62 protein-coding genes (2 of these 62 only partly in view) are annotated in these 57,671 nt (G+C 37.2%); 36 read left to right on the top strand and 26 right to left on the bottom strand.

Annotated features, from left to right (window positions below):
* The 9 genes from AC106K_RS12305 to AC106K_RS12265 all read left to right on the top strand — a co-directional run.
* On the top strand, positions 1-743 hold the end of the coding sequence (locus AC106K_RS12305) for an ABC-F family ATP-binding cassette domain-containing protein (RefSeq protein WP_482445639.1). The gene continues 1,186 nt to the left of window position 1, outside the view; 743 of the gene's 1,929 nt are visible here — the last part of the coding sequence; the start codon falls outside the window, past its left edge; its stop codon occupies positions 741-743.
* A 160-nt stretch (positions 744-903) separates the two neighbouring features.
* Positions 904-1,260: a hypothetical protein gene (locus AC106K_RS12300; protein WP_185287622.1), complete on the top strand. Its 357-nt coding sequence runs from the start codon at positions 904-906 to the stop codon at positions 1,258-1,260.
* Between the two features lie 291 nt (positions 1,261-1,551).
* Positions 1,552-3,936 carry a TonB-dependent receptor gene (locus AC106K_RS12295; RefSeq protein WP_482445636.1) on the top strand — a complete coding sequence of 795 codons (2,385 nt, stop codon included), beginning with the start codon at positions 1,552-1,554 and terminating at the stop codon, positions 3,934-3,936.
* 50 nt (positions 3,937-3,986) lie between these two features.
* Positions 3,987-4,556, top strand: coding sequence for a hypothetical protein (locus AC106K_RS12290; protein ID WP_047097365.1), 570 nt, complete (start codon positions 3,987-3,989; stop codon positions 4,554-4,556).
* Between the two features lie 137 nt (positions 4,557-4,693).
* Positions 4,694-6,028 carry a trigger factor gene (locus tag AC106K_RS12285; RefSeq protein WP_482445634.1) on the top strand — a complete coding sequence of 445 codons (1,335 nt, stop codon included), beginning with the start codon at positions 4,694-4,696 and terminating at the stop codon, positions 6,026-6,028.
* A 212-nt stretch (positions 6,029-6,240) separates the two neighbouring features.
* Complete coding sequence (locus AC106K_RS12280; RefSeq protein ID WP_482445632.1) at positions 6,241-6,927, top strand: hypothetical protein; 687 nt, start codon at positions 6,241-6,243, stop codon at positions 6,925-6,927.
* Between the two features lie 153 nt (positions 6,928-7,080).
* The gene (locus AC106K_RS12275; protein ID WP_482445630.1) at positions 7,081-9,939 is read left to right on the top strand and encodes a M16 family metallopeptidase; all 2,859 of its coding nucleotides are present in this window, start codon (positions 7,081-7,083) and stop codon (positions 9,937-9,939) included.
* A 148-nt stretch (positions 9,940-10,087) separates the two neighbouring features.
* Positions 10,088-10,519, top strand: coding sequence for a type VI secretion system amidase effector protein Tae4 (locus tag AC106K_RS12270; protein ID WP_482445628.1), 432 nt, complete (start codon positions 10,088-10,090; stop codon positions 10,517-10,519).
* 11 nt (positions 10,520-10,530) lie between these two features.
* Entirely contained in the window at positions 10,531-11,013 is a 483-nt protein-coding gene (locus AC106K_RS12265) for a hypothetical protein (protein WP_482445626.1), read from the top strand.
* 57 nt (positions 11,014-11,070) lie between these two features.
* Here AC106K_RS12265 and AC106K_RS12260 read toward each other — a convergent pair whose 3' ends face one another.
* Positions 11,071-11,655 (bottom strand): DUF3109 family protein, encoded by a 585-nt coding sequence (locus AC106K_RS12260; RefSeq protein ID WP_047097369.1) that lies wholly within the window; start codon positions 11,653-11,655, stop codon positions 11,071-11,073.
* A 6-nt stretch (positions 11,656-11,661) separates the two neighbouring features.
* Positions 11,662-12,567, bottom strand: coding sequence for a DUF6427 family protein (locus tag AC106K_RS12255; protein ID WP_047097370.1), 906 nt, complete (start codon positions 12,565-12,567; stop codon positions 11,662-11,664).
* A 42-nt stretch (positions 12,568-12,609) separates the two neighbouring features.
* Between AC106K_RS12255 and AC106K_RS12250 the strand changes: the two genes are divergently transcribed.
* Positions 12,610-12,843 (top strand): DUF6341 family protein, encoded by a 234-nt coding sequence (locus AC106K_RS12250; RefSeq protein ID WP_185287616.1) that lies wholly within the window; start codon positions 12,610-12,612, stop codon positions 12,841-12,843.
* Between the two features lie 82 nt (positions 12,844-12,925).
* Here the strand turns inward: AC106K_RS12250 and AC106K_RS12245 are convergent, their stop codons facing one another.
* The 6 genes from AC106K_RS12245 to AC106K_RS12220 all read right to left on the bottom strand — a co-directional run bounded on the left by AC106K_RS12245 (position 12,926) and on the right by AC106K_RS12220 (position 16,584).
* Positions 12,926-13,363, bottom strand: coding sequence for a universal stress protein (locus AC106K_RS12245; RefSeq protein ID WP_047097371.1), 438 nt, complete (start codon positions 13,361-13,363; stop codon positions 12,926-12,928).
* Positions 13,364-13,422: 59 nt separating this feature from the next.
* Positions 13,423-14,028: a fumarylacetoacetate hydrolase family protein gene (locus AC106K_RS12240; protein WP_482445625.1), complete on the bottom strand. Its 606-nt coding sequence runs from the start codon at positions 14,026-14,028 to the stop codon at positions 13,423-13,425.
* An 11-nt stretch (positions 14,029-14,039) separates the two neighbouring features.
* Positions 14,040-14,609, bottom strand: a complete 570-nt coding sequence (locus tag AC106K_RS12235) for a hypothetical protein (RefSeq protein WP_482445623.1) — start codon at positions 14,607-14,609, stop codon at positions 14,040-14,042.
* Between the two features lie 8 nt (positions 14,610-14,617).
* The gene (locus AC106K_RS12230; protein WP_482445621.1) at positions 14,618-15,016 is read right to left on the bottom strand and encodes a putative signal transducing protein; all 399 of its coding nucleotides are present in this window, start codon (positions 15,014-15,016) and stop codon (positions 14,618-14,620) included.
* A 4-nt stretch (positions 15,017-15,020) separates the two neighbouring features.
* A complete protein-coding gene (locus AC106K_RS12225) occupies positions 15,021-15,785 on the bottom strand; it encodes an exonuclease domain-containing protein (RefSeq protein ID WP_482445619.1) in 765 nt (254 codons plus the stop codon).
* 85 nt (positions 15,786-15,870) lie between these two features.
* Positions 15,871-16,584 (bottom strand): CDP-alcohol phosphatidyltransferase family protein, encoded by a 714-nt coding sequence (locus AC106K_RS12220; protein ID WP_482445617.1) that lies wholly within the window; start codon positions 16,582-16,584, stop codon positions 15,871-15,873.
* An 89-nt stretch (positions 16,585-16,673) separates the two neighbouring features.
* Here AC106K_RS12220 and AC106K_RS12215 point away from each other — a divergent pair, with 89 nt between their 5' ends.
* The 11 genes from AC106K_RS12215 to AC106K_RS12165 all read left to right on the top strand — a co-directional run bounded on the left by AC106K_RS12215 (position 16,674) and on the right by AC106K_RS12165 (position 28,871).
* Positions 16,674-18,602: an LTA synthase family protein gene (locus AC106K_RS12215; protein ID WP_482445615.1), complete on the top strand. Its 1,929-nt coding sequence runs from the start codon at positions 16,674-16,676 to the stop codon at positions 18,600-18,602.
* Positions 18,603-18,853: 251 nt separating this feature from the next.
* On the top strand, positions 18,854-19,273 hold the full coding sequence (locus tag AC106K_RS12210) for a DUF2147 domain-containing protein (RefSeq protein ID WP_482445614.1): 420 nt from the start codon (positions 18,854-18,856) through the stop codon (positions 19,271-19,273).
* Between the two features lie 101 nt (positions 19,274-19,374).
* Complete coding sequence (locus tag AC106K_RS12205) at positions 19,375-19,872, top strand: sigma-70 family RNA polymerase sigma factor (protein WP_047097378.1); 498 nt, start codon at positions 19,375-19,377, stop codon at positions 19,870-19,872.
* Position 19,873: 1 nt separating this feature from the next.
* A complete protein-coding gene (locus tag AC106K_RS12200; RefSeq protein ID WP_482445612.1) occupies positions 19,874-20,491 on the top strand; it encodes a hypothetical protein in 618 nt (205 codons plus the stop codon).
* 263 nt (positions 20,492-20,754) lie between these two features.
* Entirely contained in the window at positions 20,755-21,735 is a 981-nt protein-coding gene (locus tag AC106K_RS12195; protein ID WP_047097380.1) for a pyruvate dehydrogenase complex E1 component subunit beta, read from the top strand.
* Positions 21,736-21,849: 114 nt separating this feature from the next.
* A complete protein-coding gene (locus AC106K_RS12190) occupies positions 21,850-23,844 on the top strand; it encodes a KUP/HAK/KT family potassium transporter (RefSeq protein WP_482445611.1) in 1,995 nt (664 codons plus the stop codon).
* A 67-nt stretch (positions 23,845-23,911) separates the two neighbouring features.
* Positions 23,912-24,385, top strand: a complete 474-nt coding sequence (locus AC106K_RS12185; protein WP_027374694.1) for a Fur family transcriptional regulator — start codon at positions 23,912-23,914, stop codon at positions 24,383-24,385.
* Positions 24,386-24,388: 3 nt separating this feature from the next.
* Positions 24,389-26,131 carry an OstA-like protein gene (locus AC106K_RS12180; protein WP_482445609.1) on the top strand — a complete coding sequence of 581 codons (1,743 nt, stop codon included), beginning with the start codon at positions 24,389-24,391 and terminating at the stop codon, positions 26,129-26,131.
* Positions 26,132-26,226: 95 nt separating this feature from the next.
* Positions 26,227-27,402 carry an aspartate aminotransferase family protein gene (locus tag AC106K_RS12175; protein WP_482445730.1) on the top strand — a complete coding sequence of 392 codons (1,176 nt, stop codon included), beginning with the start codon at positions 26,227-26,229 and terminating at the stop codon, positions 27,400-27,402.
* 188 nt (positions 27,403-27,590) lie between these two features.
* Entirely contained in the window at positions 27,591-27,977 is a 387-nt protein-coding gene (locus tag AC106K_RS12170; protein ID WP_047097383.1) for an START-like domain-containing protein, read from the top strand.
* 78 nt (positions 27,978-28,055) lie between these two features.
* A complete protein-coding gene (locus tag AC106K_RS12165) occupies positions 28,056-28,871 on the top strand; it encodes an aminotransferase class IV (protein ID WP_482445607.1) in 816 nt (271 codons plus the stop codon).
* Positions 28,872-28,954: 83 nt separating this feature from the next.
* Here the strand turns inward: AC106K_RS12165 and AC106K_RS12160 are convergent, their stop codons facing one another.
* Entirely contained in the window at positions 28,955-29,539 is a 585-nt protein-coding gene (locus AC106K_RS12160; RefSeq protein ID WP_047097385.1) for an N-acetylmuramoyl-L-alanine amidase, read from the bottom strand.
* 106 nt (positions 29,540-29,645) lie between these two features.
* Entirely contained in the window at positions 29,646-30,194 is a 549-nt protein-coding gene (locus AC106K_RS12155; protein WP_047097386.1) for a YqgE/AlgH family protein, read from the bottom strand.
* 24 nt (positions 30,195-30,218) lie between these two features.
* Here AC106K_RS12155 and pdxH point away from each other — a divergent pair, with 24 nt between their 5' ends.
* The gene (gene pdxH, locus AC106K_RS12150; protein WP_482445605.1) at positions 30,219-30,860 is read left to right on the top strand and encodes a pyridoxamine 5'-phosphate oxidase; all 642 of its coding nucleotides are present in this window, start codon (positions 30,219-30,221) and stop codon (positions 30,858-30,860) included.
* A 439-nt stretch (positions 30,861-31,299) separates the two neighbouring features.
* Here pdxH and AC106K_RS12145 read toward each other — a convergent pair whose 3' ends face one another.
* Positions 31,300-31,590 carry an HU family DNA-binding protein gene (locus AC106K_RS12145; RefSeq protein WP_047097388.1) on the bottom strand — a complete coding sequence of 97 codons (291 nt, stop codon included), beginning with the start codon at positions 31,588-31,590 and terminating at the stop codon, positions 31,300-31,302.
* A 399-nt stretch (positions 31,591-31,989) separates the two neighbouring features.
* On the opposite strand from AC106K_RS12145, the gene panD reads away from it, so the two are divergent.
* The 8 genes from panD (at position 31,990) to AC106K_RS12105 (ending at position 39,480) form a co-directional block, all read left to right on the top strand.
* Positions 31,990-32,340: an aspartate 1-decarboxylase gene (gene panD / locus AC106K_RS12140; protein WP_002976902.1), complete on the top strand. Its 351-nt coding sequence runs from the start codon at positions 31,990-31,992 to the stop codon at positions 32,338-32,340.
* A gap of 3 nt (positions 32,341-32,343) precedes the next feature.
* The gene (locus tag AC106K_RS12135) at positions 32,344-33,372 is read left to right on the top strand and encodes a lysylphosphatidylglycerol synthase transmembrane domain-containing protein (protein WP_482445603.1); all 1,029 of its coding nucleotides are present in this window, start codon (positions 32,344-32,346) and stop codon (positions 33,370-33,372) included.
* A gap of 249 nt (positions 33,373-33,621) precedes the next feature.
* A complete protein-coding gene (locus tag AC106K_RS12130) occupies positions 33,622-34,197 on the top strand; it encodes a TerD family protein (RefSeq protein ID WP_047097390.1) in 576 nt (191 codons plus the stop codon).
* A gap of 25 nt (positions 34,198-34,222) precedes the next feature.
* Positions 34,223-34,897, top strand: a complete 675-nt coding sequence (locus AC106K_RS12125; RefSeq protein WP_482445601.1) for a TerD family protein — start codon at positions 34,223-34,225, stop codon at positions 34,895-34,897.
* Between the two features lie 88 nt (positions 34,898-34,985).
* Positions 34,986-35,624 (top strand): vWA domain-containing protein, encoded by a 639-nt coding sequence (locus AC106K_RS12120; RefSeq protein WP_482445599.1) that lies wholly within the window; start codon positions 34,986-34,988, stop codon positions 35,622-35,624.
* A 15-nt stretch (positions 35,625-35,639) separates the two neighbouring features.
* Positions 35,640-36,683 (top strand): TerY-C metal binding domain-containing protein, encoded by a 1,044-nt coding sequence (locus tag AC106K_RS12115; protein ID WP_482445597.1) that lies wholly within the window; start codon positions 35,640-35,642, stop codon positions 36,681-36,683.
* 11 nt (positions 36,684-36,694) lie between these two features.
* Positions 36,695-37,963: a PP2C family serine/threonine-protein phosphatase gene (locus AC106K_RS12110; protein WP_482445596.1), complete on the top strand. Its 1,269-nt coding sequence runs from the start codon at positions 36,695-36,697 to the stop codon at positions 37,961-37,963.
* A gap of 5 nt (positions 37,964-37,968) precedes the next feature.
* A complete protein-coding gene (locus tag AC106K_RS12105; RefSeq protein ID WP_482445594.1) occupies positions 37,969-39,480 on the top strand; it encodes a protein kinase domain-containing protein in 1,512 nt (503 codons plus the stop codon).
* Positions 39,481-39,677: 197 nt separating this feature from the next.
* Here AC106K_RS12105 and AC106K_RS12100 read toward each other — a convergent pair whose 3' ends face one another.
* From AC106K_RS12100 to AC106K_RS12065, 8 genes are all read right to left on the bottom strand, one after another.
* Entirely contained in the window at positions 39,678-40,151 is a 474-nt protein-coding gene (locus AC106K_RS12100) for a GNAT family N-acetyltransferase (protein WP_482445593.1), read from the bottom strand.
* A gap of 38 nt (positions 40,152-40,189) precedes the next feature.
* Positions 40,190-40,936, bottom strand: coding sequence for a hypothetical protein (locus AC106K_RS12095; protein ID WP_482445592.1), 747 nt, complete (start codon positions 40,934-40,936; stop codon positions 40,190-40,192).
* A 75-nt stretch (positions 40,937-41,011) separates the two neighbouring features.
* Positions 41,012-41,560, bottom strand: coding sequence for a hypothetical protein (locus tag AC106K_RS12090; RefSeq protein ID WP_482445590.1), 549 nt, complete (start codon positions 41,558-41,560; stop codon positions 41,012-41,014).
* Positions 41,561-41,673: 113 nt separating this feature from the next.
* A complete protein-coding gene (gene tyrS, locus AC106K_RS12085; protein WP_482445588.1) occupies positions 41,674-42,873 on the bottom strand; it encodes a tyrosine--tRNA ligase in 1,200 nt (399 codons plus the stop codon).
* Positions 42,874-43,355: 482 nt separating this feature from the next.
* Positions 43,356-43,946, bottom strand: a complete 591-nt coding sequence (locus tag AC106K_RS12080) for an NAD(P)H-dependent oxidoreductase (protein WP_482445586.1) — start codon at positions 43,944-43,946, stop codon at positions 43,356-43,358.
* A gap of 75 nt (positions 43,947-44,021) precedes the next feature.
* Positions 44,022-44,840 (bottom strand): helix-turn-helix domain-containing protein, encoded by an 819-nt coding sequence (locus AC106K_RS12075; RefSeq protein ID WP_482445584.1) that lies wholly within the window; start codon positions 44,838-44,840, stop codon positions 44,022-44,024.
* A gap of 10 nt (positions 44,841-44,850) precedes the next feature.
* A complete protein-coding gene (locus AC106K_RS12070; RefSeq protein ID WP_482445582.1) occupies positions 44,851-45,348 on the bottom strand; it encodes a GNAT family N-acetyltransferase in 498 nt (165 codons plus the stop codon).
* Positions 45,326-45,949 carry a TetR/AcrR family transcriptional regulator gene (locus AC106K_RS12065; RefSeq protein ID WP_482445580.1) on the bottom strand — a complete coding sequence of 208 codons (624 nt, stop codon included), beginning with the start codon at positions 45,947-45,949 and terminating at the stop codon, positions 45,326-45,328. The genes AC106K_RS12070 and AC106K_RS12065 overlap by 23 nt, the downstream gene beginning before the upstream one ends.
* 99 nt (positions 45,950-46,048) lie before the next feature.
* Here AC106K_RS12065 and AC106K_RS12060 point away from each other — a divergent pair, with 99 nt between their 5' ends.
* Both AC106K_RS12060 and AC106K_RS12055 read left to right on the top strand, forming a co-directional pair.
* Positions 46,049-46,183, top strand: coding sequence for a hypothetical protein (locus AC106K_RS12060; RefSeq protein ID WP_482445578.1), 135 nt, complete (start codon positions 46,049-46,051; stop codon positions 46,181-46,183).
* Positions 46,183-46,575, top strand: coding sequence for a hypothetical protein (locus AC106K_RS12055; RefSeq protein ID WP_482445576.1), 393 nt, complete (start codon positions 46,183-46,185; stop codon positions 46,573-46,575). Before AC106K_RS12060 ends, AC106K_RS12055 begins: the two co-directional genes overlap by 1 nt.
* 67 nt (positions 46,576-46,642) lie before the next feature.
* Here AC106K_RS12055 and AC106K_RS12050 read toward each other — a convergent pair whose 3' ends face one another.
* Positions 46,643-49,015 (bottom strand): TonB-dependent receptor domain-containing protein, encoded by a 2,373-nt coding sequence (locus tag AC106K_RS12050; RefSeq protein ID WP_482445574.1) that lies wholly within the window; start codon positions 49,013-49,015, stop codon positions 46,643-46,645.
* Positions 49,016-49,147: 132 nt separating this feature from the next.
* On the opposite strand from AC106K_RS12050, the gene AC106K_RS12045 reads away from it, so the two are divergent.
* Positions 49,148-49,723 (top strand): Crp/Fnr family transcriptional regulator, encoded by a 576-nt coding sequence (locus AC106K_RS12045; protein ID WP_482445572.1) that lies wholly within the window; start codon positions 49,148-49,150, stop codon positions 49,721-49,723.
* A 59-nt stretch (positions 49,724-49,782) separates the two neighbouring features.
* The gene (locus tag AC106K_RS12040; RefSeq protein WP_482445570.1) at positions 49,783-50,793 is read left to right on the top strand and encodes an NAD-dependent epimerase/dehydratase family protein; all 1,011 of its coding nucleotides are present in this window, start codon (positions 49,783-49,785) and stop codon (positions 50,791-50,793) included.
* A gap of 478 nt (positions 50,794-51,271) precedes the next feature.
* On the opposite strand, the gene AC106K_RS12035 is transcribed toward AC106K_RS12040, so the two are convergent.
* The 3 genes from AC106K_RS12035 to AC106K_RS12025 form a co-directional block, all read right to left on the bottom strand.
* Entirely contained in the window at positions 51,272-51,895 is a 624-nt protein-coding gene (locus AC106K_RS12035) for a hypothetical protein (RefSeq protein ID WP_482445568.1), read from the bottom strand.
* Positions 51,896-52,101: 206 nt separating this feature from the next.
* Positions 52,102-52,569 (bottom strand): VOC family protein, encoded by a 468-nt coding sequence (locus AC106K_RS12030; protein ID WP_482445566.1) that lies wholly within the window; start codon positions 52,567-52,569, stop codon positions 52,102-52,104.
* Positions 52,570-52,574: 5 nt separating this feature from the next.
* Positions 52,575-53,243, bottom strand: coding sequence for a hypothetical protein (locus AC106K_RS12025; RefSeq protein WP_482445564.1), 669 nt, complete (start codon positions 53,241-53,243; stop codon positions 52,575-52,577).
* 148 nt (positions 53,244-53,391) lie between these two features.
* Here AC106K_RS12025 and AC106K_RS12020 point away from each other — a divergent pair, with 148 nt between their 5' ends.
* A complete protein-coding gene (locus tag AC106K_RS12020; protein WP_482445562.1) occupies positions 53,392-53,955 on the top strand; it encodes a TetR/AcrR family transcriptional regulator in 564 nt (187 codons plus the stop codon).
* Positions 53,956-54,015: 60 nt separating this feature from the next.
* Entirely contained in the window at positions 54,016-55,401 is a 1,386-nt protein-coding gene (locus AC106K_RS12015) for an MFS transporter (protein ID WP_482445561.1), read from the top strand.
* 6 nt (positions 55,402-55,407) lie between these two features.
* Here AC106K_RS12015 and AC106K_RS12010 read toward each other — a convergent pair whose 3' ends face one another.
* The 3 genes in view from AC106K_RS12010 to AC106K_RS12000 are tightly spaced (at most 41 nt apart) and all read right to left on the bottom strand, a layout consistent with a single transcriptional unit that may run on beyond the window.
* Entirely contained in the window at positions 55,408-56,427 is a 1,020-nt protein-coding gene (locus AC106K_RS12010) for an alpha/beta hydrolase (RefSeq protein ID WP_482445559.1), read from the bottom strand.
* Positions 56,428-56,468: 41 nt separating this feature from the next.
* On the bottom strand, positions 56,469-57,317 hold the full coding sequence (locus AC106K_RS12005) for a class I SAM-dependent methyltransferase (RefSeq protein WP_482445557.1): 849 nt from the start codon (positions 57,315-57,317) through the stop codon (positions 56,469-56,471).
* 5 nt (positions 57,318-57,322) lie between these two features.
* Positions 57,323-57,671, bottom strand: partial view of a class I SAM-dependent methyltransferase gene (locus AC106K_RS12000; RefSeq protein ID WP_482445556.1) — the 3' portion only. 383 nt of this gene lie beyond the right edge of the window; the window shows 349 of its 732 coding nt (coding positions 384-732); its start codon lies beyond the right edge, outside the window — the gene reads right to left on this strand; it ends in the stop codon at positions 57,323-57,325.

Below are 57,671 nucleotides of genomic sequence, written 5' to 3'. Positions count from 1 at the left end.
CACAGAATCAGGAAGAGGTTTTAACCCCTAATAAAACGGTTCTGGAAGAAGCTGAAGATGCGGCAACTGAAGAAACCAGACCAAGAGTAAGAGATTTATTAGGATCTTTCCTATTCCAGGGAGATGCCGTTTCCAAAAAAACAAAAGTACTTTCCGGAGGGGAGAGAAACCGTCTGGCTCTTTGTAAACTATTGCTTCGTCCTTTCAACACATTGATCATGGACGAACCTACCAACCACTTGGATATTCAGTCTAAGGAGATCATCAAACTGGCATTGCAGAATTTCGAGGGAACACTGATCGTCATTTCGCACGACAGAGAATTCCTTCAGGGACTTTGTGATAAGATCTATGAATTCCGTGACGGGAAAATGAAAGAATTCCTTGGGGACATCAATGAATATCTTGAGTACAGACAAAAAGAAACGATCAGAGAGATTTCTGCAGAAAAAGCCAAACTTCACAATGAAGAGGTAAAAGTAGAGCCTAAGAAAGAAGAAAAACCTGTTGTCAGCAACAGCCAGGCTTCTAATATCGTAAGCAAAGAGCAGAAAAATATTCAGAATAAAATCAAGAAGGTTGAAGAGAAAATTTCAGAACTTGAAACCAAGATAGAAGAAATGGAAGCCTCTTTTGCCAAAGAAAACCCTTCTGACGATACGTTGGAAAAATATAACAAAGCTAAAGAAGAGCTCGACAACGCTTTACAGGAGTGGGAGTATCTGGGTACTCAACTGGATTAATTTTCAGGACCTAACGCTTAGAATTTAAAGTTTAAGGTTGGTATTTTTATAAACAGACATTCGTTTATAAGAATACCAACCTTTTTATTTTTCCGTCTTTTCATTCATATTATACTAAAAATTAACATCCAGTATTAAAATATTTTCATAATTTTGGAGCATGATTTTTAAAGAAAGCAGAAACCTGAAGAGTTTTATCTCCAAGCTATTGTTTGGGGTATACTTCCTCGCCCTGCTTTCTCAGAGCTTTCACCATCACGATTCTGTAGACAGCTTCAAGGGGTTCAACCTTAAGAAAACAGAGAACACCGTGACGAAGGCCGCTGCTAAAGAGAAAGCCGGCGACTGTCTGGCATGCCACTTTTTGGCTACCGGACATACACTAGCTCCTGAAGAATTCAGTTTTACTTTTGAGCACTATACTCAGGAAGTAAAACAGATCATCGCCATCCAGGAGAAAATCTGGTCTCAGACCAAATTTACATTTCAGCTTCGGGGACCACCCGCACTTTCTTAATTCATAGACTCTCTAGGGTTTAAAGTTCTGTACTTTAAAGTTCAATGTTTAATGCTTATAATTTAAACTAAGGCTTAAGGTTGTCGTAAATTGATATTTCAAAAATATCCAATTACCAATATCTAATCTCCAGCCTATATCTTCTTACCATTAATACATTTTACTTTTTACATTGTAAATAATACATTGTACATGTTACATGATACATTCTACAATTGAAACCAACCCTATCCATAAATTTTAACGAAAAATGTACCCCTATCAACAGGGTACGCAATCAATCTATTTACAATGAAATTGATATATTGCCTGCTGCTGATCTTTTGTGGATCAGTATTGACGAGTGCACAGAAAACTTACACCGTACAAGGAACCGTTCAGGATTTTCACGATAAAACCATGCTGGAAAATGCTGTGGTGAAAATCGGAGGGTTTACAGCAAAAACAAATAAAAAAGGAATATTTTCTTTTGATAAGATCCCTGCAGGGAAGTATACACTCATTGCCAAACATCCTGATTGCAATGATTATACTGAAAATATAGGAGTTGATCAGGATTTGTATATAACGATAACCCTTGAACATCACGTAAAGGACATCGAAACGGTGACTATTCACGGAAATCACAAGAATAACGGATCACTTATTGTGAAAACACTGGGGAAATCTGAAATAGAGAAAAACTCTACAGACAACCTGGGAAATCTGCTATCAAAGATTTCGGGTGTGACCGCTCTGAAAACCGGGAACAATATTTCAAAACCGGTTATTCATGGGTTGTATGGAAGCCGTATCAACATTCTGAATAATGGAGTACGACTTGCTGAGCAGGAATGGGGAGTAGAACATGCTCCGAATGTTGATATTAACAATTTTCAGCATATTGATGTGATCAAAGGGGCATCCGCTCTGAAATATGGGAGCGATGCAATTGGTGGTGTCGTGGTAATGGAACCTGAAATTTTCCCTAAAAAAGATACGGTAAAAGGTTCTGTAAACCTTTCGGGAATTTCCAACGGAAGAGGATTGGGACTGGATGTAGATGTGGCCAAGACCTGGAAAAACGGATGGGCAGTGAAATCCGGAGGAAGCATTAAAAAATTAGGAGATCAGCACACACCTGATTACAACCTGATGAACACCGGAATGGATTTTTCTTCCTTCAATTTTACAGTACAGAATAACAGCTATGAGAAAGGAATTTCTTTTGATTATTATCTGACACGCCAGAATATTGGCATTTACAGAGGCTCACACGTAGGAAATAATGAAGATTTCTACAATGCAATGACGAGAAAAATTCCTGCCTATACCGGAGATTTTAGCTATAATATCGATAATCCGAGACAGGTTATTGATCATCATATCGCTAAAATTTCAGCATTCAAAAGATTTGAAAATATTGGGAAAATTTCAGCGACATACAGTTATCAGTACAATCACAGACAGGAATATGACATAAGAAGAGGTGATCTGAATGATATTCCGTCTTTAGATCTGGCATTGATGACCCATCAGTTTAATATTAATGATTTGCTTGAAAGAGGAAAATGGTCCCTGGAAACAGGTATAGATGCAGGTTTCCAGAACAATTATTCTGATCCTGCAACCAAAGCCAGACGTTTGATTCCTAATTATGATAAATATTCAGCGGGGGTATATTCTATTTTCAAATACAAAATTTCACATGATTTTAATGTAGAAGCCGGAGCCAGATACGATTTCAATCGCTACGATGTTACCAAATGGTATGATAGCAATGACTGGGAGAACCGCTACGCAGATTCCTACCCTGAATTTTATGTGAAAACCAATCAGAACAGAGTACTGACCCGTCCTAAGCTGAACTATCAGAATATTTCGTTCAATGCAGGACTGGAATACCGTCCGGATGCTAATTTTGACCTGAAGTTTAATTACGCAAAAGTAGGGCGAACGCCTAATATTGCAGAATTGTTTTCAGATGGGCTGCATCATTCTGCAGCAGTAATTGAAATTGGAGATATGAGCCTGAAAAATGAAGAGGGGCACCAGTTTAATTTAACAGCTGATGCTAAATTCAATGTTTTGAAAGGCCTTAATGTTTCCGTAAATCCGTATTTCTTTATTACCAAAAATTTCATCAACGAGATTCCGACTGGTATACAGAATACGATCAGAGGAGTATTTCCAGTGTGGGAATATCAGCAGATTGATGCCAAAATGTATGGGGTAGACCTGGATGTCAATTGGAAACTGACGGATAATCTGACCTATGTAGGAAAAGGAAGCTACGTTTATGGACAGGACGATACCCATAACGAACCATTGATATTAATGATGCCTCCTAATTTCTCCAATGCATTGCAGTTTAATAAAGAGAACTGGAGTAATTTTTATTTCACTCTTGAAAACCAGACTTTTTTAAAGCAGAACAGATTCCCGATTCATAATGCTACTATTTCTATTTATGAAAATGGGGATGAAGTGACAAAAACCGTTGACTTCAGTACGCCACCGGGTGGGTACTCGCTGTGGAATATCCGTACAGGAATCAACATCAGCAAAAACCTTTCTGCCGGTCTTATTGTAAATAACATCTTTAATGTTTCATACAGAGATTATCTCAACCGTATGAGGTTCTTTGCAGATGAGGCAGGAAGAAACTTTATTTTAAACTTTAGATACCGTTTCTAAAGTTGATACAAACAATTCAAACAAAATTTTACAATCTTAAATTTTTTAAAATGAAAAAACTATTCAATACTCAAAATATTATCAAATTATTAGCTGTTTTATTTCTTTCCATTACAGCCATTTCCTGTCAGAGAGATGGTTCTGCGCAGGAAGATGATATTCCGCAGGAAGAGCTTACGAACATTGTCTTATTGGTAACAGAAGACGGTACTACCAATACAATTCCTTATAATTATAGTATCGGTGCAGGCGGACAGCCTACAATCCCTTTAAAGGACGGTAAATCTTATACTGTGGTTGCCACTTTTAAAAATGGAAACGAAGACGCTACCGATGAAATTCTTAAGGCTAAAAATGAACACTTTTTAATATTTGACTTCCCACAATCGAATATTACATTAGAAAGATTAGATGGCGGTGATCTTAGAAATGATGGAAAAAGAGTAGGATTGAGAACAAAATGGACTGTTGTAAAAGCAGTCAACGGTACCGCTCCTATATTGAAACTGGATCTTATCCACGCTCCACAGAGTGTAAATGATGCAAAATCAGGTACTGCCTGGGGAAGTGTAGTAGGGGGCGAGACCGACGCAGAAGCTAAATTTAACCTAAGTAATTAGGAATAATTAATCTTGTTTGGGACCACCGGATTTTCCGGTGGTTTTTTATTTAACAATATTTGGCTGTATTAGTTGATTTTAAATGAGTGATTTTCATAAAAAATTCATATTTTTGCAACCTAAAATTTTAATCAATAATGAAGGTTACCGCACAAAACCATGATGATGTAAGTGCATTGCTTACAGTAACATTGGAAAAATCTGACTACAAAGAAAAAGTAGAGAAGCAGTTGATTAATTATGCTAAAAATGCGCAAGTTCCTGGATTCAGAAAAGGGAAAGTGCCTTTGAGTATGGTTAAAAAACAATATGAAGCAGGTATTGCATTTGAAGAAATCAACAGACAGGTTTCTGATGCTTTGAACAACTATGTGAACGAAAACAAATTAAGATTAGTTGGTCAGCCTATTCCTCAGCCAGTAAACGAGTTCGATTACAATGCTGATCAGTTGGAAGTTGCTTTCGAAGTAGGATACGAGCCTGCATTCACTATAGATTTAGCTAAATATGAAGCGCCTCACTATAAAGTAGAAGCTTCTGACAAAGAAATCGGAAAGAGCATTGAGAACATGCAGAAGCGTTTTGCTGAGCAGGTTCCTCAGGATAAAATCACTAAAGATTCTTACATTGCTTTAGAGGTTTCTCAGGTTGTAGAAGAAGATGCTGAAGGAGAGCACCACCACCATCCAAAGAACATTACCATTACAGCTGAAAACAAAGAAGCTTTCAAATTGGTAAAAGGTCTTAAAATGGACGGATCTGTAAAAGTAACGAAAGAAACTCTTGCAGGTGATGAAGAATTAGCTAAAGAATTAGGATTCGGGAAAGAAGAAGTAGAGCACCTACACCACAATGAAATTGAAGTAAAAGTAAAAGACTTCTATTCATTGAACCTTGCTGAGCTAAACCAGGACTTATTCGACAAAGTTTACGGAGAAGGAAACATTACCTCTGAGGATGAGTTGAAAGACAAAGTAAAAACTGAATTAGACGAGTATTTCCAGCAGAATGCTGACGTTCACTTCGTGAATAAAGTATTGGAGCAGGTTACTGAAAAAGAAGAAGTAGCACTTCCTGAAACTTTCTTGGTAAAATGGTTAATGTTCTCTAACCAGAACATCCAGTCTGAAGAGCAGGCTAAAGAAATCCTTGAAGCTGAGAAAAACCAGTTGAGATACCAGATCATCGAAGGTAAATTGATGACTGATAACGAAATCAACCTTGACTATGCTGATGTATTGGCACAAGCTGAGCAATTAGTGAAAAACCAATTGGCTATCTACGGAATCCACCACTTAGGTGATGAAGAAATCCAGAAATATGCTGTTGAAATGTTGAAAGACCAAGAACAGGTAAGACAAATTTCTTCTGAAGTTGCTATGGCTAAATTGAAAGATGTAATTCTTGAAAAAGCAAGCAAAAAAGAAACTAAAATTTCTCACGACGAATTTTTAGAAGAGCTTAAAAAATAATTATACAACGATATAAATATTTGAAAACCGTCAATTTTTTGACGGTTTTTTTTATTTCCTTATCCTGAAATGAACAGGGTTTCTAAAAAAGAGTTAATAAATAAAATATCCTTCTTCCGTAAACAAGGGAATATCACGCATCCCTCATTATTTATCATTCATCATATATAATTATATTCCTATATTTACCCCTTAAACTTTATATAATAAATATGAAAAAAATAATCATTCCTTTTTTCTGTGCAGTGCTGTTTTCAGTACCGGCAGTGGCTCAGAAAAAGGCAGCTGCTTCTGCTACAACGACAGCTGTGGCTACAAAACTTACTCCTAAAGATGTTATTGATAATTACTTCAAAGCATCGGGTGGAAAAGAGAAATTGGAAGCAATAAAATCCATTATCATAGAAAATACTGTAAGTGTACAGGGAATGGAAATTAAATCAGTCACAAAGAAATTAGGAAATAAATTCAAATCTGTACAATCGGTGATGGGGAAAGAAATGATCCAGTTCTTTGATGGGGAGAAAGGATATTTCGATCAGATGGGAACCAAAATGGATATTCCTGCAGATAAGATCAGTGAGATGAAGAAAGGAAAGCCAGTAGATGCTTTAGCTTTTGATGCGGCTAACTTTAAGGAAGTATCCGTAGAAAAACTGGATGGGAAAGATTATAATGTACTTACCTCAGATAAAGGGAAGTTCTATTTTGATCCTTCAACCGGTCTTTTGTATAAAACTGCGGCAAAAGAAGGTAACGCTACTATAAAAAGCTATATGACAGTAGATGGAGTACAGCTTCCTGCTGATATGGAAGTTGAGGCAGGCCCTCAGAAACTGGAGATCAAAACCACAAAAGTTGTGATCAACTCAGGGGTTACTGATGCAGATTTCAAGTAAGAAATACTTTTTTAATGATATTAAAACCGGGTTTTGCCCGGTTTTTTTAGTATATAGATAATTTTAACTCAAATTTAACTATAATATGTATTTTATGATTTCTTCAGTTTGTGAATAATTGATACTTTTAGCGGGTAAATAAAATCAAATAACATGAAAAAAGTATTGTCTTCATTTGCGGTCATCTTCCTGATGTCTTCAAATGCCTTTGGGCAGAATATTCCAGTGGATGCTTCTGTAAGAATCGGTACTTTGTCCAATGGGATGAAGTACTACATCAAAAAAAACACATTACCTGAGAAGAAAGTAGATTTCCGTCTGGCCATCAATGCCGGATCTATTCTTGAAGATGAAAATCAGAGAGGATTGGCTCACTTTATGGAGCACATGAATTTCAACGGAACCAAAAATTTTCCAGATAATAAATTAGTAGACTTTTTACAGTCTATCGGGGTGAAGTTTGGTCAGCACCTTAACGCTTACACTAGCTTTGACGAAACAGTTTATATGCTTCCTGTACCATTAGACAAGCCAGGCAACCTGGATGCGGGACTGAAAGTAATGGAAGACTGGGCTTTCAATGCTACACTTTCTGACGAACAGATCAATAAAGAAAGAGGAGTCGTATTGGAAGAATTAAGACTGGGATTGGGAGCTGATAAAAGAATGATGGATAAATACCTTCCGAAACTATTATACAAATCTCAATATGCAGAAAGACTTCCGATTGGTAAAAAAGAAGTTCTTGAAAACTTTAAACCGGATGTCATCAGAAAATTCCATCAGGATTGGTACAGACCGGATCTTATGGCAATTGTGGTAGTAGGAGATATTAATGTAGATGAAGTTGAAAAGAAAATTAAAGACAACTTCAGCAAATATAAAAACCCGGCAAAACCGAGAGAAAGAAAGACTTTTGACCTTCCGAACCATAAAGAAACACTGGTAGCCATCGAAACAGATCCTGATGCTACGAGTTCCAGAGTACAGTTCATCATGAAAGATGCTGAAGCTTACACTCCGGATGTGACGGTTGAGCAGTATAACCAAAGTATGGTAGAAAATCTTTCAACGACCATGTTGAATAACAGGTTGAGAGAACTGATCAACTCTACGAATCCTCCTTTTACTTTCGGATCTGTATATCATGGTGGGACCTATGCAAGAAGCAAAGAAGCTTTCCAGGGATTTGCTATGGTGAAAGAAGGAAATCAGCTGAATGCACTGAAGGTGTTATTGGAAGAAGTAGAAAGAGCAAAAAGATTTGGATTTACCCAGTCAGAATTAGACAGAGCAAAAGCACAGGTACTTTCCAATGTTGAAATGTCTTACAACAACAGAGATAAAACGGAAAGTGACATGCTGGTGGACGAATACGTAAGAAACTTCCTGGAGAAAGAACCGATTCCGGGAATTACCTGGGAATATGAAGATGCCAAATCTTTCTTACCAACCGTTACCCTTGCACAGACCAATGAGATCATCAAGAAAATGGTGAAAGATGACAGCAGAGTAATCGTTATCACAGGGCCTAAAAAAGATAATGTAACCATGCCTACAGAAGCTATGGTACTGAATACATTTGATGCTGTGAAAATGGCTGACCTTAAGCCTTACGAAGAAAAAGCGACCATCAAAAACTTAGTAAAACCTTTCAAATCTGAAGGGAAGATTGCTAAAACAGAAACAGATGCCAAATTAGGGACAACAACCTGGACTTTAAGCAATGGTGCGAAAGTTACCTTTAAGAAAACAGATTTCAAAGACGATGAAATCGTATTTACGGCGAGAAGTTTAGGTGGAAACTCTATTATTCCTGATGCTGATTTTAATAAAACGCAGTTTGCTTTCGGAGCATTAACGGAAGCTGGAGTAGGTGGGTTCTCCAAATCAGATCTTACAAACTATCTTGCAGGCAAGCAGGTGAATGTAAATCCATTGGTAAGCGCATATTTTGAAGGTGTTTCAGGAAGAACCACTCAAAAAGATCTGGGAACAGCTATGGAACTTATGTATGCCTACTTTACAAGTCTGAACTATAATCCTGCCTCTTTCAATGCCTTTAAAGAAAAGCAGTCTGCCATGCTGAATAATCTGTTGTCTAATCCACAGACTTATTTCTCTAATGAGCATGCAAAATTCATGAACCAGAAGAATCCTAGATTCATTGGTCTGTTCCCTATGGAGAAAGATTGGGCGAATACGGATTATAAAAAAGCATATGACATCTACAAAGAGAAATTTGCCAACGCAGGAAACTTCCACTTCTATTTTGTAGGAAATATTGACGAGGCTAAATTGAAAGACCAGGTGCTGCAGTATATTGCAAGTCTTCCTTCAACAGGAAAAACATCTACGTTCAAAGATACAGGTTACAGACAGATGACCGGAGATTATACCAAAGTCTATAAAAAAGGAAAAGATCCTAAGAGTATGGTAACCATTTCCTATGCCGGAGAAACTCCTTATAACGAAAAAGAAGCATTGGCTTTAGCTGCTCTTGGAGAAGTGGCAACCATCAAGGTGATCGAAAAACTGAGAGAAGATGAAAGCGGAATCTACGGTGGTGGAGCAAGAGGAGGAATGAATAGAATCCCTTACAGTGCCTACAACTTCAGCATCAGCTTCCCTTGTGGTCCTGAGAATGCTGACAAACTTACAAAAAGTGCCATTGCTGAGCTTCAGAAACTGATCGATAAAGGACCTGAGCAGAAAGATCTTGATAAGTACAAAGAAGCAGAATACAACGACAACAAAACTGAGCTTAAAGATAATATGTTCTGGATGAGCGGTATTGCTAGAAATCAGTTGGATGGAAGTGATAAATATGATATTCTGAACTATCAGGATAAAGTAAAAGCACTTACTGTGAAAGATCTTCAGGATGTTGCTAAAAAATACCTTACCAAAGGAAGAATTGTAGCAACACTGATGCCGGAAGATGGTTGGGAAAATGCTAAAAAAGGAGATGCTAAAGCAGAAGTAACAGGGGCTACTGTTGTAAGACAATAACAATAATCGCTTTACAATTAATAATAAAAAAACCGCAGACCAGTCTGCGGTTTTTTGTTTTCTTTAAAGTCGGAAGTTTTAATAAAAATAAACTTCCCGTAATGGTGATTAAAAAATATTTATTAATTTAAAGAAAAATTATTTCGATATGGTTAGATTTGATATTTTATGGAAGAATCATCCTGGTACTTTTCAGCCATGTAATGTTTCGTTATTTCCAAATCAATGTGCGATAAGAATGAGTGAAGCATTGAGTAAATCAGGAGTAGACTTAATGTCTTTTGCAGGAGCAAGATGTTGGGAAAAACATGTGGATAAATTTCGGCATATTCTAAGAGCTCAGGAGTTGGCAGATTGGATCGATAGACATCCTGAAATTTTTGGTAATACATTAAAACTCTCAAGAAAAAAATATCCTGATATAAACAGTAAAAGCTTTAAGCATAAAGGATTAATTTTCATTAAAGATGGATGGGGAGCGACTGATCACATTGACCTTTGGAATGGGATGTCTTTAAGGGCAGGTTCTGCTGATTATTTATCTTTGGGAAAAGAAATATGGTTTTGGGCTTTAATTTAAATTATCTTGATATGAGAATAATAGCATGTTTTATTATCGGTGTTTTCTTTTTGCAATCATGTAAGAAAAATGAAAAAGAAAATTCGACGGAAGATCATAAAATCGTAAAAACCGATACCGCTAATATCAATGGAGCATTTCTTGAACTAATTAATAATAATGGGATCGGAGAATTAAAAATAACATCTGATAAATATAAATTTTCAGGTAAAATAAAAATTAAACCTCCCTGTTATTTTTTAAGAAACAATGGCAAAGTAACTTCATATCCTTATCCAAAATTCAATATTGAAAAAGCAATTGTAATAGTGGGAGGAACAAAGAAAGACAGTTTGAATCAAGTGTCAGGAACGGAAATTCAAGGTCTTTTATTTAAAAAAGATAGCATCATAATTACTGATGGTACTTTGAAGAATTATAGTCCTATTAATAAAGATATCGGAATCGACGAAAAAGACTACTGGGGATTTGCTTCAGGAACTTATAAAGATTAAAAAAGGTTGTCTTAAAAATAAGACAACCTTTTGTTATTTACATTCAAATCCTATGGGTTAAGAACCATATTCTTTTTTCCATTCATCAGCGGCTCCGCTTAGAATAGTGTAGAATTCTTCCCCGTATTTTCTGATCAATGGAGTTTTCAGGAATTTATAAACAGGTACCTGAAGTTCTTTTCCAAGAGTACAGGCATCGCTGCATACATTCCACTCATGATAGTTCAAAGCAGTGAATGCAGAATATTCTGTCACACGAATAGGATAGAGGTGGCAGGAAATAGGTTTCTGCCAGTCTACAGCACCATCCTCGTACGCTTTTTCAATACCACATTTGGTAATTCCTTTTTCGTCGAATGTTACATAGGCACATTCACGGTTCTCCACCATTGGAGTAACATACATTCCGTCGTGTGGATCAGTAGTCCATGTCCCTTGTTCTTCAAGAGCTTTAATACCTTCCTGAGTAAGATAAGGTTTTATTTTGTCAAAAATACCGTCCAATATTTCAAGCTCGTTTTTATCCAACGGAGCTCCTACATCTCCTTCCACACAACATGCACCTTTACACTTGGTAAGGTTGCAAACAAATTCTTCGGAAAAGATTTCCTCAGAAATCAATTTATCGTCTATCTGAATCATAATTTTTTAAAATAAATCAAAAACTGTACCTGCCTTAAAGGTCAGTAAACTAATAATAATCAACCACAAACTGGCTTCCTGCATCCAGTATTTGGGTAAAAATCTCAACATTCTGCTCAGAATAATGCTTGAAGGAAATGCCAGAAGCAGCAGATATTCATAGCTCATATTCATATACAGAATGATCGTAATAAGCTGAGCAAGAGAAAAAACCAGCAGGAAAGTATACTTATATCTGCTTATCGGGCTTTTCTTGTTATAATTTTGAAAATGGTCATATACTGCATAGATAAGCATCAGGACCACCGGAATCAAAGGAAGCAGTTCCATATAATCCTTTACCGGCTTCATTTTCCCGAACGGGAAATAATCGATATTCCATGAAGTGAACTGAACGAAATACATGACGGAAAAATAACTGAACGTGATCAGAATCATTCCCAGCAGGAATCTGAAAAGGTTCAACCCTATTTTGGCAGAGGTCGCAATAACGTGAATGATCACAAAAACAGCCATTGGCCATGTGGTGGGAAGGAATATGAAATTCAATGCTACGATTGCCCCTACCAGGACATAGGATTTTTTTCTTATATCCTCATCTGCGCTCGTCAGGAGAAGAATCAGAAAAGAGTTGGTAAGCAGTGAAACAGCGATTCCTATATCTAAATTTCCCGGATACAATCCGAAAATAAAAAATGTATATAAAAATAAAGGAAGGTGCGTCTGATAATTGAGGGCAATACTGTGAAAACAAAAATATCCGAGAGCAATTCCCAGAAAAGTAATTCCGGCAACGATAGCTTCGTATGTATTGAAATTCAGTATGTTAAATATTACGACTACTAAAAGAAGACAACCAATATAAACAGGAATTGAAAAAATATTGCTTTCTTTTGAAAGTAATTTAAACATTTTTTATAAATTTGTACAAAGTTAATTTAAAAAAGGAAAATAATGACGTCTTTCTTTCTATTCTTAAGCAAAGTTTTCAAATGGACTTTCGGTTTCTTTGATGCTTTCGGTAATGTTTTGAACTGGATTTTATTTACAGTTTGCTGTGTACTGTTCATTTACTGGTGTTATGTATTAGTCGTTACACTAGGTGGTGACAAAGATAAAGACTATTATTCTCCAACGGAAGGTAAGCATCCTTACTATGATCCGAATATCTACAAAAAAGAAGGTTAATTAATTGGTTATATAGTAAAAAACCGATCAAATAATTTATTTGATCGGTTTTTTTATTACTAACGATTAAAATTTTCTTTGTTTAGTCGTGGATGGGAAGAACCAGCACAGGAATTTTTGAACTTTTTGTAATTCCTTTGGTAAGGCTTCCTACAAATACATCATAAATTCCACTTCTGCCATGTGATCCCATTACGATATAATCTGCATTTTTTGCTTTCGCATGTTCCAGGATAATATCTTTGGCGATACCTTGTTTCAAAAGATGTTCACAATCAATATCGTGAGCGATAATTCTTTGTTCGATCTTATTCAGCTGAACGAGTTCTTCTCTTATTTCATTAGCTTCCACTTCCGGAAAATACTGAAATCCCATATCACCGATCGCAAAGCCAATGTCTGAAGGGGCTACATGGATCAGGTAAATTCTACCGTTAAGCTGTTTTGCAAATTTTATGGCACCGTCCACCAATTGGTCCGTCTTGTCCCCAAAATCTACGGGTAATACAATATTGATCATAACCTTTCATTTTGTTACCTAAAGATATGAAAAATTTGCCAGACTTTTATGTTAAATACTTATAATATTCGGATGTCAAGGATTTTTTCCGACTCCAGATAAGCTTCAAGAATATCATTTTCTTCTACTTTTCCAACCCCTTTTGGAGTACCCGTAAAGATAAGATCACCTACCCTTAAACTAAAGTATTGAGACACAAAAGCGATAATATCATCAAAATGGAAAAGCATGTCCTTTGTATTTCCGTCCTGAACCTTTTCTTTATTCTGTAAAAGAGAAAAAGACAGGTTTTCAAGGTTGTAATTTTCTTTTTTAAAGAAGTTTCCCACCACTGCAGAACCGTCAAAACCTTTAGCCAGCTCCCATGGAAGACCTTTTGACTTCAGTTCGCTCTGAAGATCTCTAGCCGTAAAATCGATCCCAAGACTTAGCTCCTCATAATGTTTATGGGCTGTTTCCTTCTGAATGTATTTTCCTCCTTTAGAAATTTTCAAAACCACTTCCAGTTCATAGTGAATATCATTAGAAAATTCCGGAAGATAAAAATCATTTCCTTTTAATACCGCTGTATCAGGTTTGATAAAAATAACAGGTTTCTCAGGAATTTCGTTTCCCAGTTCTTTAGCGTGCTCGCTGTAGTTTCTTCCTATACAAATGATCTTCATAACTATATTAATTAATTGACTATACCTCTAAAATATCCTTTTCCTTCTTCTATCTGTTTTTGAGGACCATATCCTCTTTGAATGGTAAGCTCAGCATATCCGAATAGACTGTCTCCCTTTTTATAAGAATCCTTATTCAGAATAAGTTTACTGTCCAAAACTTTATAATATTCGCCCGTATCCAGAAAATCAAAAGGCTTTATATTATCTGTGTAAGAATAGGGTGAAACTTTATATCTGTTTTGGATAACATCTATTTGGTAGCCACCGCCACTGAAGCCGTCTCCAACGAAAAATGTAACCTTCAGTAATGGGTCCTTATGAATAGAACAGCCGAAATATTCAGGACTGAAGCTGTCATACTTTACCCTGAAGTTATTGGTTTTAATCTCTTTACTTTCCGCTTGCAAAAGACTTGCCTGTTTCTGTTGGTTAAAACTTTTAAAAATAGTTTTATGGCTTAAGCTGTTATCAACTTCTACACTATTCCATACCAATAAGAACTTGCCTGCCAGAAAGAGAAGGAAGCCCAAAATAACGATGAGTAAAACCTTTCCTGCCTTTTTTAAATTTCTGACCATATTAAATCTTAATGGGTGAATTCATTCCCACAATAATAGCAAACAAACTTATGGCTGGTCAGAAATGAAATTCCAAAAAAGCTGGTTGCTCTGTCATCCCTGTAGATGTGATTGGAACCACATTTCGGGCATACAAAATCAAACTCTGGGTCTTCAATGGTATGTTCTACTTCCAGAGAGTATTGTTCATTGTCTTTATAATCCTGTAAGATCTGTCTGGCTTTTTCCAGATCTTCTTCAAAAACCTGAAGCTGAATACCTCCCACAGCTTGTGAAAGCAGCCAGTCTGACTGGATAAGCTGCTCGTTCGCAATGAAACTGTTGATGCCGTTTTCAGCCAATATCTGTTTGTCCCTGTTGGCTTCAAGGGCAGTTTCATAAAATTTAAAACGGATCAGATCAGACATCTTATTAAAATCTGCTTGATAATTGAATTTTCGTAAATACTTTCTTCGTATACAGAGGGAAATCAGCATTCTGAAGCCATCCGAAATACCCAAGATCTTTCTGGAATACCGCTTTTACCCCCTGGCCTTTGTATTTTCCAAAGTTGAAAACCTCTTCCTGCTTATCATTATACCCGATGAACCCGGCAAGATCAGCATTTTTGTTATGGAATGTAAATTCACTTAACGGTGCTACCTCATTCGGAATGTCATCATATTTTCCAACCTGAGCATCCAGTACTTCAAAAGTTGCCATCACATCCGCTTCTGCAGAGTGTGCATTTTCCAACGTTTTTCCACAATAAAACTGATAAGCAGCCCCCAGATTTCTAGGTTCCTTTTTATGGAAAATAGTCTGTGCGTCTACCAGTTTAAATTTGCTAAGATCAAAATCCATTCCTACTCTTAATAATTCTTCCGCTAAAAGAGGAACATCAAATCGGTTAGAATTAAAACCTCCCAGATCAGTACCGGAAATCATTTCCATTACTTTAGATGCAATTTCTCTGAAAGTAGGAGCATCTTTTACATCTTCATCATAAATTCCGTGAATTTCACTGCTCTCCTTTGGAATGGGCATTTCAGGATTTACCTTCCATGTTTTGCTTTCTCTGGAGGCATCAGGATTTACCTTTAAAATGCAGATCTCAACGATTCTGTCTTTTCCGATGTTCGTTCCTGTAGTTTCAAGGTCAAAAATACAAAGTGGTTTATGGAGTTTTAAATTCATGTTGATTAATAATAATTTGAAAATGTGTTAATTTGAAAATGAGATCATACCCTTGTCGCTGCATCTCATATAAGTTGTCTAATCTCTATTTTAGCTGCCCCTGAAAAATAAGGGATACTAATATATAATAGATGACCAGCATCGGAATTCCTACAACCTGAAATAGAGCGAGAATAGCAATACCACCAACGAGTAGGACTACTTTAGGATAATTATCTTTTAATTGTTTGGATTTAAATTTCATCGCCATCATCTTAATCGGGCTTATCAGAAGCCATGAAGTAAGGATGGTAAGAAGAACCAGCAGCAATTCGTTATCAAATAAAAAGCTGAATGTTCCGGTTTCCTTAAAAGCATAATATAATCCGAATAATAAAACGGTATTGGTAGGCGTATTCAATCCTTTGAAATAATAGCGCTGCTCTTCATCAAGGTTGAAGATCGCAAGTCTTAAGCAGGAAAATATGGTTACCAGCAATCCGAAATATTTGATTTCGAAGGGAAGCTGAAGTCCTAATAATTCTGTTCCGAACGGCTCCAGAGCTTTATACATTGTAAGCCCGGGAATCAATCCGAAGCTGACCATATCAGCAAGAGAATCAAGCTGAAGCCCAAGATTTGAGTTTGATTTTACGGCTCTGGCGACAAAACCGTCAAAAAAATCGAAAATTGAAGAGAGAATAAGACAGATTGCTGTCGTCTGATAATCTCCTAAAATAAGATGTATGGCACCTACACAGCCCGCAAATAAATTAGCGAGGGTCAGGGCGTTGGCCAGATTATTCTTTATAAAATCCATAACCACAAAATTACAGTTTTTAAAAATTCTAACTCGAAATAATCTGAACTAAAAAATGGATTAAAGTGATTTTGATGTAAATTTGTCGCATGAAATTTTTAAAAGGATTTAGAAAACAGGAAGTTCTGGCATTGCTGTACAGAATTTTTTTAGCATATGTTTTTTATCAGATGGCGAGGCTTTTATTCTGGTTTTTTAATAAAGACCTGATCAAAGTAGACTCAGTTTCAGAGTATTTCAAGCTTGCCTATCATGGTACAGCTTTCGATACGACAGCTATTCTGTATGTGAATTCACTATTTATATTACTAAGCCTTTTGCCTTTGGTAATCAATACCAAAAAAGGATACCAGAAAGTTCTTTTCTGGGTGTATTTCATCACCAACGGATTGACTTATGCCATGAATTTTGGAGATTTTATCTACTATAAATTCTCACAAGCCAGGCTTACATCAGCCGTATTTCAGGTAGCTGAGCATGAAGACAATGTTTCCAAAACACTGATGATCTCAATAGGCCAGCATCCATTCGTACTGGTTTGGTATGTGGTGTTGATGATCGTGTGGGTTTTCCTTTATAAAAAAGTGAAAGTAAAAGAAGAAAAACCTGCCAGCCTGCTGCCATACTTTCTTTATTCAGTACTTACCTTATGCATTACGACCGTATTGGTCGTTGGAGGAATCCGCGGAGACTTTAAACACAGTACGAGACCTATAAACATGGTGGATGCTACGCGTTTTGTGACCAATCCGTTGCAGGGGAATATGGTTCTGAACAGTACCTTCTCCTTTTTCCGTACGCTGAATACCAATAACTTTAAGGAAGTTCATTTTGTAGATGAAAAGTACATTACAGACAATGTACAGCCTTATAAAGTATATGACCGCAAAGTGGAAAACCGCCCGAATATCGTTATTTTCATTGTGGAATCTTTCGGACGGGAATATTCCGGGGCTTTCAATAAAGATAAAAACATTAAAGATTACGTTTCCTACACTCCGTTTATGGATAGTCTGGCCACTCAAAGCCTTATCTTTCCCAATACTTTTGCCAACGGAAGACAGTCTATTCATGGAATGAGCAGTGTTTTGGCCGGAATTCCGAGTCTTACCGATGCGTTTACCGGATCTCCGTATTCCAATCAGAAAATACAGTCTATTGTTTCCGTTTGCAATGACCTGGGATACGATACCTCTTTTTATCATGGTGCTCCGAATGGATCGATGGGATTTCTTGGATTTGGGAATATTTTAGGGTTCAAACATTATTTTGGTAAAACAGAATACAATCATGATGAAGACTTTGACGGAATGTGGGCGATCTGGGACGAGCCCTTCCTTCAGTATTTCGCTAAAAATGTAGGGAAGAAACAACCATTTATGACGACTGTGTTTACAGCTTCATCCCATCACCCTTTTAAAATTCCTGCAAAGTATAACGGAAAATTTAAAAAAGGAAAAATAGAAATGCATGAGCCGATACAGTATACGGATTATGCGATCAGACAATATTTTGAAACGGCGAAAAAACAGCCTTGGTTCAATAATACAATCTTTGTTTTCACCGGAGATCATACCAATCAGGTCTATTATCCGGAATATGAGAGAGCCATGAACCGCTATGCCGTTCCATTGGTGTTTTATTCTCCAAATCCAGCTTATCAGCTGAAAGGAGTAAACCAGGAAATAGCACAACAGGCAGATATTTACCCTACGCTGGCAGATCTTATCGGCTACAATAAACCTATCAGAAGCTGGGGCCGAAGTCTCGTAAGTGATAAGAAATATCCTTTTATCGTAGTCAACTCAGACGGAAGTACAGAACAGTTCATGATCGGAAACTATATCTACCGCTTCGACGGAAAAGAAATCATTGGCGTGTATGGTAAAGAAGATCTGGGCATGGAAAAAAATCTGGTGGGAGAACTTAAAACCCCGGAAGTAGAACAAGGAAAGAAAACCGCGAAAGCCTGGTATCAGGATTATATGGATAGGGTGATTAATAGGAAGTTGTATTAGGGGGCAAAAAAGCAAAAAAGCAAAATCGTAAATAGGTGAAAAGGTGAAATAGTAAAAATGTAAAATCGTAAAAGAATACATAGGCTTATCTGCAAATTGACAAATTAGCTTTTTCGCCTTTTTGCGATTTCGCTCTTCTTTCCCCTGCTTTATGCTTTGTATAACAAAAGTTTTTGTTCGTTGAAAATTAATTTATATTTTTATCAATACTATAGATAAGAATATTGTATAAAATTAAAACTATAAGAAATATGAAAAAATTAATGTTAACATTCGCACTTTCGCTGTTCAGCGTACTTTCGTTTGCACAGATTGAAGGGAAGTGGAAAACAATAGATGATGAAACAAAACAGGCAAAATCTATTGTAGAAATATTCAAAAAATCAGATGGGAAATATTACGGAAAGGTTTCTCAGTTGCTGATCAAACCTGCTGAGCCCAACTGTACAGCTTGTAAGGATGACAGAAAAGGAAAACCGATTTTAGGATTGGAGATTATCAGAGGATTGTCTAAAGAGAAGGATGAATTCACCGGAGGAACCATTACGGATCCTAAAACAGGGAAAACATACAAATGTACCATTACAAGAAGCGGTGATAAGCTGAATGTAAGAGGGTATCTGGGATTATCTTTATTAGGAAGAACCCAGGTTTGGGAAAAAGCTAATTAATAAAAGTTTAAATAGAATTTTAAGACGGCATTTCAGCAATGAAATGTCGTTTTTTTTTGAAAAATACTGTAACGAAAATAAAATCTCTCCACTTATACAATATGAGCACGGAACAGGAGAAAACATTTGTTGAATTTTTTAAGCCGAATCAAAGGCTGATTCACAAAATATGCAAAATATACACGGACAATGCAGAAGATCATAAGGATCTTTTTCAGGAAATCACCATTCAGTTGTGGAGATCCTTTCCGGGATTTAAAGGAGAATCTAAATTTTCTACATGGATGTACCGTGTGGCATTGAATACCGCCATTACTTTATTCAGAAAACCTCAGAAAAAACAAATGCAGGCTGCTGAAATTGATCTTTCCTCTATTACCTTAGAATATGAAGCTTATGAAGATGATGAGTATAAGCTTAAAAAGATGTATCAGGCAATTTATGAGCTGTCTGATGTGGAAAAGGCTCTGATCATGATGTATCTGGAAGATAAACCTTATAAAGAAATAGGAGAGATCCTTGGAATTACAGAGGGAAATGCAAGAGTGAAAATGAACAGAGCGAAAAATAATTTAAAAACCAGAATCAATACAAAATAATATGGACGAACTAGAATTACTGAAGAAAGACTGGAATAAAGAATCTGATGATTTTAAAGAATATTCTGAAAATGAAATCTATAGTATGATAAAACATAAGTCTGTTTCCATTACCAGAACATTATTACTGATAGGCTTCATTGAAGTTGTATTGTGGACTTTATATGGGTATGTGGACGAGCAGTTTCCTTATGTAAGAGTAGCGATGTTTGCAGCTTTTACAGGATTGATCATTTTTTTGTTCCGCAGAATGAAAACCGGGCAGGATAGCATTTCATTAATGAAAAGTATTTTGACCTTGAGGAGACTTATTTTAGGGTATGCATTTGTATCGCTGGCGTTGGTTATTATTGACGGTGCCATTCATTTTGATCATAACACGAGAGATTTTATGGCAGGGTCCAGAGATGGCTGGAACAGTACTCATGATACAGAAGCTTTACCTACCAATCCTGATACAATGATGCCTGGCACAGCAAATTATATTGTTTTTGGAATTTTTGTACTGATCGGTCTTTACATTCTGTATGTAATCTACAAAAGAACCTACGGGAAAGTTTTACAGGATCTTAGGAAGAACTATAAAGAGCTGAGCCTTCAGGAAGAAAAAGGAAAGTAAGAAATGAGACAGAGAACCGGGAGAAGAAAGTGATGAGAAGAATGAAGAACCATTTTTTGTTTTTTTTAAATGGTGATAGGTATTGATTATACGGCTAAAAATAACATCCAGCCTCCTTCTTCCAGCTTCCAGCCCCTTTTTCCGCAAAAAAAATCTTTTTAATTATTCTTAATATTAAGGCATTCCATTCAAATGAAACGCCTTTTTTATTATGTGTGTAATAAAAAAACACTATTTTTGTAGTCTAAATTTTTCAAGAAAATATGGCAGAATATACTTTTCGTGAGGTAATTGCACAGGCAATGAGCGAGGAAATGCGTAAAGACGAATCCATCTACCTGATGGGGGAGGAAGTTGCAGAATATAATGGTGCATATAAAGCTTCAAAAGGAATGCTGGATGAATTTGGTCCAAAAAGAGTAATCGATACCCCGATTGCAGAACTTGGATTTACAGGAATCTCTGTAGGAGCTGCAATGAATGGTAACAGACCCATTGTAGAATTTATGACCTTCAATTTCTCATTGGTAGGAATTGATCAGATCATCAACAATGCGGCGAAGATCCGTCAGATGAGTGGTGGACAATGGAACTGCCCAATCGTTTTCCGTGGACCTACTGCTTCTGCAGGTCAGTTAGGAGCTACTCACTCCCAGGCTTTTGAAGGTTGGTTTGCCAACTGTCCTGGACTTAAAGTAGTAGTACCTTCCAACCCATACGATGCAAAAGGATTGTTGAAAACTGCAATTCAGGATAATGACCCGGTTATTTTCATGGAATCTGAGCAGATGTATGGAGATAAAATGGAAATTCCTGAAGAAGAATACTACTTACCAATAGGAAAAGCAGATATTAAGAGAGAAGGTACAGATGTTACTTTAGTTTCTTTCGGTAAGATCATGAAGCTGGCTTTACAGGCTGCTGAAGATATGGCAAAAGAAGGAATCTCTGTAGAAGTAATCGATCTTAGAACAGTTCGTCCTTTAGATTTCGATACCATTTTAGCTTCTGTAAAGAAAACAAACAGATTGGTTATTTTAGAAGAAGCTTGGCCATTTGGTTCAATCTCTTCAGAAATTACTTATATGGTACAGCAAAAAGCATTCGATTATTTAGATGCTCCAATCAAGAGAATTACTACTCCTGATGCACCTGCACCTTACTCTGCAGCATTATTTGCAGAATGGTTCCCTAAACTTGAAAAAGTAAAAGAGGAAATCAAAAAAGCGATGTACGTAAAATAGTTATAGAAAAAAACTTCCGAAAGGAAGTTTTTTCATTTATTATATTCATGAAGAAAAATTCTTGACGTCATAAAATTAGTATAAATTTGCGCCTTTAAAATAAATTAAGCTGATATGGCAGAAGTTACAGAAGATGGCTACCACTTCGACATAAAGAAACTTTCCTTCATAGGAGTTTTAGTGTCTCTAGGAATTGTTTTTGGAGATATTGGTACCTCTCCGCTTTACGTAATGAAAGCAATTGTGAATGCAAGATCCCAAGGGAGCAATATGCCTTTCAATGAATACATCGAAGGAGCTCTTTCCTGTATTATTTGGACCCTTACTCTTCAGACGACAATCAAATATGTGATCATTGCTTTAAGAGCAGATAACAAAGGAGAAGGAGGTATTCTTGCTTTATTTTCATTGGTGAGAAACCTTAAGAAAGGATGGTTGTATCTCATTGCGATTGTTGGTGCTGCGGCCCTTATTGCAGACGGGGTGATTACACCATCACTTACCGTAATGTCGGCCATTGAAGGTCTTGAAATCTATAACCCACATACCCCCGTTGTTCCTATTACCATCGGTATTCTGATTGCCATTTTTGTGGTACAGCAATTCGGAACCAGCTTTATCGGGAAGTTTTTTGGTCCTGTGATGGTGGTTTGGTTCCTGGTATTAGGAGGTCTGGGAGTAATGCATTTAAGCGAAAACTTTGAGATTTTAAGATCTTTCAACCCTTATTATGCTTACAAACTTATTGTCAACTCTCCGAGTGCAATTGTTATTTTAGGAGCAGTTTTCCTTTGTACTACAGGGGCAGAAGCGCTTTATTCCGACTTAGGACACTGTGGTGCCAAAAACATCAGAGTAAGCTGGGCATTCGTTAAAATAATGCTTATCCTAAACTATCTTGGGCAGGGAGCATGGCTTTTGACCAATTACAATAAACCTGGATTTTCTGTAGTAAACCCTTTCTTCGGAATTATGGAAGAGTGGATGATCATTCCGGGAGTAATTTTAGCTACGGCAGCCGCCATTATTGCCAGCCAGGCTTTGATTACAGGTTCATTTACCATCTTCTCAGAAGCAATGTCGCTCAACTTATGGCCTAATCAGAAAATTGATTATCCTTCCGGGGTGAAAGGGCAGATGTATATCCCAAGAATTAACTGGGGACTTTTGATCCTTTGTATTATTGTAGTTCTGCACTTCAAAGAATCAGGAAAAATGGAAGCCGCTTATGGACTTTCCATTACCGTAACGATGTTGATGACGACAGTTCTGTTGGTTTTCTGGTTACTAAAACACAGAGTGAGCAAAGTGCTTATCCTTCTTTTTGCCTTAGTATATATGGCGATAGAATTAGGTTTCTTCAGTGCAAACATTATTAAATTCATGGAAGGTGGATGGATTACAGTAGTATTGGCTGGTTCTATCGGTGTTTCTATGTATGCATGGTATAACGGAAGACTGATCAAAACAAGATTTATCCAGTTTGTAAAAATTGAGAAATACATCTCTATCCTTAAAGATATGAAGCTGGATGAGACCATTCCAAAATATGCAACCAACCTTGCTTATCTGAGCAGAGCTAAAAGAAATGATGAAGTAGAATCAAAAATCATCTATTCCATCATCAAAAAACAACCGAAGAGAGCTGATCATTACTTTATTTTAAGTATTGTCAATCAGGAAGATCCATATACATTCAAATATACAGTAGACGAGATTCTTCCGGGGACGGTTTATAAGATCAATTTCCTTTTAGGATTTAAAGTAGACCGAAGAATTAATGATTATTTCAATATGGTATTGAAAGATTTAATGTCAGATGGTACGATTCCTTCAAGAAGCAGCCATCCGTCTTTAAGAGCTCATGACATACCGCCGGATCTGAAGTATGTGATCATAGATAACACCTATATCAACGATATACTTTTAACTGTTAAACAGAAGATTACCCTTAATATTTACAACTTTGTGAAGTATATCGGAAGTGATGACTTTAAGGCTTGGGGAGTATCTTCTCACAATGTTGAAGTAGAATCTGCACCGATCACAGAGCTTACCGTTTATGACAATAAGATCGAGCAGTCAGGATACTTCCGTCACAACTCGTAACCTGTTGGGTATGCAACCATACTATCTATTTAAATAAAATTCAATAAATTTGTAGATAATTTTTTTAATGGATACAGTACAAAAAGAAAAAAATATAGCTTTGATCAAGGATGTTTTAAGGAATTACTTACTAGAAAAAGGGTTCAGAAACACTCCTGAAAGATATACGATATTAGAAGAAATTTATAATATGGATCATCACTTCAATGTTGATGATCTGTATCTTCTGATGATGCAGAAGAAATACCATGTTTCCAAAGCAACGATTTACAATACTATTGAAATTTTCCTAGATGCAGGATTGATCCGTAAGCATCAGTTCGGAGAAAAAACATTGACCTCTTCTTCTTATGAGAAGTCTTATTTTGACAAACAGCATGACCATCTGGTGATCTACAAAAAAGACTCTGATAAAGAAATTGAAGAAATTATTGAATTCTGCGACCCAAGAATTCAAGGAATCAAAGAAGCCATCGAAGAAGCATTTGGCGTAAAAATTGATTCTCATTCGCTGTATTTCTATGGCACTAAGAATGACTAATTAATGAGAAAAATCCTTTTTCTGTTTATCTTGATTTCTGCGCTCGGTTTTGCGCAGGATAAAACCCCCGTGAAGAGAGATCCTTATTTGCAGCCTTCTTCACCGGCTCAGCTCAAACAGGTAAAACCTGAAGATAAAATAAAGATCATCCACGCAGATGAGATCAAGAAAAACCCTGAAAAATATAACGGGAATCAATACTTTATCGGGAATGTTCAGATCGAACATCAGGGCTCTGTTCTTACGGCAGATGAAGTCATCATATACAGCGAAGAAAACTTTGTAAAGGCCATAGGCAATACAAGGCTTCAGAATGCTGATGGCTCTGTCATTACTGCAGGAGAAATGGAGTATGATGGTAACACCCAGAAAGGTGTGGCCAGAAAGAATGTTGTTCTTACCGATCCGAAACAAACCATAAAAACGGATGTGCTGTATTACGACAGGCTTGCAAGCCAGGCTTATTTCAATACAGGCGGAACCATTACCGACAGCCAGGGAAATGTGATGTATACCAAATCTGCAACCTATTTTCTGAATACCAAAATGATCGATTTCGTTGGGAATGTTAAAATAGACAATGCCCAGTATATCATTGAAGGCGTTAATATCAAACAGAATCAGAATACCAAAGTAGCAGAGTTTTTTGGGCCTACAACCATTACCAACCGTGCCAATCCTAAAAACAGAGTCTACACCGAAAGAGGGACTTACAGAATGGAAACCAAAGAAGCTTTCCTGAATAAGAATTCCAAGATCTTTTATAATGATAAAATTCTTACCGGTGATGACATGTACTTTAACCAGATTACAGGATTTGGCAAAGCAACAGGAAATGTAACCCTTGATGATCCCAAAGAAAGAAGATATATCAAAGGTGGCTATGGAGAGATCTTTGAGAAAAAAGATTCTTCGATGATGACGAAAAATCCTTATGCTGTTAAAATCATGGAAAAAGACACCGCCTATTTTGCAGCAGAAAAAATTATCTCTTATCAAAGACCCGATTCTCTTGATATAAAAGTGAAGAAAAGCTTCTTAAGAGCCTATAGAAAAGCCAGAATTTATAAATCCAATGCACAGGGAAGAGCAGATTCCATTACCTTCAATGAAACCGACGGAATTATGCATATGTACACCAAACCGATTCTCTGGAGTGGGGAAAAACAGGTGACCGGAGATAAAGTAGAAGCTTATTTTAATACCAAGAATGAAAATATAGACTCCCTGAAAGTGATCGGAAATGCTTTAGCGATCAGCAAGGTAGATTCGTTGACTTTAAAAGATGAATTCAACCAGGTAAAAGGGAAGTTCATGACGGTCTACTATGAAAAGAACGACATTAAAGAAGTAAGAGTTGTAGGAAACGCCCAGGCTATTGCCTATGTGGATGATAATGATAAGGAAACTAAAAAGCCTGAAAGAATAGGAATTACACTTTCTTCCTGCGGAATTATAGGAGCTTTGTTCGAAGAAAGAACCTTACAGATCATTTCATGCAGTATCGGGGCTGCTTCAGATACTTATCCTATGAGTATGATAGAACCGGCAAAAAGGAAGTTTCCGGATTTTAACTGGAACACGAAAGACCGGATCAGGAAATGGCAGGATATTCTGGTAGACAGCCCGAATAACGAGGAAATACAGTATACAGCCGATAACGAACTCTTCGATAAAGCTCAGAAAGCAATAGATGATGAAAGAGCTAAAGAAGAAGCTAAAAAGCCGAAAAGAGTAAGAAAATAATATAAAAGACCAGCAAGTACTGGTCTTTTTTATGGATTAATTTTAGCGTTTAATGAATCTTTTATAGCTTTGCTGAAATTTTTGAGACGATGGAAATGCATAACGATTTTTTTATATATCAGGCACAAACCACAAAATTTGCCGCAGGTTTTGAAGTTGAAAAAGCAGAAGGAAACTATATCTACGGTACAGATGGAAAGAAATATCTCGATTTTGTAGCGGGGGTTTCTGCCAATACGCTGGGACATTCACATCCTAAAATTGTCAATGCCATCAAAGAGCAGGCGGATAAATACCTTCATGTAATGGTATATGGGGAATATGCACAGGAAAAACCTGTTGCATTATGTAAACTGCTTGCAGAAGCTACTCCCGAACCTTTGGAGGTGACATATCTTGTCAACAGTGGGGCAGAAGCCATTGACGGAAGTCTGAAGCTTGCCAAAAGATATACGGGAAGAGAAGAAATTGTATCTTTCAAAAATTCTTACCACGGAAATACCCACGGAGCATTAAGCGTTTCAGGAAGCGAAAATCATAAAAGAGAATTTCGCCCTTTATTGCCAATGGTTTCTTTCATTGAATTTAACAATGAAAAGGATTTTGATAAAATAACAGAAAAAACAGCTTGTGTCATTCTGGAAACCATTCAGGGGGCAGCAGGATTTCTGGTTCCTGATCAGGATTATCTGATTAAACTGAAAAAAAGATGCGAAGAGGTAGGTGCTCTTTTGATTCTTGATGAAATTCAGCCGGGATTCGGAAGAACAGGAAAATTGTTCTCATTCGAACATTTCGGCATTGTTCCCGATATTTTGGTTATGGGGAAAGGAATGGGCGGCGGAGTTCCTGTAGGAGCTTTTATGAGTTCCCGAAAAATAATGGAAACTTTGGCTCATTCTCCTAAGTTGGGACACATTACTACCTTTGGTGGAAATCCTTTGATTGCAGCTGCCAGCTATGCTACTTTAAAGGAAGTTTTGGACAGCGGCCTGATGAACGAAGTGGAAGAAAAAGAAAAGCTGTTCAGAGAGCTTCTGGTACACCCGAAAATTAAAAATATCAACGGAAAAGGATTGATGCTTGCCGTGAATCTTGGAACTCCGGAATATACCCTGGATGTTGCTAAAAAATGTATGGAAAGAGGACTTATTGTTTTCTGGCAGTTGTACAGAAACGAATACCTGAGAATTTCTCCACCGCTTACATTGTCTTTGGACGAAATCAGAAAAGGATGTCAGATTATTCTGGATATACTGAACGAAAATTAGATATAAAATCTCTCCCGAAAGGAGAGATTTTTTTATGCTTTACATGGCAGTTTTGGATAAGTGGACTTAACATAATACAGATTTGAAACCTGTGATAAATATCATACAGATTCTATAAAAAAGTAATTGCTTTTTTGTGTAATAAAAAAATTAATTTATATATTGCGGGACGATAAAACAAAGATTATATGGCGAAACATAAAGTCCATTACGAATTTCCAATGCACTGTTTATCAGAGATTTTGTATGAATATCTGGCTACTGCAGAGGGGTTGTCTGAATGGTTTGCGGATGAGGTAACAGAGAAAGGCGATGATTTCTTTTTTAGCTGGGGTGGAGGCCCTGCCGAAAAGGCCACTTTGATCAGATATAAGCCTGAAGGTTTCGTGCGTTTCAGATGGGAAGAAGATGAAGGAACTAAGAATTTCTTTGAAATGACTATCGTAATAGATGATATTACAGAAGATTTATCTCTTAACATTACAGATTTCTGTGAAGATGGAGATGAAGAAGAAAACGCAATGTATTGGGAAAATCTTATTGAAAACCTCAGAATTAAATTAGGTGCGGCATAATGTTGGACTGTATTAAATGATAAAACTGATGAACGATTTATCGTTCATTATTTTTTTGTAAATAAATCACATCAAAAATTGAAAAATCAATATTTTACATCAGACGGGTTAAATGTTAAGAACAGAGCCTTTCTTTTGGGCGACTCGGTGAAGGTTTCTTTCTTTGTAAGAAAGGGTAGGTTGATCATGGATGAAGAATGCTATTTCTTCCTGATGGCTTCCATGAGAAAGATGAGAATGAATATTCCTCTGAGTTATACACTGGAGTTTTTTCAGACCTTATTTCAGAAAGAAATCATTGAAGGTGCGGGAATACAGAACGGAATTATCAATTTCCAAGTGTTTAGGAATAATGACGGATTAACCCTGGCTAAATCTTCTGTATCTTACTTTTATGAAGTGACGGAAATGGATGATGTATTAGCCGTTTACCAGAGACCGCAGGAATTGGATCTTATCAAAGAAATCAATGTTAATAATAATCTTCTGAGTAATATCAGAGTGCATTGTCCGGAAAATATTTATGGAGGGATTTATGCCCAGGAAAATGATCTTGATGATGTCATTCTGCTGAATCCAAATAAAAGAATTGCCCGTACTACTTCAGGTAATCTTCTGTTCCTGGAAGGAGATGTCATTAAAGTTCCGAAACAGACCGAAGGTGCTTACATTTCTCCTTTGATGGAAAATTTTGTTACGTTTTTACATAAAAATAATCTCGCTGATATTCAAGAACATGAAATCATTGCCTTTGAATCACAGAAAGCAGAAGAAATTTTAATGATCTCTGAAGAAAAGGGAATCTTCTCTGTAGGAAAAATAAGAAATAAAACTTTTGAAAATGCCCGCTTCCTGGAACTGGTGGAAGGCTGGAAAAAAAGTTTTGATCAATAAAATTGACAAACCCGGTAAACAACGAAGTTCCAAAAGTCCTTTACCGGGTTTTATTCTGATTAAATCAGAAATTGTTTCATTATTTAATATTCATTGATGATTTCAATGAATTTCTGTGCGATTTCTTTTTGACCTTTCTCACTGGTCATATAATTTCTGTCTTTGGTATTGTTGATGAATCCAATTTCTACCAATACCGCAGGTGCCTTAGTCTCCCTTAGAATTCGGTAATTACTTTCTTCTTTTATTTTATGGGCGTTGAACTTTTTATAAATTTTTCCCGCAAGTTCCTTTGATGCTTCAGAATTCTGAGCATAAATTTCAACCCCGCTTTGAGGAGTTTCCTCTTGCGCTGAAGTGCTGGCATGTAATGATATAACCATTTCAGGATTCAGCTTATTGATCTGTTCCGTTCTTTCCGGAAGAGTAGGGTAGCTATCTGTATCTCTCGTTAAGATAACTTCATATTTATCCTGACTCTCATTGATCTTCTGAATTTCCTTTGCAATCTTTAAAGAAATCTCTTTTTCTGTAAACTGACCATGCGTAGCTCCTTTGTCATTTCCACCGTGGCCGGCATCAATGACAATGTATTTTTTGTTGACAGGAGTGAATGATAAAAATGCAGCAGAAAAGACTGATAAAGTAAGTAATGATATTCCTTTCATTTCAGTGGTTTTTGTTTTTCCAAAGAACGGGAAAACTTTCTTTAAAATTGGTTAATGAAATCTTAAAGTTTGTTAATTATCTTCCTGCTATACAGAGGGATAGGTTTTAGTTCAATGAAATATCCTCAGGAGAATTGGCCCAAAGAAGAAATTCTCCACCCAGATTCTGCATGATAGATTTCCAAAGAGTCTGATCATTAGGAAGTGTATAGTCGAGATTGTAAACGTCCACTACCGTCCACATTTTTCTCTGCACTTCAGTATCCAACTGATTGGGTGACCATCCGGAATACCCGGAAAATATTTTTATATTGTGAATATCCAGATCATTACTTAAGACAGCATTGATGATGCGTTCAATATCTTCTGTAAGATAGTACTCATCAGTGATTTCAGTATAAATTTCAGTGACCTTTTCACCTTTTACGATAAAAAATACCTTATCGTTTTCTACAGGTCCCCCATCATATACTTCGATTTTGAAATCAAAAAAATCTTTGAATTTACTACTCATCTGGCTGTTCTTTTTATTCAATATCAAACCAAATGCACCGCTTTCATTATGTTCAATAACCAATACTACCGATCTGGAAAAAATATCGCCGGAAATGTCAGGTGTCGAGATTAATATTTTACCTTTGTATGAGTGATTCATACTCAAATTTAATAAAAAATATTTATGGAAAACCTGCACGACAAAAGAAAAGTGTACGAGAAATCCCAACTTATTGAAAGTGAGATAAAACAAAATCCAATTGAGCAGTTCAGAGACTGGTTTTTGGAGGCAAGTGAGAGTGCAATGATCTCCGAAGCCAATGCTATGGCGGTTTCTACAGTAGAAGAAGATGGCTGTCCAAGGACAAGAATGGTACTTCTGAAAGCCTATACCCATGAAGGATTTATTTTTTATACCAACTACAGCAGCAGAAAAGGAAAAGCGATAGAAAGCAACCATAAAGCCTGTCTGCATTTTTTCTGGCCTAATCTGGAAAGACAGATCATCATTAAAGCAAACCTGGAAAAAGTAGCTGAAAACCTAAGTGATGGTTATTTTCACTCAAGACCGAAAGGAAGCCAGCTGGGAGCTGTAGTTTCACCACAAAGTCAAGTGATCCCGAATAGAGAGTTTCTGGAAGAAAAGCTGAAAGAACTGGAAAAAGAATATGAGAACACGGAAGTTCCAAGACCCTCCAACTGGGGCGGATACCTGGCAAGACCTTATGAAATTGAATTCTGGCAGGGAAGACCTAACCGACTTCATGATCGGATTATCTACACGCTGGAGGACCTGGATTGGAAGATTTCCAGATTGGCTCCTTAATGAGAGGTTAGAAGTTAGAAGTTAGAAGTGGATGTCTTTTAATAGAGAATCGTCCCCTGAAAATATCAGTAGGAGCTTTCAGAGAGGATAAAATTGAAATATAATTTTTATATCAATAGGAGCGGGCTTTAGCCCGCTTATTTTATAATGCGCTATGATAAAGGCTTTAGCCAAAACCTATTCGCTTTAAAAGAGAGATGACAAAATATTTATATTGGGGTAGGTTTTGGCTAAAGCCATTGGAATTGGTGGTTATTTTTTTAACGGGCTAAAGCCCATTCCTATTGAATGGATATTTTTCCGCTTTATTAGACCGTAAACCGAAACTTAAATATTCTGAACCGCTTAAAATATCTTAACGGTTCAATCTTCTCTCATTATTGGATAAAAAAAAGCTGCTCCCGAAGAAACAGCCTTTGAATTTTTGTAATCTGAATGATTATTTTTTCTTAGCACCAGAAACTGCATTTGATAAATCAGCTCCAGCTTTAAATTTAGCAACTTTTTTAGCAGCGATTTTGATCGGTTTTTTAGTTGCAGGGTTGATCCCTTGTCTAGCTGCTCTCTCAGCTACTGAGAAAGTACCGAACCCTACTAAAGAAACTTTTCCGTCTTTTTTCTTTAAAGTAGATGTTACGTTAGAAATGAAAGATTCTAAAGCAGCTTTTGCTGCAACTTTAGTGATACCTGCATCTTTTGCGATTGCGTCGATTAATTCAGACTTGTTCATAATTTTTAATATTAAAGTTAGTTCGTAATTATAGCAAATATAATACTATTTTCTAATTGTGCAATTTTTTTATTAAAACTTATACAATTTTTTTACTTTTCAGTGAAAATAGTTAAAATATGATAATTCGGTTTTTCACGAAAAATCTACGTTACGGGCTACTAAAATCATGCCAAATGCTTATGTTTATTGACTTTAGCAAAAACTTAATATTATTTCCTGTATTTATTAAATCCTAAATTGTGTATAAAGTATTGATTTTTTTAAGCATATGATTGTTAAGTTTATAAGTAAAATTAATATTCCTTGTGTTTTGTGAAATTAAACCCCTGTGTTTGTGGGAGTTTTTAAATCATGATAAAGGTCTGTTTTATTAATTTTTATTAATAAATTTGCATCATGTTAATAGAAGTTTTCAAGTCTAAGATCCACAGGGTGAGAGTTACAGCCTCTGATCTTAATTATATAGGAAGTATAACGATAGATGAAGATCTTATTGAAGCTGCCGGATTGGTAGTGGGAGAAAGGGTTTATATCGTGAATGTGAACAACGGAGAGCGTTTTGATACTTACGTTATCAAAGGGAAAAGAAAATCTGGAGAAGTATGTCTGAACGGACCTGCAGCTAGAAAAGTACAGAAAGATGATATTATCATTATTATTGCTTATGCGCAGATGACCCCTGAAGAAGCCAAAGACTTTCAGCCGAAGATTGTTTTCCCGGACGAAAAAACCAATTTGCTTACCTAGTTCATGGAGAAAACATCAAAAAGTCCATTAAAATCAATACTTACAATAGTAATATCGCTTGCTTTTGCAGGCTTTTTTTTATGGCTGGCTCTTAGGGGGCTCGATTTTAAAGTGATTCAGCAATCATTGGCTAAGGCCAATTATCTTTGGGTCTTGTTTGCCTCTGTATTTGGTCTTCTTGCCTATTGGTTCAGAGCGATCCGATGGAATCTGATGCTGGAACCGATGGGGCATAGGATTTCAAACTCCAATTCTCTTTGGTCTATATCATTTGGGTATCTGATGAATCTTACCATCCCGAGAAGTGGGGAACTGGCAAGGGCTACTGCTTTATATGGAGTAGAAAAGGTACCTGTAGACAAGTCTTTTGGGACCATTATTCTGGAAAGAGTAGTTGATCTGGTATGTATGATGGGGTTTTTGGGACTGACATTATTGTTTAAATATGATGCAATTTTGTCTTTCTATAAAAACTCGGGAATAAGTATGAATCCTAATAAAATTTTATTGGTCCTTTCAATTCTTATCGTAGGAACGGTATTGTTTTTTGCATTTAAAAAGAAACTTTCAGGAATTCCGTTTTTGGGAAAGGTTGTCAATTTTATTGACGGGATTTTTCAGGGATTGACTACTATCTTTAAATTAAAACAAAAAGGAAAATTTGTTCTGTATACATTAGGGATCTGGATTTCATATTATTTTGCAGCTTATCTCGTATGTTTTGCCCTTCCTGAAACGTCAGGATTTACTTTTGCAGATGGTTTCTTTATTATTGTAGTGGGAACTTTGGGGATGATTATTCCTGCCAGTGGTGGAATTGGGGCCTATAACCTTGCGATGAAGTTTGGCTTTATGGCACTTTTTATCTCAGTAGGGAAAAGCGCTGAGCTGGGAGGTGAAATGGGACTTACCTATTCCTTTATTTCTTTACCATTGCAGATTGTGATTATGCTTGTAATGGGACTTATTTCTATTCCTATGCTGGCGAAAGCAAGAAATGCTGCTGTTTCGGATCATGATTTTAAAGATTAGTTTTAAACGTCTTTTATATAATATAGGGTTCAATTGAAAAATTGGACCTTTTTTATTGCCTGTTAATGAAGGTTGAAGGTCACATTTAAAATTTTCGTGATTTTATGATTGAGAGTTTGATATTTTAAATAAGTTCAGAATAAAAATAGGGTTGATTGAAGTGTATGGATTATTTTTCATAAATAAATTTGGTCAATTCGTAAATCACATTTATCTTAATGCAAAAAATAATTCATAATATAAAACACTATGGCAATTAATCTACAGAAAGGGCAAAAGATCGAGATAGGATTGACGAAAATGACGATTGGACTTGGCTGGGACCCTAATGAAGGAACAGGCTATGATTTTGACCTGGATGCTTCTGCAATCATGATCGATGCGGATAGAAAATTAGTAAGCGAGGAGTATTTTGTTTTTTATAATAACCTTCATTCTCCGGATGGAGCTCTTACTCATACTGGAGATGATCCCAATGGTAAAAACAGTGATGGAGACGATGATGAAGCGATCATTATAGATCTTGATAAAGTAGATTCAAGAGTAGAGGAAATCCTTTTTGTAGTCACTATAGAAGATTTTGAAAGAAGAAGACAGAACTTTGGACAGGTAAGAAATTCATACATCAGGGTGGTAGATAATCATTCAAACCAGGAAATTGCAAAATACGAGCTGGATGAGGATTTCTCTATTGAAACAGGTGTAGAGTTCGGGAGACTTTATAAAAGAAACGGAAGCTGGAAATTTGAAGCTTCAGGAATAGGATACAGAGCTGACTTAGGCTTCTTCCTTGAAAAATATTATAAAGGACAAATCATTAAATAATAATCAAACACACAAAATAATAGCTATGGCAATTAATTTACAGAAAGGTCAGACGATTGATTTAAGAAAGAATGACCGTGGAGAAAGCGTTTATGATCTTTCAAAAGTAACGATAGGCTTAGGATGGGATGTAAGGAAACAAGGTGGTTTCTTTGGAAAGCTATTTAATAAAGAAGCGGAATATGATCTTGATGCAGTCGCTTTTCTTTTGGATGGTAACGGAAAAGTAGCCAACCTTGGAAAAACTGTACAGACCAACGATGGAAGACAGATAGGGCTTTATCAGGGAGATGTGGTTTTTTTCAATTCTATGCAGCACCCAAGCGGAAATGTGTGGCTTACGGGTGATAACAGAACCGGTGCAGGAGATGGAGATGATGAGCAGATCATTGTAAGACTTGATCAACTGGATCAAAGCTACCAGAAGATTGTATTTCTGGTAACGATCTATCAGGGAAGAAGCAATAATCAGCATTTCGGGATGATTGAAAATGCGTTTATCCGTGCGGTAGATGCTACAGGAAAGGAAATTACCAAGTATAGCCTTTCCGGAGATTCAAGTATGAACGGAATGTGTGCGATGGTTTTTGCAGAAGCATACCGTCATAACGGAGACTGGAAATTCCGTGCTGTGGGAGAACCACATAATACCGATAATTTCATAGATATTCTGAGACAGCAGTATGCTTACTCGAACTAGATTTATATTTCTTTTAAAAACATCATAAAAGCCGGCTTGGAAGTCTTCGACTTCCTCCGCCGGCTTCAGAATTAATACTTGTCTTATAATGACCAGAAGATTATTAGCCTATTTTTTATTAGATACTTCAGGCTCTATGAACGGAGAGCCGATCCAGGCGCTGAACAATGGCTTCAACGGATTGATCAGTATGCTTCGGGCAGATCCGCAGGCAATGGACAGCCTTCATCTGAGTGTTATTACTTTCGATAGAGAAGTTAAAAATATCATCCCGCTGATTGACCTGGCGAGCTTTTATCCGATGGAAATTACCTGTCCGGATAGTGGGCCTACTCATACAGGAGCTGCATTGGAAATGGTTTCGGAATTGGTACAGAGAGATCTGGTAAAAGAATCTGCTGAGTCCAAAGGAGACTGGCAGCCGTTACTTTTCATATTTACGGATGGGAAACCTTCGGATATTCAGAAATACAGGCAGATGATCCCTGTGATCAGAGGGCTGGAGTTTGGAGCTATTGTGGGCTGTGCTGCAGGGCCAAAAGCTGACGAACAGTTTCTTAAGGAGCTTACGGATCATGTGGTGAAACTTGATACGACAGATGCTATTACGCTTTCTTCCTTTTTCAGGTGGGTGAGTTCTTCCATTACCCAAGGGGGACATTCACAGAATACGGGAGAAAATGTAACACTTCCTCCGCCACCATCGGAGCTTAATATTATTATTTAAAAAAACGTCTTTACCATGAGAAGACTGCCCATTTATTTTTTAGTAGATATTTCTGAATCTATGGTAGGTGATCCTATCGAGCAGGTACAGGAAGGGATTGCCAATATTATCAGAGAATTAAAAAAAGACCCGTATTCACTCGAGACGGTTTATATTTCTGTAGTAGGTTTTGCCGGAGAAGCTGAAGTGATTACTCCGCTTCAGGACATTATTAGCTTTTATCCACCGAAGATTCCGATCGGGAGTGGTACATCTTTGTCTCAGGGATTAATCAAAGTGATGGATTGTATAGACCGGGATATTGTGAAAACAACGTACGACAGAAAAGGGGACTGGAAACCTATTGTCTTTCTGTTTACCGATGGAGTTCCAACGGATGATGCTACCAAGGCTATTGAAAGATGGAATACTAAATACAACGGAAAAGCCAATACCATTGCTGTTTCCATAGGGGAAAATACCAATTACAAACTTCTGGGATCGTTGGCTGATCATGTTTTATTGTTCAACAATACCGATGAAAATTCTTATAAAGAGTTTTTCAAATGGGTGACAGATTCCATTAAAACAACCAGTCAGAGTGTTACCGAAGCAAAAAAAGAAGGAATTAACCTCTCTAAGATTGATTCTCTTATTCTGGAAAAAGTAGACCCTGAAATGGAGCAGAGATTTCCGGATAACAATTTTGTGGTGCTGAACGGTAAATGTTCAGAAACAGAGAAGCTGTATCTGATGAAATTTAAAAAAACATTTGCAGAGTCCAGTATACCGGGAATGTCAACCCGTTATTACAGATTGGATGGGGCCTATAAAATTGATGAAAAAGCATATTACAGACTTTCTTCTTCGCAGAAGACGAATCTTAAAATTTCTATAGAAGAGCTTCAGGGAGGGACTTCGTGTCCTCATTGTGCCAATCCTATTGCGCTGGCAACGTGTTCTTGCGGTGGTATCCACTGTTTGGGCGGGGAAGGTTACAACAGATGTCCGTGGTGCGGTACATCAGACTATTATGGTTTCTCCAGCGAAGGATATGACATCAACAGAACATTGGGATAAATAAACGGCCTATGAAAATACCTTCATTTTATTTCGGAGCTCCCAAAAAAACGATGGATCAATCTGTTGTTGATAAAGAAAAAGAAGAATTTAAAGAAGCCCATTGGGTGTTAAAAAATGCCCATTCCAATAAGTTCTATGAATTCAGTTTTGATATGGAGGAATTCCCCAATATAAGAATTCAGAAGATTGGAAACCTTGAAGAAGCCGGGCTTAGTTTTGATCAGAATAAAATTTCAGGAACTCCCACGATCAATAATGTCTATCATCTGGAGATTGAGTTTTACCATATCGGTGATGAAAAGAATGTGGATGTCAAAAAAGTAGATCTTTTTGTAAATGCAGATCCTAAAGATTTGTGGAAAAATATTCCGACTAATGAAAATGATCTTTTTTATAAACCGGATGCAACTTCATATAAAGGAAAATTTTCAGATAAAAAAATTGTGGTAGCTTCCAAAAGAGGCCGCTCTCATGCACACGAAGGTAAATTCAGGGAAGATGATTTCGCTGTCAGTGAACTTCCTGCTGAATGGAGTATAATTTCTGTGTCTGACGGAGCTGGTTCGGCACCATTGGCGCGAGAAGGTTCCAGACTGGCAACGGTGTCGGTTAATCAATTTTTCAATTCAAAAGAGGTTTTGGATGAAATAGAAAATAATGTCAGTATTCTTTATACAGGAGAATATGCTCAGGAGACCGTTTCGGATGCCCGAAAAAACATGATTAAACTTCTATACAAGGGAGTTTTATATACGCATGAAACATTGGATAAAACCGCAGCCGAAAATTCTGTTGTACTCAATGACCTGAATGCGACACTTATTTTTGCTTTGGTTAAAAAATTCAGCTTTGGATATGTTCTGCTCACTTTTGGAGTGGGAGACTGTCCGGTTAATCTGATCAATCCTGATTTTTCCGAAGTAGAGCTTCTGAATAGAATGGATGTGGGAGAATTCAGCGGCGGTACCCGTTTTATTACCATGAAAGAAATTTTTAATGATCAGATCAGTACGCGCTTCAGAATTACCTGTGTAAATGATTTCTCCTATCTCGTGCTGATGACTGATGGCATTTATGATCCCAAATTTAGCACAGAAAACAAACTGGAAGATACAGAAAGCTGGAAAACATTCTTTAATGATCTGGCAGGAAACAATGATGATTCCGCTAAAGTAGATTTTATAAACGATACCGATATTGATGTACAACTGTCTGTATGGACTGATTTCTGGAGCAGAGGAAACCATGACGACCGTACACTGGCTATAATCTATTAATACAAATGAAAAAGACCGTTAAGGTTGTTTCCGTTCTGGATACAGCCAAATCCTATGAATATGTTGATGAAAACCCAATACAGGGTGGGGTGAAAGATGTCTACTTTTCTCCTGAAAGAGATTATGTAGTGGCTTTTTACAGAAATCCATTGGATGAAGGGCAGAAAGAGCGGATCATGAGAATTGTTTCCACTTACCTGCAAAATATACAGAACGGGAATTCTTCAGAATACTTTTTGAATGAAATATTCAGATGGCCCCATGATATTGTTGAAAAAGGGAAGCTCACAGGAATTGTGGTTCCTGTCTACCATCAGAAATTTTTCTTTGCCAAAGGCTATATCGGTTCAGATAATATCCAGGGACAGGATAAAGTGGGGAAATGGTTTACCGCTCCTATGTTCAGGAATCCGCAATACCCATTGAGACTGGATCCGTCTGAATTGGGAGACTGGCTGAGCTATTTTCAGATTGCAATCAATATCAGTAGGGGAGTCAAGAAGCTGCATCAGATGGGGCTGGCTCATTCGGACCTTTCCTACAATAATATTCTGGTAGATCCGGTGACGAAATCGGCATGTATCATTGATATAGACGGCCTTGTCGTTCCAAAACTATTTCAGCCGGAAGTGATCGGGACTGCCGATTTTATTGCTCCCGAAGTTTTAAAAACCCAACATTTAAGCCTTCAGGATCCTGGCAGACATTTGCCTAACCAAAAGACCGATCTCCATGCGCTTGCCGTTCTGATTTATATGTATCTGCTTAGAAGACATCCTTTGCGGGGAGGAAAGATCTGGGATCTGGATTCTGAAAAAGATGAAATCATCTCAATGGGAGAAAAAGCATTGTTTGTAGAGCATCCGAAAGATCCTTCCAATCAGGTAAAAGCCGATCATCTTAGAAAATGGGATGCATTCTGGGGAGATCCTCAAAAGATTTCCCATTCGGTAACAGGACCTTATATTTCAGAACTGTTCAGAAAAGCTTTTATTGATGGGTTGCACGATCCTATCAGACGCCCTACTGCCAATGAATGGGAAACTGCTTTGCTGAAAACTGTAGATCTTATACAGCCTTGTCATCATGCTGAATGTACAGAAAAATGGTACGTCTTTGACAATACCAGTAATCCGAAATGCCCGTTCTGTGGAACACCTCATCACGGAACATTACCGGTTTTGGATCTGTATTTTAAATTTGATGATGAGGTATGGAAACCGGAGAATCACAGACTGATGGTCTATCATAATCAGTATCTGTTCAAATGGCATGTTTCCAGAAAAGTGATCCGGAATGAGAACCTGACGATGCAGGATAAAATGCCCGTGGGGTATTTCACCTTCCATCAGGGGAAATGGGTTCTGGTGAATCAGGGGCAGCATGGCATGAAAGATATTACCGAACAGAAAGATATTCCGCCAGGTTCTATGGTAGAGCTTACGGATGGTAAAAAAATATTGCTTTCCGCAGAAGAAGGAGGGAGGCTGATTTATGTAACGATGGCGAATCAATAGCGGAAGACGAGGATGGAAGCTGGAAGAGTGAGGCTGGAAGATGTACCTTCCTCATATAAAATAATAGTATGAAAATTCAATAGGAGTGGACTTTAGTCCGCTTTTTACATTGCCCCCATTCCAATGGCTTTAGCCTAAACCTATGATGTGTAAATATGAAAAATTTAACCAATATTTTCCCAAATCCGGAAATTGTGTTATTCGTGTAAATTATTCGTGCTATTTGTGTTTTCAAAAGGTAAGAATTCCATGAAGAAAGAATGTTCATCTTCGCCCACAATTTCAAAACCCAGACTGGAATAGAGATGCTGCGCTTTATTGGTCTTTAAAACACTTAAAGAAGCTGTTTTCCCTGATGCAGAAGCTTCATCCAGAATATCGCTCAGAATCATTCTTCCCAGTCCTTTCCCTTGCTGATTGGGATCTATCTGAAGTTGAAGTATATCAATATTCGTATCGGTGCGGTCAACTTTCAGAAGGCCGATGGGATGATTGTCCAGAAATATAATATTCGCCTTGTCAAACTGATAAAGAATCCTTTGAAGAGTCGTTTCCCGGTCTGTAGGCAGATTAGATTCAGCATAATGCGGAACCATCGTTTTCGTCCTTAGATCAAGAAGATAGTCAATATCGTTTTCTGTAGCTTTTTGATAGGTAAGTGAAGTTTTCATAGATTTTTTGAATTCGAATTTCAGGCCATACTTAAAGATTAATAAGAATCTATAATGACAATTCTCGGATTTTTTTGAACATCAATCCTGGATTTCATTTCTATAGATGTGCTCAGAAAATTATAAGCATGGTAAATGGTATGTGAATAAGGACCATCATTATCAGTAGCAGACATTTCTATAAGAAAATTCAACTCATTCTCAATGACTTCAGTCAGAAGAGCATTGTCCTTGTTTTCATTTTTAATGATGTCAATAATATTTTTCTCTTCTTCAGTCAGTTCATAATCATAACCATCAAGTTTTCTTTCGAGAATTCTTTGCATGACGAGAATGACATAATCATTGAAGCGCAGAAAATCTTCAGATAGGATATTGGCACCGCCATCCTCACTTTTTATTTCATCAAGAGGAAAATACTCAGTATAGTTCCCATATTGAAACATATAAGCTGTGCATACGGTTTTACTTGGAAGCTCAAAAAGTTTAATAATTCCATAGTGGTGATATAAGTTTTCAATTTGTTCCATTACAATGCTCCAGTCTTCCTGTTTAGAGTGTGTATAGACCTGATGGCTCAAAAATAGAGTGATCTCAAATAAATCTTGAGGAGTGAGGAGATTAGCATCTTTTCTGAGGGTTTCCAGAATGTTGTCAAAACTTATATAGTCTTCATTGAACTTCTTTTTTCTGTCCTCAATAAACTTTTTAAATGTTTCGGTAGAGTAGACTTTGTTTAGTAAATCATTATGGAGAGTGGTAGAGGTTTTTGCTCTATCAAACATATAAATTGAAGTATCTCTTCCCATGGTACTAGTTGGAATATATGTTGGAAATTTCTTTATCGTCTGCGGTTTTTCTTAATCAAATGTGATATGCCTTTGGCTGAGGTATTCCTCATCAATTATTTCTCTTTCAAGACGATCCGGATACATCGTGATTTTTATCATTTCTTCATCATGGTAAAAGCCTGCTAAAAACAATTCATTCCCTATTACTTTTACCCGGATGGTAAGGGCATTGATTAGGATTTCCTCGTCCTGTAATATTTGGCTATTAAAAATAAACAGTCTTTGATAATGCTTATCCTTGTATTTTATAATCAGATATTGTTCATGAAAATATAAAAATCCATCCCGAAAGATGGGCTGCTCTAGGGTATTAACAGGAGGTTTCCAGGTGATCATCCTTTTATCTCTGAGCCTGATCTGAACCTGTTCTTTTCCAGCTTCATTGCATTGCCACCATGCAGTATCTCCATGACGATTGCTGGTTGTCTGATGGGGAAATACCAAATTTTCCGAAGACTCAGGATAAGTCCGGATCATTCCCTGTTCGCCCAGCTCCGTATTCATTTGATCCCTCAATAGCGCTTCATTGATCTGTTTGGGGATTTCAGCTTTCGCCATTATTTTTTATTTACAGGAGCGAAGATATTGATTTAATTGGACTATGAAAGTATAAAGAAAGGTTAAATAAAAACCGGAAGAACTCAATAATACGCTTCCGGTTTTCGATTTTTTTATACCAATTCAAAGAAATTTCTTTTTCCGATTTTTATTTTAATCTCTTTTAAAAGTTCAATTTCCCGATCAGGATCTAAAACTTTCACAGAATCGATCTGGATACCTCCGCTTTGGATCAGCCTTCTTACAGCGGATTTGCTGAGGTCATTTTTTAACAGGTGACAAAGCTCGACAAGGATCATTTTGTTTTCAATAGAATTCAGGGAAAGAATTGAAACAGGTTCAAAGCTTTTCTCTTCAAAATTCTTATTCTGAAACTGATTATTGAAGAACAGTTCTGCATTTTCAGCCGCTTCATCATCATGGTACTGGCTGATGATATTTTTAGCGATCAGTTTTTTGATGTTCATAGGGTTTTCGCCGTTTTCCATTTTTGATTTCAAACTGTTTTTATCTTCGATTGAAAAATCTGTGGTAAGGTCAATGAACTCTTCAATCAAAGCATCCGGGATTGACATTGTTTTACCGAACATTTCATTCGGTGCATCGGTCAGTCCGATGATGTTGTTTAGAGATTTACTCATTTTTTCCTTTCCATCAAGCCCTTTCAGTAAAGGCATACACATCACGATCTGAGCAGGCATCTGATGAATTTCCTGCAATTGTCTTCCCATGGTACAGTTGAAAAGCTGATCCGTACCTCCCATCTCAACATCACATTCAATCTTTACCGAATCAAAGCCCTGAAGAATAGGGTACACCAATTCATGCATGGCAATAGGAGTGTTCTCAGTAAACCTTTTATTAAAATCATTACGGTGCATCAGTTGGGCTACCGTTACCTTTGAAAGCAGCTGTATGACTTCTGAAAAGTCTAGAGCATCCAGCCAGTCGGAATTGAATACAATTTCTGTTTTTTCAATATCAAGTACTTTGGAAAGCTGGTTGATGTAGGTCTGTGCATTATGCTGTACATCCTCAGCACTCAGAGGTTTTCTTGCTTTATTTTTTCCTGTAGGATCCCCGATTCTTGCAGTGAAGCTTCCCACCACAATAATAATTTTGTGACCCAGATCCTGAAACTGTTTCAGCTTTTTGAGAACCACGGCATGCCCCAGATGAAGGTCCGGAGCTGTGGGATCAAAACCAAGTTTGATGGATAATGTTCTGTTTTCTTCTTTAGCTTGTGCCAGCTTTTCTTCCAGACCGTTTTCCGGTAGGATGATAGCTACATTTTCTTGTAATGTGTTGATCATGATAAAAATTTTTAAATGAAAAAAGCCCGGACAGGTACTGTCCGGGCTCTATATATAACGTTAGATTATTTTAATGAATTACAGATATAGAAAGTCTTCCCGAACGATAGCCCGGAGTATAATATTCACTGAAGAATGGAAGACGCAATATGCTGTTAAGATGTTTCATGCGATGCAAATGTAGCAGATTTTTTCTGCCGTTCCAATATCTAAACCATTAAGATACTTTGTAAGGGTTATAACAAGATTTGTTTTCAGAAAAAACTTAACCGTTTACGAATCTTAATGGTTTAAAATAATGGTTCAAAACAATTTTACTTGCGATTCCTAAAGCTAATTCCATGCCATAAATCCTTTAAAAGCAAAATAGAGAAGAAAGATGTAAAAACGATGTTTGATGATCTTCTTTATCAGTTTGCCAGAAGTCAATAGAATAGGGTTGATGCTTTGTTTTTCTGTGTATTTTTCTATAGAAAGAATTTTTAATAATTAACAACTTGTTTCGGGTACAGATTTCTAATCTGAGCCTTCCAGCCTTCCAGATTTTCCGAGGACGTTCTATCTGCTTTATCGAAAAATAAATGCCTGGTGATGTCCAGCCCGGAATAAGTGAAAATACCACCATCAGAGGTCAGGCTAAGTGCTTTATCCATTCCGGAGCGCTCATATTCTTCATGTGATTTTCCGTGGGTATTGATGATCACTGTAGTTTTACCTTTCAGAAGGCCTTTTTGTATTCCCTGATCGTAGCGGTAAGCAAAACCATAACTGAAAACACGGTCTATATACCCTTTTATAATGGCAGGAAGCCCGGTCCACCAGATCGGATAAATAAAAGTAATCTGCTCTGCCCATGAAATATAGTCCTGCTCAGTCTGTACATCTTCCGATACCTTTCCCATGTGCTGTCCCTGCATGTCAGCCAAAGAAAGCACAGGATCAAAACCGATGGCATAAAGATCTCTTACGATAATCTCCTGATTTTGAGATTGAAGAGTTTCAATAACGGTGTTTAAAAGATGATGATTTAAACTGTTTTCGTTGGGGTGTGCGTAAATGATTAAATGTCTCATTGCTTTGTTGTTTAAATTAATTGAGACAAAAGTAGGAGGTCGTACCTTTCAAAAATTGTAAGAAAACGAAACGGCTTATGATGACTTTGGATTACAGATTTCCTGCTGGAACTTTAGATATTGGGCCGGTGAAATGTTGATAAAATGCCTGAAATCATGGATCAGCTGGCTTTGGTCATAATACCCGCACTCATCAATGATGCTGAACCATTTGACTTTATTCTGTTTTCCGGTTTCCTCTTCAATGATTTTTATTGCTTTTAAAAAACGGTTGTAGCGGGTAAGTTCCTTTAAAGAATACCCGAACTGTTCCTTTTGTTTCCGCTGAATGTTTCTTTCGGTCTGATGGGTTTGCTCAGCAATAACTTTAATAGGATTTAAAAGAGGATCTTCAAAATTACTTAAAAGTTCACCGGTCATATCCTGTTGCTGAAGATAGGGTTTGCAGAACTCAAGAATATGACTCACCTGTGCTGTGGTGGAATCTAATACGGTGAGTTGATGCCACAAGTCTGTAAAACAGTTTTCCTCCAACAGTTCGTCAGGATGTCTTACCGATTGTTCAATAGAGATTTTTCCAAAAAACCTGAAAAATGCATCATCTTTAAAATTGGCTACCAGAATAGAGCAGCCTGCCGGAAGACTATAGTCGAAAGCCTGTCTTACAGGGCCGAATATCATACATTTATTAACTTCCACTATTGTTTTTTCCCGGGTAGACATCGTAGCATTTTCTCCAAAACAGAATAACAGAATGGTCTGATACGTTGGCAAAAGTGTTTTTGTAACCGGATTTTCAGAAATATTTTCAGCAAAATAAAAATGAGTGAACACATTTTCAAATTCCTCTGGAACTGAAATTCTGTATTCGTTATATTCCGGTTGTAATTCCATACGTCATAAATTAAGAGATCAGATCTTTTGCCATTTTATAATTCATAAGGGCAGTTCCTTTTACGTCCACCATCTGTTCCCGGATCACATGAAAACCAACTTTCTCAAAAAATGGTCTGGCAGTTTTGCTCACATCTGCTGTGATTTGTTCCGCATGGTGCAGCAGAGCTTCTTTTTCAATCTCATGATAAAGTATAGAGGCGATACCCTTTTGCTGATGATCTTTATGTACAAAAAGAAGATCAATATAACTTCCCTGATCCAGCGTACAGAAACCCACTATCTGATGTTCACATTCCGCAATTAAAACATATTGATTTCTGAGCACATTCATCCATCTTTCCTCATTTTCTGTTCCAGACTGCCAGGCTCTGCGCTGTTCCTCATTATAATCTTTTTGGCAGATGACTTCTATGGTATCTGTGAAAAGCAGCTGCATCGTTTCCAGATCATCGAAACTTCCTTTTCTGACCCTAATATTTTGATTACCCGATGTATTGTTCTTCATAAAGCTTCTGCTGTTTTTTGTTGAGAAGAGGATAGAAGAGGTTCATCTGAAGAAGCGTATAATGCTGTATAGCATCCTGCTGATCGAGTTTTGAAATCAATCTGTTGTGGGTAAGCCAGTTATCGGCAATGATGAAGATCTGCTCGGTAAGGCAGTTTACCACAAAAGCAGGAATGTCTTTTTGAAAAATATTATTCTTCTGAAAACCGGAAAATATCTGATGGAACTCTTCTTTCCGGCTGAAATTGATTCCTTCATACTGTGATTCTATTTGAGGAATGTTTTTCAGTATATCTACAAAGCTGATGAATATAAACCGGTAAGAATAGAAGATTTCGCAGGTGGAGAAGGTAAATCGGTAGAGATCTTCAAGGGTTGTACGTTCCATACTTTTCATATGGTTCAGCAATGCATCCATTTTCAGGGTAAGCTCCGAAAAAAGAATTTTGATGATGTCTTCAGAATGTCTGAAATGATAATGAAGATTCCCTGCGCTGATGTTGAGCTCAGCCGCAATATGTCTGGTAGTGATCGTATTGTATCCCCTTTCATTAAACAATTCCAGGGCTTTAGACAGGATTTTTTCTTTTGTGTTCATCATTCAAATATATGAATAATAAGTATGGATATAAATCATATTTGCAAAATTAGAACGTTTGTTCTAATTTAAGTATATTTGCAGGATCAAATTCTATTGACAATGGAAGGGAAACAAAAGTTCAATTACGAATCTCCGGAAAAGAAAACCCCAGAAAATAAGACGGATTTTCAGGATACGATCGCCAAGATTCTGCAGGTGATCCTTGGGATTATCATGGCAGTACTGCACATGTGATGGAAAGGAAAATTTCATATTGGTTTCTGCTTGGACTGGCAGCATGGGTGAGTATCATTCTGCTGAGGCGAAACGGAATCTATATTCCTATCATCAATGATCATTTTACAGACCTGATCACGGTTCCTATGTATTGTTATCTGATAGAATATACCATGAATACGATATTGGGCTATCATTGGAAGCCCGATCTGAAGTTTGTCTTGACTTCAATCCTGTATCTGGCTTTCCTGTTTGAAGTTCTCTGTCCGAAATTATCAGGAATATTCACCGGAGATTTTCTGGATGTACTGGCTTATGGTATAGGAGGGCTGATCTATTATTTTTTTAGCATTAAAAAATATTCATTTGTAATCCGGAAAAATAAAAAAGCCGGCAGATCCACATCATAATGAGGAAACTGCCGGCAGGTGTTATAGTTTTTATCCTGGTTAGGCAAATTATTCAGGTGAAAGAGGCTTAATTACCCCCACCTGCTCTGTTGGATTCTTCAAACTTCACTTGCTTGGTAGCGCCTTTCACATTATTGTTCCCGAATTTATAAGTAAGAGAAAGATGAACGTTTCTTGTAATTCCTTTATATTGATAATCGATGTTATAGGTTGGATAATATTCAATACCTTTTTCACGGTTGGTATTCAGAATATCATTTAAATACACATTAACGAGAAGTTTTTTATCCATGAAGGCGAGTTTCATCCCGGTGTATAGAGAATTACTGGTATAATAGTAAGTATTACCGGTCCTGTTAGGAAGGCTGCTCCAAAGTCCCAGCATCAAGGTTACGGTTTTTTCTTTGTTCAGAAAGAAGCTATTGTCAATATTCAGATTGGCACTGTAGCCGGCTGGTGCTGGTGAAATAGCCGGGTCATAAGATTTTGACTTGGAATAAGATCCGTTGACGAAAATAGAAGATTCCAGCCATTTCAGTTTATTGTAATTGTAGCTGATATTGATTCCGGCCTGGTCTTCATTATAGAAATTTCGGGCAACCGTATATCTGTAGTTTCCGTCTACCATCTGGATTCTGTCCCAGTTGTCTTTGTTATAATTATAGTATAAAGTGAAATTCAGACTATTTTTCAAAACATAACCAAATTCAAAATTATCTGAGAATGATGGCAGAAGGTAAGGGTTTCCGGTAGTGTATTCATACTCGGATGTATAATATTTGAACGGATTCAGGTTACCGAAATACGGGCGGGAAATTCTGCGGGAATAGTTGAGAGAAAATGAATGATTTTCATTAGGTTTATAGCTGATATAGGCTGTAGGGAAGAACTTTCCGTATTTGATCTTAGCAGAAGTATCGTCATTCATAGAAACTCCTTCCAGAGTGGTATATTCATATCGAAGGCCTGCCTTGGCATCCCACTTTTCACTGATCTTAAAATTGGCAGATGCATAGACCGCATAGTTTTCTTCATGATAGAAGAACGTATTGGTTCTGTCCGTATTCAGATCATATTGTCCGTTGTTGATATTAAAAAAATTAAACTCGGAATCATTTTTTATTTTCGTGTATTTCAATCCTGCTTCAGTCTTGATTTTTCCAAACGTTTTTTCAAGATCAGCCTGCCCGGAATAAATCCTGTATTTGCTGATGGGATTGGCCATTGTAGAGATGGTTTCTGAAGTAATGGTATTGGAAAAATTCCTTGCATTCGAATTATTGAGCATCATATTGGCTGTAAGGTTCAGCTTACCTCCCATGCTGTCTAATTTTGTTTCATAAAATGCCGTTGCATTATGAACATCCCTGCTGTTTCTGTTTCTGAAGTTGGAAGTAATATTCAACAATCCTTCCTCATTGAATCTTTCCGAAGTACTTTCTCCCTTTTCCAAAGGATTGCTGTGAGAATAGTTATAGTTGATCCCGATCAGGTTTTTGTCATTGATCTTATATTCGGCCTTTACGTTTCCGCCTTTATATTTGTAATTGTTCAGATTTTGGGTATCTCTGTTCCAATAGTTATTATTGGTTGTTCCGGTCAGATAATTATAAGTGGTATAATACCAGTAATTGTCACCCACAGATAGATTGGTACTTAGCGATAGCTTTTCTCCCTGATAATTGAAGGTAGCCCCGCTTCTTGCTGATACTGTAGGCCTTCCCCAAAAATAATTTCCTGAGGTCTGAAGAGATCCGTTCCAGCCCAGATTGGCATTTTTCTTAAGGATGATGTTGATCAGCCCGCTTTTTCCTTCAGCATCATATTTAGCAGGAGGTGTGGTGATCACTTCGATTTTAAGAATATCGTCGGAACGGAGGGTCTTCAGATAATTGATAAGTTCCTGCCCATTCAGATTCAGCAGCCTGTCATTGATCATTACGGCTACATTACTCTTTCCGGCAATACTTATCGCATCATCACTGGTTTTTACCATCGGTGTTTTGGCAAGAGCTTCTATAGCATCAATTCCCTGAGATGCTACAGAATTCTCTACATTGAAGACCAGGCGGTCTACTTTTCTCTCGAATAATTTTTTCTTTGCAGTCACAGTTACCCCTTCTATCTTCTGCTCAGCAACGGGAGCTTCTTTGAGTTGAATATCTTTTCTGTGGTTTCCGTTGACTGTTATTTTTTCAGTATTGGTTTTTACCCCGTCTTTGATGATTTCAAGTAGGTAATCTCCGTTTTCTTTTAAAGGAATTTTAAATAATCCTTTTTCATCCGTGATGGCAGAAAATTTGGTGTCATTCTTTGTAATCAGAACTTCAGTATCAGATACCGGTTTATTGTCTTTATCAGTAATGCTTCCTTCCACACTTTGTGCAAAAATGAATGAAGATGAAATAAGACTTAAAAGAAAAACGAGCTTTCGATTCATACTTTGTTTTTATACAAGACAATTATTTTGAGGATCCTATTACATGGGTAAGTGAAAATTCTTTTAAAAGATTGATAAATACTGATGTTTTCTTTTGGTATTTTTGTATCAGACTCAAAAATATTCACTTCAATGCACACTAAACTTTTAGAATACATTTGTTCAGATCACGATTGCACTTCCGAAGAGCGGGAAGCGGTCATCCGGTATTTTGAGCCTGTGGGATTTTCAAAAAATACCGTGATAGAAGAAGCAGGGAAAGTCCCTCAGTATCTTTACTATATTGTGTCAGGATACCTGAGACTTTTTTATGTGGATCAGAATGGAAATGAAGTGACTACCCATATCAACTGTCCACCGGGCTTTTTTACATCATATTCTGAGTTTATCGATGGGAGAGTTTCTGAAAATAATGTGGAATGCATTACAGATTGTGAGCTATTGAGGATTTCCAAGACCGATCTGGATCTGCTGATCCATGAAAGCCAGGCCATGAAAGATTTCAGTATTTCGGTTTTTCAGCAATCGATAACCTATAATGAAAACCGGTCGAAAGCATTATCTGTTTTAAATGCTGAGCAACGTTATCTGAAGCTCATGGAAGAGTACCCCGGAATTATTCAAAATGTTCCCATTCAGTATATTGCTTCATTTCTAGGCATGAAACCGGAAAGCCTGAGCAGGATCAGAAGAAAAATAATTAACTAACAAAAGTCAAGTGGTTCCGGAGACAGGAAGGTGAACTTTGCTGTATTAAAATCAATGCAATGACAAATCATTTAAGTCTCGTGTCAGGAGCGAATGGCCATCTGGGGAATAATTTAGTAAGATTTTTATTAAAAAAAGGTCTGCCGGTACGGGCGACAGTAAGAAATATCAACAACCGTAAACCTTTTGAAGGGTTAAATTGCGAAGTCCTACAGGCTGATATAACAGACAAAGCTTCCTTTGTAAAAGCTCTGGAAGGAGTAGATACATTTTATGCCGTAGGCGCCTCATTCAAATTATGGGCGAAAAATCCAAAAAAAGAAATTTATGATGTGAATATCAAAGGGACCCGGAATACCATTGAAGCTGCTGCTGAAGCAGGAGTAAAGAAAATAGTTTATGTAAGTTCCATTGCCGCTCTCAACTATACTCAGCTTCCCACCAAAGAAAGCAATGGCTATAATCCGGACCGGAGAGATATGTACTACAACTCAAAGAATGATGGTGAAAAACTGGCCTTTGATCTGGCAGCCAAGCTGGGAATTGAGTTGGTTTCCGTGATGCCATCAGCAATGATCGGAAGTGAAGCATTTTTACCTTTGAATGTTTCATACGGAGTACTGAAGCTTATTCTGAACAAAAAAATTCCGGTAGATACTAAAATTACCCTGAACTGGATCGATGTGAAAGATGTGGCAGAAGGATGTTATCTGGCTGCAGAAAAAGGACGGTCCGGTGAACGCTATATTCTAGCCAATGAAAAATGTATGACCATTACAGATACCACTATTTTAGCCAATACGCTCTATCCCGAACTGAAACTGGAAATTCCACGGTCAGTTCCGAAAGGAATTCTGATGACGATTGCAGCACTTATTGAATTTACAGCAAGACTGAGTGGGAAAGCCCCGGTACTGACGAGAAAAGATATTGCTATGTTTTCCGGATTGCAGCAGGATTTTGATATTTCCAAATCCAGAAATGAATTGGGGTTTAATCCTAAAAGTCCTGAGCAGGCAGTAAAAGAAGCGTTAGATTACCTGATGCGGAATCCTGAAATCTTAAAATGAAGCAGATTTTTTTTCACGCAAAGAATTAGTGATTCGGATGTTTTATTTTAGGGGGCTAAGAATAGGCAGCTTCGCTGCTGATGAAGAGTCGTGGCTACGCGTACGCTTCATAAGAATCAATGAAGTTGATTTCATCCTTTGCTCCCTTAAGTATTGCAGCATCAAAATAAAAACTTTGCGTTTACAGAAGACCCTTATTTATTGCAAATTTACCACGCAAGGAATTAGTGATTCGGATGTTTTTATTTTAGGAGGCTAAGAATAGGCAGCTTCACTGCTGATGAAGAGTTGTGGCTACGCGTAAGCTTCATAAGAATCAATGAAGTTGATTCCATCCTTTGCTCTCTTGAAATATTAGAGTATCAGAATAGAAACTTTGCGTGAAAAAAATCCGAGATCAAAATAGATGATATTCCCTTCAAAAAAAATACACCTGATCCAATCCCCAAATCAAGAAAGCGTACTATTTAAGTCACTTTTATTGATGCTCAAGCTTGATAATAGACCCTTTATAAAATCTAGTTAAATCATAGAGGTCTGTAAAATAGTTCTGAAGATCAGGAATCACTTTTTCATCAAAATCTTTTGATTTGCATTCATTTTCTGCCAGTAAATACAAAGACTGATAATCCGGTTTCAGAAAATCACAAAGAATATTTTCATTGCCCTGTTCTCTGTTGATGATTTCCGTGAAAAATATTCCATAGATCAGGAACTGATTGAAATGCTGGGCGTCAACAATATAGTTGAGGTGCTGTTGGGAGAGCTTTTCATAATGAGAAAGAATCTGCAGAAAATTTTCGGTATGATCCGTGGAAGGAATTTCATAAAAAAGATCAATACCATTGATGAACAACTGTGTTTTGGCTTCTTCATGATCAGAAGAGTAGGTATTACTGAACCATGAGAAAATAGTTAAGAGCTCTTCAGGGCTCAGCTCTTCTATAGAATCTTTTACTTTATTTTTGATAATTTCAAGATGGGCTCTTGCATCCGGTTGCAGGAAGTTCAGAATATTTTCTTCCTCACGACTGAGCTTATTGTACAAATTGATTTTGGCAATATTAGGGTTGGTCTTGATGAAATAAAGTTCTTCTGCCATAGGTATTTACCAAATAATTTTATGAAAATGGTAATTAAAGATACAAAATATACATTAAGCGCCTTGAAAAAATATTATGTTATGAATGGAATATCTCTGCAATAAGCCGTTGAGGTTGATAGATGCAAAAAGAAAGTGGATGAGGTTCAAAAAAGAATGAAATAATGTTCACTCATTTTTCGATACACTTATCCACTTTCAGTTTTTTATTTAATAGTTTCGTGTAGAGCAATCCTGTTGCCTTCAGAATCTTCAAATTCAGCTACAGCAAATCCGTATTTGGGATCAGTTTTCTTTGGATAGAGAAGTTTTCCGCCGTTTTGTAAGGCCTTCTTCAGCGTTTCATCGATATTTTCAGTTTTGAAATAGATAATGATTCCGTCCTTCGATGGTTTATAAACATCTCCTTTTGCCAGAGCACCTGTGATCCCGCTGTTTTTCTCTTCAAAAGGAAACATAGCCATTTCATAATGATCAATCATTTCTTTCTCAAAACTAAAATTGAAAACAGCAGTATAGAATTTCTCTGCCCGTTCCATGTCACTGACAGGAATTTCAAAATAAACGACAGGATTGGAAGTATTCATAGCTTTTGTATGAGTTGGTTTTTGAGACTGATCACAGGATATACACATCACAAGTAAAAAGACATATAAAAACTGCTGCCGCCTCATGATGATTATTTTTTGAAAGGAGGAAGTTCCTTTATTTCCGGTTTACAAATGGTGCCTGCTGCCAAAGTATTGATCAATGATCTTGCCATAGAAAGCGGGTGTTGTGGAAATTCAGAATCATATTTCTCCACTTCAGACTTATTCATCGGAGTTCCCTGTTTAAAGTCAGGATCATAGGGATCTGCAAACCAGTTGATGAGACCTTCGTCACCGAATTCTACTTCTCCGGATGCCATGAGTTTGCTGAGAATAGTGTTATCCCTGATCCCGGTAACGCCCACTTCATTGGCCTGGATTTTTATGACAAAACTGCAGTTTTCAAAAGGGATGGTAATAGAGGCTATATAAATCATCCCTGTTTCTTCCTGAGGAATTTTGATGATCGTTTTTACAGCAGGAATGTCCTGAATCTTCATAATGTCTGTTTCAATAGTCCCTCCGTTGGCTGAGACAGCAACATTTCTGTAAAACTTTTTAAGGTAGTCGAGATCTTTTACGGTAGGAATATCAGGCTCTTTATCAAAAAAATGCAGGGCGATAAGAACAGATTGTTCCGGATTGACCCATCTTATGACCTGGCTGTCTTCAGAAATTTTATTCCATCCCTGATCCGGTATGGTGACAGAATGAATATTGACTTTACTTTTTTCTTTCTTCTTGAAAATATTGAACATGGTTTGTTTTTTAGGGGGCTAAATATCGGCTAATTTTCCCAATAATAAAGTATTTCTCGGAGAAAAATAAATGTTGGCTCTTCTTGTAATTTAAAAAGTAGATAGACTTCTCTATTTTTTGTGTAGTTTTGTAAAAAGTTTTTTTGAAATGAAAAAAGAGAAAGCAAGGGAAAGAATTATCAGAGTCGCTTCCGATCTGTTTTACAGACAGGGTTACAATTCTACGGGGATCAATCAGATCATTGCAGAAGCAGACATTGCGATCGGTTCTCTGTACAATCATTTTGCTTCCAAAACTGACCTTCTTCAGGCTTATCTTGTGAAAGAAGAGCTCGATTGGCTGGAAGGTTTTGAAAACAGCATCGCTGCAATTTCAGATCCTAAAGAAAAAGTATTAGCCGTAGTTGACTACCGTAAAAAACTGCAGCAGACTTCAAAGTTTGCCGGATGTCATTTTATTAAAATTACGGCTGAAATAGGGGAAAGTAATCCTTCCGTTTCAGATTTTGTAAAAGCTCACAAAAGAAAACAAAAAGAGCTGATCCATGCATTAGTTAAACAGATCAGTGAATATACACCGGAAATGGATACAGATCTGATCACTGAAAATATTTTTCTGCTGATAGAAGGTGCTGTTGTGACCTCAACGATCAATAAAGACAATGAAGCATTTGATCAGACTAAAAAAATAATTCAGGGTTTATTGCCCTAATTTTTTTAATTATTAAAAAATAGATATATCTATATAAAAATGAATCGTAAATTTTTGATAATGATCGTTATACTTTTTGGTCAGCTGCTGACGATCATGGATATTTTTATCATCAATGTCTCCATACCTTCCATACAGCGTGATCTTCAGGCAACTCATGGAGAAATGCAGTTTATGATTGCTGCTTATCTGATTGGATTTGCTTCCTTTCTGATTACAGGAGGTAGATTGGGGGATGTATATGGCCGCAAAAAGATATTTATGCTGGGTTTATTATTCTTTATGGTGAGTTCATTAGCTTGTGGAATTTCATCAGGAGCAGTTCAACTTGTCGTGTCAAGGCTGGTACAGGGGATGAGTGCCGCTATGATGGCTCCACAGGTGCTTTCTATGATACAGACTCTGTTTACGGAGCATGAAGAACGGACGAAAGCAATGGGCTGGTACGGAATTACCATTGGGATAGGCACCATTCTGGGACAGTTTCTGGGCGGATATTTTTCATCATTGAACGGATGGGATGAACCCTGGAGGTTTATTTTCCTGATCAATATTCCTATTTGTCTGACGGCCATTTTCTGCAGTTTCAGTTATTTGGAAGAGTCTGTGGTGAAGATTGGGCAATCTTTTGATATTTGGGGAGTTCTTGTACTTTCTACGGGACTTTTCCTTATAACTTATGCATTGACAGGTTCTGAGCAGAATGGAGTTGGTCTTCAGAATGGGGTATTGATGATTGTTTCAGCCGGAATTCTACTGTACTTTATTCAAAATCAAAAAAATAAACTGAAAAAGAACAGGCCTTATCTGATTGATTTTGAATTGTTCCGATACAGGAATTTCAATCTGGGAATTGTGGCCGTTTCTTTCTTTTTCATTATGCTGGATTCCTATTTTTATATTCTGTCGGTATTTTTCCAGGACGGATTAAAGATCAGCCCGTTAAATGCAGGAGAAGTGATCGTTTTTCAAGGGCTGGGTTTTATCCTGGCATCGGTCTTCTCTGTGAAACTGATTTTAAAATATGGTAAAAATGCCCTTCTATCAGGATTAGTACTGATTATTATTGTTCTGATACTTCAGATGATGGTATTCAACATGTCCACAAGCTTCTGGAAATTCTATCTGCTCTTGTTTTTACATGGAGCCGGGGTGGGAAGTGTGATTCCTTCTCTTGCCAATATTGCCTTGTCCGGAATGCCTGGAAAGTTGACAGGAAATGCATCAGGAGTCTATAATACTTTTCAGCAGATTGCAGCGATCATTGGTATTGTGGCTATAGGAAGTGTTTTTTATTATTTTCTTGGTGATCAACCTTTACCCTCAAATTATCATAAAGCTTTCTCAATAGCGATCCTAATCAATATTTTCTGCCTGGTGCTTGTAATCATTACCGTTTTTAAGGTCCCGGATGATGTTTTGCCTAAAAGTAAGATCAAAAAATAATCTATATTACTTCACGGTCCACTGGATAAAGCTGTTCATCACTTCTTCCCAGTGAGGTTTATCATGGTTGGTTTTCCCATTTTCCACCTCAAAGAAATTATGTTCTGTGTTCAGGTATCTTTTATAGGTTAAATTATTCTTATGTGCTCTGATGAAATACAGCGGAACCAGATCACAGAGATCACTTGCAATATCATTCGTTCCATAGGCCATGTAAAGAGGTTTGTTAAAAGCCAGCCAATCCTCAATCAAAGGAACCGAAAAAGACTTCCAGGACAGGAGGTAAGGTTTCTGTTTTACCATTCCAGGATTATGAGCATCCTTGTAAAGCTGATATTCTTTCTCAATTCCTTTATCAGCTTCAGCCCATGTGATGGTATTCTTTTCAGCGTCTTTCCTGTAATCACGGATGTTCTGGTCTATTCTTCCGAATGGATTGGCTCCGAAAACGCCTAATTGGGTGACCGGTTTATATTCGGAGGCAATTTTGGTTGCCACTTTAGATCCCTGAGAATGTCCGGCTACGACCAGTTTTGAAGAGTCTACCCAGTCCTGTTTTTTCAGAAATTTTAAAACCTTTATAGCTCTGTTTACATAATTTTCAAGATAGTCGGCTTTTATAAAATCCTCCGACGGTTCATTTTTATCTTTTGAATTTCCAAAATACCAATATGAATCATTGATCTGATCTTCCTCTGCAATCACAGGCGTTTTCGGCATAGAAACAATAACCAGATGATAGTATTTCTTAATATTTTTCACATCAAAATTGGAAATTCCGCCTCCGATCATCCAAAGTCCGTCTTTTTTTGAATCCACATACAAAGGGTAGGGCAGCGAACCCTGGCACCAAAGAAGGATAGGCTTTTTGACACTAAGTTCAGGATCCAATACAATGAAATCGATATTGTCAGTCTTATCCGGAATTTGAAACTGAGTCGATTCATTATTAATAATCTTCCTGTTTTGAGAAAATAATAACGGGCATGAAAGAGCAAATACTAAAAGAGAAATAATGAGTTTCACAGAGAATAAATATTAGTTTTTAAAAATGTTACGATTACTTTCTAAGGAGACGCTACCAGAAAAACCTCTCCGCTTGCAGGCTCCAGACCATCGGTACGCTCTGAAAAATATAGCTGTTTTAGATGGTTGTCAGAAATAATTTCAGTCTTTTCAAACCCGGCTTCCTGAGCAAGAGATAAGATTTCAGATGGGGTGAAAAAACTTATAAAAGGAGTTCCTGCTTCACGGGCTCCTTTTTCAGCAATTTCCTGCATGGGCTGATCTTCCAAATCAAGAAGTTCCATAGGAAGATAAAAAGACATAGCCAGCTTTGAGCCTGAGGCAAAATTGGCGATTTGTTTTAATGTGGAAGCTATGGCTTCTCTCGTCAGGTACAAAGTGACTCCTGTACAGACTACCACAGAAGGCTCATTGAGATTGAATCCCGCTTTGATCAGTTCGTCAAACCATGAAGAAACTTCAAAATCAACAGGAACAAAATGAAGATCATCCGGAAGCCCAAGTCCTGTTTCTGAAAGGCGTTTCTGCTTCCATGCCAATGTTTCCGTCTGATCGATTTCAAAGATCTGAAGTTTCTGGGCAATATCTGTTCTGCGTTGGGCAAAAGTATCAAGACCGGCTCCCAGAATCACACATTGCTGCGTTCCTTTTTCGATCTCCTGAATCATAACATCTTCAATGAAACGGGATCTGGCTACAATAGAAGCCCGCAGTCTTTTGGTATATTTCATATCCGGACGTTCCTGCCAGTCTTCTTCCGGGTTGACAAGCTGCAGGCCGATTTCATCTTCCAGAATATGGGGCTGAGCATCTGCCTGAATATGTAAAGCTCTCCACAAAGCAGTTCTTACCGCCGTATTATCCGGTTGAGGATTGTTCTGTGCTTCCATAAGAATTATTTTTCGGCAGAGATTAACAGCATCATTGGGCGGCGCAGTTCTTCTTTCATCTCAGGAATTTCTTTCAGCATTTCCGGACCTGGTTGAGGCTCTATGATTTCTTTGATTTTGAAACCGTGTTTTAATAATGTATTTAAATAAGAGGTCAGTGTCCTGTGGTATTTGATGACATTCTCACCCAGAAATGTAGTATTTCTTTTCCCTTCTAAAAAATAGCGGTCAACGGGCCAGCAGGTTTTCTGTCCGTCTTTATCATACACCCAGTCCTGTCCGCCTTCAGCAGTGAAAACCGGATGTTCCACAGAAAATACAAAATGTCCTCCGGTAGTCAGCCATTGATGAATA

This window comes from Chryseobacterium sp. FR048, assembly GCF_056844665.1.
Note: the sequence above shows the minus strand (reverse complement) of the source record. Positions and strands in the feature narration are given on the sequence as shown.

Coding starts and splice junctions, on each gene's coding strand:
- AC106K_RS12300 (WP_185287622.1), top strand. CDS start 904: ATGATTTTTAAAGAAAGCAGAAACCTGAAGAGTTTTATCTCCAAGCTA.
- AC106K_RS12295 (WP_482445636.1), top strand. CDS start 1,552: ATGAAATTGATATATTGCCTGCTGCTGATCTTTTGTGGATCAGTATTG.
- AC106K_RS12290 (WP_047097365.1), top strand. CDS start 3,987: ATGAAAAAACTATTCAATACTCAAAATATTATCAAATTATTAGCTGTT.
- AC106K_RS12285 (WP_482445634.1), top strand. CDS start 4,694: ATGAAGGTTACCGCACAAAACCATGATGATGTAAGTGCATTGCTTACA.
- AC106K_RS12280 (WP_482445632.1), top strand. CDS start 6,241: ATGAAAAAAATAATCATTCCTTTTTTCTGTGCAGTGCTGTTTTCAGTA.
- AC106K_RS12275 (WP_482445630.1), top strand. CDS start 7,081: ATGAAAAAAGTATTGTCTTCATTTGCGGTCATCTTCCTGATGTCTTCA.
- AC106K_RS12270 (WP_482445628.1), top strand. CDS start 10,088: ATGGTTAGATTTGATATTTTATGGAAGAATCATCCTGGTACTTTTCAG.
- AC106K_RS12265 (WP_482445626.1), top strand. CDS start 10,531: ATGAGAATAATAGCATGTTTTATTATCGGTGTTTTCTTTTTGCAATCA.
- AC106K_RS12260 (WP_047097369.1), bottom strand. CDS start 11,655: ATGATTCAGATAGACGATAAATTGATTTCTGAGGAAATCTTTTCCGAA.
- AC106K_RS12255 (WP_047097370.1), bottom strand. CDS start 12,567: ATGTTTAAATTACTTTCAAAAGAAAGCAATATTTTTTCAATTCCTGTT.
- AC106K_RS12250 (WP_185287616.1), top strand. CDS start 12,610: ATGACGTCTTTCTTTCTATTCTTAAGCAAAGTTTTCAAATGGACTTTC.
- AC106K_RS12245 (WP_047097371.1), bottom strand. CDS start 13,363: ATGATCAATATTGTATTACCCGTAGATTTTGGGGACAAGACGGACCAA.
- AC106K_RS12240 (WP_482445625.1), bottom strand. CDS start 14,028: ATGAAGATCATTTGTATAGGAAGAAACTACAGCGAGCACGCTAAAGAA.
- AC106K_RS12235 (WP_482445623.1), bottom strand. CDS start 14,609: ATGGTCAGAAATTTAAAAAAGGCAGGAAAGGTTTTACTCATCGTTATT.
- AC106K_RS12230 (WP_482445621.1), bottom strand. CDS start 15,016: ATGTCTGATCTGATCCGTTTTAAATTTTATGAAACTGCCCTTGAAGCC.
- AC106K_RS12225 (WP_482445619.1), bottom strand. CDS start 15,785: ATGAATTTAAAACTCCATAAACCACTTTGTATTTTTGACCTTGAAACT.
- AC106K_RS12220 (WP_482445617.1), bottom strand. CDS start 16,584: ATGGATTTTATAAAGAATAATCTGGCCAACGCCCTGACCCTCGCTAAT.
- AC106K_RS12215 (WP_482445615.1), top strand. CDS start 16,674: ATGAAATTTTTAAAAGGATTTAGAAAACAGGAAGTTCTGGCATTGCTG.
- AC106K_RS12210 (WP_482445614.1), top strand. CDS start 18,854: ATGAAAAAATTAATGTTAACATTCGCACTTTCGCTGTTCAGCGTACTT.
- AC106K_RS12205 (WP_047097378.1), top strand. CDS start 19,375: ATGAGCACGGAACAGGAGAAAACATTTGTTGAATTTTTTAAGCCGAAT.
- AC106K_RS12200 (WP_482445612.1), top strand. CDS start 19,874: ATGGACGAACTAGAATTACTGAAGAAAGACTGGAATAAAGAATCTGAT.
- AC106K_RS12195 (WP_047097380.1), top strand. CDS start 20,755: ATGGCAGAATATACTTTTCGTGAGGTAATTGCACAGGCAATGAGCGAG.
- AC106K_RS12190 (WP_482445611.1), top strand. CDS start 21,850: ATGGCAGAAGTTACAGAAGATGGCTACCACTTCGACATAAAGAAACTT.
- AC106K_RS12185 (WP_027374694.1), top strand. CDS start 23,912: ATGGATACAGTACAAAAAGAAAAAAATATAGCTTTGATCAAGGATGTT.
- AC106K_RS12180 (WP_482445609.1), top strand. CDS start 24,389: ATGAGAAAAATCCTTTTTCTGTTTATCTTGATTTCTGCGCTCGGTTTT.
- AC106K_RS12175 (WP_482445730.1), top strand. CDS start 26,227: ATGCATAACGATTTTTTTATATATCAGGCACAAACCACAAAATTTGCC.
- AC106K_RS12170 (WP_047097383.1), top strand. CDS start 27,591: ATGGCGAAACATAAAGTCCATTACGAATTTCCAATGCACTGTTTATCA.
- AC106K_RS12160 (WP_047097385.1), bottom strand. CDS start 29,539: ATGAAAGGAATATCATTACTTACTTTATCAGTCTTTTCTGCTGCATTT.
- AC106K_RS12155 (WP_047097386.1), bottom strand. CDS start 30,194: ATGAATCACTCATACAAAGGTAAAATATTAATCTCGACACCTGACATT.
- pdxH (WP_482445605.1), top strand. CDS start 30,219: ATGGAAAACCTGCACGACAAAAGAAAAGTGTACGAGAAATCCCAACTT.
- AC106K_RS12145 (WP_047097388.1), bottom strand. CDS start 31,590: ATGAACAAGTCTGAATTAATCGACGCAATCGCAAAAGATGCAGGTATC.
- panD (WP_002976902.1), top strand. CDS start 31,990: ATGTTAATAGAAGTTTTCAAGTCTAAGATCCACAGGGTGAGAGTTACA.
- AC106K_RS12135 (WP_482445603.1), top strand. CDS start 32,344: ATGGAGAAAACATCAAAAAGTCCATTAAAATCAATACTTACAATAGTA.
- AC106K_RS12130 (WP_047097390.1), top strand. CDS start 33,622: ATGGCAATTAATCTACAGAAAGGGCAAAAGATCGAGATAGGATTGACG.
- AC106K_RS12125 (WP_482445601.1), top strand. CDS start 34,223: ATGGCAATTAATTTACAGAAAGGTCAGACGATTGATTTAAGAAAGAAT.
- AC106K_RS12120 (WP_482445599.1), top strand. CDS start 34,986: ATGACCAGAAGATTATTAGCCTATTTTTTATTAGATACTTCAGGCTCT.
- AC106K_RS12115 (WP_482445597.1), top strand. CDS start 35,640: ATGAGAAGACTGCCCATTTATTTTTTAGTAGATATTTCTGAATCTATG.
- AC106K_RS12110 (WP_482445596.1), top strand. CDS start 36,695: ATGAAAATACCTTCATTTTATTTCGGAGCTCCCAAAAAAACGATGGAT.
- AC106K_RS12105 (WP_482445594.1), top strand. CDS start 37,969: ATGAAAAAGACCGTTAAGGTTGTTTCCGTTCTGGATACAGCCAAATCC.
- AC106K_RS12100 (WP_482445593.1), bottom strand. CDS start 40,151: ATGAAAACTTCACTTACCTATCAAAAAGCTACAGAAAACGATATTGAC.
- AC106K_RS12095 (WP_482445592.1), bottom strand. CDS start 40,936: ATGTTTGATAGAGCAAAAACCTCTACCACTCTCCATAATGATTTACTA.
- AC106K_RS12090 (WP_482445590.1), bottom strand. CDS start 41,560: ATGGCGAAAGCTGAAATCCCCAAACAGATCAATGAAGCGCTATTGAGG.
- tyrS (WP_482445588.1), bottom strand. CDS start 42,873: ATGATCAACACATTACAAGAAAATGTAGCTATCATCCTACCGGAAAAC.
- AC106K_RS12080 (WP_482445586.1), bottom strand. CDS start 43,946: ATGAGACATTTAATCATTTACGCACACCCCAACGAAAACAGTTTAAAT.
- AC106K_RS12075 (WP_482445584.1), bottom strand. CDS start 44,840: ATGGAATTACAACCGGAATATAACGAATACAGAATTTCAGTTCCAGAG.
- AC106K_RS12070 (WP_482445582.1), bottom strand. CDS start 45,348: ATGAAGAACAATACATCGGGTAATCAAAATATTAGGGTCAGAAAAGGA.
- AC106K_RS12065 (WP_482445580.1), bottom strand. CDS start 45,949: ATGATGAACACAAAAGAAAAAATCCTGTCTAAAGCCCTGGAATTGTTT.
- AC106K_RS12060 (WP_482445578.1), top strand. CDS start 46,049: ATGGAAGGGAAACAAAAGTTCAATTACGAATCTCCGGAAAAGAAAACC.
- AC106K_RS12055 (WP_482445576.1), top strand. CDS start 46,183: ATGGAAAGGAAAATTTCATATTGGTTTCTGCTTGGACTGGCAGCATGG.
- AC106K_RS12050 (WP_482445574.1), bottom strand. CDS start 49,015: ATGAATCGAAAGCTCGTTTTTCTTTTAAGTCTTATTTCATCTTCATTC.
- AC106K_RS12045 (WP_482445572.1), top strand. CDS start 49,148: ATGCACACTAAACTTTTAGAATACATTTGTTCAGATCACGATTGCACT.
- AC106K_RS12040 (WP_482445570.1), top strand. CDS start 49,783: ATGACAAATCATTTAAGTCTCGTGTCAGGAGCGAATGGCCATCTGGGG.
- AC106K_RS12035 (WP_482445568.1), bottom strand. CDS start 51,895: ATGGCAGAAGAACTTTATTTCATCAAGACCAACCCTAATATTGCCAAA.
- AC106K_RS12030 (WP_482445566.1), bottom strand. CDS start 52,569: ATGAGGCGGCAGCAGTTTTTATATGTCTTTTTACTTGTGATGTGTATA.
- AC106K_RS12025 (WP_482445564.1), bottom strand. CDS start 53,243: ATGTTCAATATTTTCAAGAAGAAAGAAAAAAGTAAAGTCAATATTCAT.
- AC106K_RS12020 (WP_482445562.1), top strand. CDS start 53,392: ATGAAAAAAGAGAAAGCAAGGGAAAGAATTATCAGAGTCGCTTCCGAT.
- AC106K_RS12015 (WP_482445561.1), top strand. CDS start 54,016: ATGATCGTTATACTTTTTGGTCAGCTGCTGACGATCATGGATATTTTT.
- AC106K_RS12005 (WP_482445557.1), bottom strand. CDS start 57,317: ATGGAAGCACAGAACAATCCTCAACCGGATAATACGGCGGTAAGAACT.